Origin of the sequence: Curtobacterium sp. MCLR17_007 (assembly GCF_003234655.2) — a bacterium.
In the GTDB taxonomy this organism is placed as follows: domain Bacteria; phylum Actinomycetota; class Actinomycetes; order Actinomycetales; family Microbacteriaceae; genus Curtobacterium.
In genome coordinates, this window is the sequence record NZ_CP126271.1 from 3,366,610 (window position 1) to 3,424,280 (window position 57,671).

At 70.8% G+C, this 57,671-nt stretch carries 50 protein-coding genes (2 of these 50 only partly in view); 18 read left to right on the plus strand and 32 right to left on the minus strand.

The features are described from left to right. The 6 genes from DEJ13_RS15885 to DEJ13_RS15910 form a co-directional block, all read right to left on the minus strand. Positions 1-1,367, minus strand: the start of a protein-coding gene (locus DEJ13_RS15885; protein WP_111106366.1) for an alpha-mannosidase. 1,744 nt of this gene lie to the left of the window's left edge; the window shows 1,367 of its 3,111 coding nt (coding positions 1-1,367); the start codon lies at positions 1,365-1,367; the stop codon falls past the left edge of the window. Positions 1,368-1,401: 34 nt separating this feature from the next. Next, positions 1,402-2,232: a carbohydrate ABC transporter permease gene (locus DEJ13_RS15890; RefSeq protein ID WP_111106519.1), complete on the minus strand. Its 831-nt coding sequence runs from the start codon at positions 2,230-2,232 to the stop codon at positions 1,402-1,404. Between the two features lie 74 nt (positions 2,233-2,306). Beyond that, the gene (locus DEJ13_RS15895; protein WP_235515422.1) at positions 2,307-3,170 is read right to left on the minus strand and encodes a carbohydrate ABC transporter permease; all 864 of its coding nucleotides are present in this window, start codon (positions 3,168-3,170) and stop codon (positions 2,307-2,309) included. A 190-nt stretch (positions 3,171-3,360) separates the two neighbouring features. Then, positions 3,361-4,716, minus strand: coding sequence for an extracellular solute-binding protein (locus DEJ13_RS15900; protein WP_111106365.1), 1,356 nt, complete (start codon positions 4,714-4,716; stop codon positions 3,361-3,363). A 284-nt stretch (positions 4,717-5,000) separates the two neighbouring features. Beyond that, the gene (locus tag DEJ13_RS15905) at positions 5,001-7,472 is read right to left on the minus strand and encodes a lamin tail domain-containing protein (protein WP_111106364.1); all 2,472 of its coding nucleotides are present in this window, start codon (positions 7,470-7,472) and stop codon (positions 5,001-5,003) included. A gap of 102 nt (positions 7,473-7,574) precedes the next feature. Then, entirely contained in the window at positions 7,575-8,837 is a 1,263-nt protein-coding gene (locus tag DEJ13_RS15910) for an ROK family transcriptional regulator (protein ID WP_111106363.1), read from the minus strand. A 106-nt stretch (positions 8,838-8,943) separates the two neighbouring features. Between DEJ13_RS15910 and DEJ13_RS15915 the strand changes: the two genes are divergently transcribed. From DEJ13_RS15915 to DEJ13_RS15930, 4 genes are all read left to right on the plus strand, one after another. Then, positions 8,944-10,104 (plus strand): DedA family protein, encoded by a 1,161-nt coding sequence (locus tag DEJ13_RS15915; protein ID WP_181436965.1) that lies wholly within the window; start codon positions 8,944-8,946, stop codon positions 10,102-10,104. 46 nt (positions 10,105-10,150) lie between these two features. Beyond that, a complete protein-coding gene (locus DEJ13_RS15920) occupies positions 10,151-10,603 on the plus strand; it encodes a GNAT family N-acetyltransferase (RefSeq protein ID WP_056120410.1) in 453 nt (150 codons plus the stop codon). Next, entirely contained in the window at positions 10,603-10,956 is a 354-nt protein-coding gene (locus DEJ13_RS15925; RefSeq protein ID WP_111106361.1) for an MGMT family protein, read from the plus strand. Before DEJ13_RS15920 ends, DEJ13_RS15925 begins: the two co-directional genes overlap by 1 nt. A gap of 161 nt (positions 10,957-11,117) precedes the next feature. Then, positions 11,118-11,798, plus strand: a complete 681-nt coding sequence (locus DEJ13_RS15930) for an ABC transporter substrate-binding protein (RefSeq protein WP_111107600.1) — start codon at positions 11,118-11,120, stop codon at positions 11,796-11,798. Positions 11,799-12,159: 361 nt separating this feature from the next. On the opposite strand, the gene DEJ13_RS15935 is transcribed toward DEJ13_RS15930, so the two are convergent. From DEJ13_RS15935 to DEJ13_RS15960, 6 genes are all read right to left on the minus strand, one after another. After that, positions 12,160-12,585 carry a DUF805 domain-containing protein gene (locus DEJ13_RS15935; RefSeq protein WP_111105904.1) on the minus strand — a complete coding sequence of 142 codons (426 nt, stop codon included), beginning with the start codon at positions 12,583-12,585 and terminating at the stop codon, positions 12,160-12,162. 120 nt (positions 12,586-12,705) lie between these two features. After that, positions 12,706-14,514, minus strand: a complete 1,809-nt coding sequence (locus tag DEJ13_RS15940) for an ABC transporter ATP-binding protein (RefSeq protein WP_111106168.1) — start codon at positions 14,512-14,514, stop codon at positions 12,706-12,708. 134 nt (positions 14,515-14,648) lie between these two features. Continuing rightward, on the minus strand, positions 14,649-16,457 hold the full coding sequence (locus DEJ13_RS15945; RefSeq protein ID WP_111105905.1) for an ABC transporter ATP-binding protein: 1,809 nt from the start codon (positions 16,455-16,457) through the stop codon (positions 14,649-14,651). Between the two features lie 520 nt (positions 16,458-16,977). Beyond that, a complete protein-coding gene (gene purH, locus DEJ13_RS15950) occupies positions 16,978-18,618 on the minus strand; it encodes a bifunctional phosphoribosylaminoimidazolecarboxamide formyltransferase/IMP cyclohydrolase (RefSeq protein ID WP_111105906.1) in 1,641 nt (546 codons plus the stop codon). Next, entirely contained in the window at positions 18,615-19,208 is a 594-nt protein-coding gene (gene purN, locus DEJ13_RS15955; RefSeq protein WP_056121565.1) for a phosphoribosylglycinamide formyltransferase, read from the minus strand. Before purN ends, purH begins: the two co-directional genes overlap by 4 nt. Before the next feature lie 38 nt (positions 19,209-19,246). Continuing rightward, on the minus strand, positions 19,247-21,289 hold the full coding sequence (locus DEJ13_RS15960) for a cell division protein PerM (RefSeq protein WP_111105907.1): 2,043 nt from the start codon (positions 21,287-21,289) through the stop codon (positions 19,247-19,249). Positions 21,290-21,528: 239 nt separating this feature from the next. On the opposite strand from DEJ13_RS15960, the gene DEJ13_RS15965 reads away from it, so the two are divergent. Beyond that, positions 21,529-22,383 (plus strand): serine hydrolase domain-containing protein, encoded by an 855-nt coding sequence (locus DEJ13_RS15965; protein WP_111105908.1) that lies wholly within the window; start codon positions 21,529-21,531, stop codon positions 22,381-22,383. A 102-nt stretch (positions 22,384-22,485) separates the two neighbouring features. Here DEJ13_RS15965 and sucD read toward each other — a convergent pair whose 3' ends face one another. Together sucD and sucC are read right to left on the minus strand one after the other, a co-directional pair. Further along, positions 22,486-23,373, minus strand: coding sequence for a succinate--CoA ligase subunit alpha (gene sucD, locus DEJ13_RS15970; protein ID WP_056121560.1), 888 nt, complete (start codon positions 23,371-23,373; stop codon positions 22,486-22,488). Between the two features lie 11 nt (positions 23,374-23,384). Next, positions 23,385-24,554, minus strand: coding sequence for an ADP-forming succinate--CoA ligase subunit beta (sucC, locus tag DEJ13_RS15975; protein WP_056121558.1), 1,170 nt, complete (start codon positions 24,552-24,554; stop codon positions 23,385-23,387). A 244-nt stretch (positions 24,555-24,798) separates the two neighbouring features. On the opposite strand from sucC, the gene DEJ13_RS15980 reads away from it, so the two are divergent. The 8 genes from DEJ13_RS15980 (at position 24,799) to DEJ13_RS16015 (ending at position 31,993) form a co-directional block, all read left to right on the plus strand. Next, positions 24,799-26,424: a RecQ family ATP-dependent DNA helicase gene (locus DEJ13_RS15980; protein ID WP_111105909.1), complete on the plus strand. Its 1,626-nt coding sequence runs from the start codon at positions 24,799-24,801 to the stop codon at positions 26,422-26,424. 189 nt (positions 26,425-26,613) lie between these two features. Next, positions 26,614-27,024: an ester cyclase gene (locus DEJ13_RS15985; protein ID WP_111105910.1), complete on the plus strand. Its 411-nt coding sequence runs from the start codon at positions 26,614-26,616 to the stop codon at positions 27,022-27,024. 70 nt (positions 27,025-27,094) lie between these two features. Beyond that, a complete protein-coding gene (locus DEJ13_RS15990; protein WP_056121553.1) occupies positions 27,095-27,388 on the plus strand; it encodes a hypothetical protein in 294 nt (97 codons plus the stop codon). A 29-nt stretch (positions 27,389-27,417) separates the two neighbouring features. Beyond that, complete coding sequence (locus DEJ13_RS15995; protein WP_181436934.1) at positions 27,418-28,242, plus strand: oxygenase MpaB family protein; 825 nt, start codon at positions 27,418-27,420, stop codon at positions 28,240-28,242. A 36-nt stretch (positions 28,243-28,278) separates the two neighbouring features. After that, entirely contained in the window at positions 28,279-29,112 is an 834-nt protein-coding gene (locus tag DEJ13_RS16000) for a phosphoribosyltransferase family protein (RefSeq protein ID WP_056121549.1), read from the plus strand. After that, on the plus strand, positions 29,109-30,671 hold the full coding sequence (locus DEJ13_RS16005; protein WP_111105912.1) for a nicotinate phosphoribosyltransferase: 1,563 nt from the start codon (positions 29,109-29,111) through the stop codon (positions 30,669-30,671). The genes DEJ13_RS16000 and DEJ13_RS16005 overlap by 4 nt, the downstream gene beginning before the upstream one ends. Beyond that, positions 30,668-31,345: an NUDIX domain-containing protein gene (locus DEJ13_RS16010; protein WP_111105913.1), complete on the plus strand. Its 678-nt coding sequence runs from the start codon at positions 30,668-30,670 to the stop codon at positions 31,343-31,345. The genes DEJ13_RS16005 and DEJ13_RS16010 overlap by 4 nt, the downstream gene beginning before the upstream one ends. Before the next feature lie 18 nt (positions 31,346-31,363). After that, positions 31,364-31,993 (plus strand): pyridoxal 5'-phosphate synthase, encoded by a 630-nt coding sequence (locus tag DEJ13_RS16015; RefSeq protein WP_111105914.1) that lies wholly within the window; start codon positions 31,364-31,366, stop codon positions 31,991-31,993. Between the two features lie 46 nt (positions 31,994-32,039). Here the strand turns inward: DEJ13_RS16015 and DEJ13_RS16020 are convergent, their stop codons facing one another. Genes DEJ13_RS16020 through DEJ13_RS16035 form a run of 4 tightly spaced genes read right to left on the minus strand, consistent with a single transcriptional unit; the run spans position 32,040 to position 37,870 of the window. Then, a complete protein-coding gene (locus tag DEJ13_RS16020; protein WP_111105915.1) occupies positions 32,040-34,499 on the minus strand; it encodes an ATP-dependent helicase in 2,460 nt (819 codons plus the stop codon). 33 nt (positions 34,500-34,532) lie between these two features. Then, complete coding sequence (locus tag DEJ13_RS16025) at positions 34,533-35,567, minus strand: glycerophosphodiester phosphodiesterase family protein (RefSeq protein WP_111105916.1); 1,035 nt, start codon at positions 35,565-35,567, stop codon at positions 34,533-34,535. 10 nt (positions 35,568-35,577) lie between these two features. Continuing rightward, the gene (locus DEJ13_RS16030) at positions 35,578-36,618 is read right to left on the minus strand and encodes a LacI family DNA-binding transcriptional regulator (protein ID WP_111105917.1); all 1,041 of its coding nucleotides are present in this window, start codon (positions 36,616-36,618) and stop codon (positions 35,578-35,580) included. A 7-nt stretch (positions 36,619-36,625) separates the two neighbouring features. Continuing rightward, on the minus strand, positions 36,626-37,870 hold the full coding sequence (locus tag DEJ13_RS16035; protein ID WP_056121533.1) for a Gfo/Idh/MocA family protein: 1,245 nt from the start codon (positions 37,868-37,870) through the stop codon (positions 36,626-36,628). Positions 37,871-38,142: 272 nt separating this feature from the next. On the opposite strand from DEJ13_RS16035, the gene DEJ13_RS16040 reads away from it, so the two are divergent. Next, positions 38,143-39,024, plus strand: a complete 882-nt coding sequence (locus tag DEJ13_RS16040; protein WP_111105918.1) for a Bax inhibitor-1/YccA family protein — start codon at positions 38,143-38,145, stop codon at positions 39,022-39,024. 336 nt (positions 39,025-39,360) lie between these two features. On the opposite strand, the gene guaA is transcribed toward DEJ13_RS16040, so the two are convergent. Genes guaA through DEJ13_RS16065 form a run of 5 tightly spaced genes read right to left on the minus strand, consistent with a single transcriptional unit; the run spans position 39,361 to position 44,175 of the window. Next, complete coding sequence (guaA, locus tag DEJ13_RS16045) at positions 39,361-40,950, minus strand: glutamine-hydrolyzing GMP synthase (protein ID WP_111105919.1); 1,590 nt, start codon at positions 40,948-40,950, stop codon at positions 39,361-39,363. Further along, complete coding sequence (locus DEJ13_RS16050; protein ID WP_082517846.1) at positions 40,947-41,393, minus strand: DUF3817 domain-containing protein; 447 nt, start codon at positions 41,391-41,393, stop codon at positions 40,947-40,949. The genes guaA and DEJ13_RS16050 overlap by 4 nt, the downstream gene beginning before the upstream one ends. A 10-nt stretch (positions 41,394-41,403) precedes the next feature. Next, positions 41,404-42,216 (minus strand): SURF1 family cytochrome oxidase biogenesis protein, encoded by an 813-nt coding sequence (locus DEJ13_RS16055; protein ID WP_111105920.1) that lies wholly within the window; start codon positions 42,214-42,216, stop codon positions 41,404-41,406. 5 nt (positions 42,217-42,221) lie between these two features. Beyond that, positions 42,222-43,637, minus strand: a complete 1,416-nt coding sequence (locus tag DEJ13_RS16060; RefSeq protein ID WP_056121526.1) for a cation:proton antiporter — start codon at positions 43,635-43,637, stop codon at positions 42,222-42,224. A gap of 4 nt (positions 43,638-43,641) precedes the next feature. Then, positions 43,642-44,175, minus strand: a complete 534-nt coding sequence (locus DEJ13_RS16065) for a cation:proton antiporter regulatory subunit (RefSeq protein ID WP_056121524.1) — start codon at positions 44,173-44,175, stop codon at positions 43,642-43,644. Positions 44,176-44,294: 119 nt separating this feature from the next. Between DEJ13_RS16065 and DEJ13_RS16070 the strand changes: the two genes are divergently transcribed. Further along, a complete protein-coding gene (locus DEJ13_RS16070; RefSeq protein ID WP_056121522.1) occupies positions 44,295-44,831 on the plus strand; it encodes a hypothetical protein in 537 nt (178 codons plus the stop codon). On the opposite strand, the gene DEJ13_RS16075 is transcribed toward DEJ13_RS16070, so the two are convergent. Beyond that, positions 44,811-45,431, minus strand: a complete 621-nt coding sequence (locus DEJ13_RS16075) for a response regulator (protein ID WP_056121520.1) — start codon at positions 45,429-45,431, stop codon at positions 44,811-44,813. The two genes, DEJ13_RS16070 and DEJ13_RS16075, sit on opposite strands and share 21 nt — an antisense overlap. Continuing rightward, entirely contained in the window at positions 45,428-46,603 is a 1,176-nt protein-coding gene (locus DEJ13_RS16080; RefSeq protein ID WP_056121518.1) for a sensor histidine kinase, read from the minus strand. Before DEJ13_RS16080 ends, DEJ13_RS16075 begins: the two co-directional genes overlap by 4 nt. A 148-nt stretch (positions 46,604-46,751) precedes the next feature. Here DEJ13_RS16080 and DEJ13_RS16085 point away from each other — a divergent pair, with 148 nt between their 5' ends. Continuing rightward, positions 46,752-47,831, plus strand: a complete 1,080-nt coding sequence (locus tag DEJ13_RS16085; RefSeq protein WP_111105921.1) for an ABC transporter permease — start codon at positions 46,752-46,754, stop codon at positions 47,829-47,831. Further along, the gene (locus DEJ13_RS16090; protein WP_111105922.1) at positions 47,828-48,529 is read left to right on the plus strand and encodes an ABC transporter ATP-binding protein; all 702 of its coding nucleotides are present in this window, start codon (positions 47,828-47,830) and stop codon (positions 48,527-48,529) included. Before DEJ13_RS16085 ends, DEJ13_RS16090 begins: the two co-directional genes overlap by 4 nt. Before the next feature lie 64 nt (positions 48,530-48,593). Here the strand turns inward: DEJ13_RS16090 and DEJ13_RS16095 are convergent, their stop codons facing one another. The 7 genes from DEJ13_RS16095 to DEJ13_RS16125 all read right to left on the minus strand — a co-directional run bounded on the left by DEJ13_RS16095 (position 48,594) and on the right by DEJ13_RS16125 (position 56,352). After that, complete coding sequence (locus tag DEJ13_RS16095) at positions 48,594-50,465, minus strand: glycerol-3-phosphate dehydrogenase/oxidase (protein ID WP_056121648.1); 1,872 nt, start codon at positions 50,463-50,465, stop codon at positions 48,594-48,596. 83 nt (positions 50,466-50,548) lie between these two features. After that, positions 50,549-51,667, minus strand: a complete 1,119-nt coding sequence (locus tag DEJ13_RS16100) for a GuaB3 family IMP dehydrogenase-related protein (protein WP_056121510.1) — start codon at positions 51,665-51,667, stop codon at positions 50,549-50,551. Positions 51,668-51,874: 207 nt separating this feature from the next. Continuing rightward, positions 51,875-52,057, minus strand: coding sequence for a hypothetical protein (locus DEJ13_RS16105; RefSeq protein ID WP_146245158.1), 183 nt, complete (start codon positions 52,055-52,057; stop codon positions 51,875-51,877). A 171-nt stretch (positions 52,058-52,228) separates the two neighbouring features. Then, on the minus strand, positions 52,229-52,954 hold the full coding sequence (locus DEJ13_RS16110; RefSeq protein ID WP_414835821.1) for an ABC transporter ATP-binding protein: 726 nt from the start codon (positions 52,952-52,954) through the stop codon (positions 52,229-52,231). Positions 52,955-53,037: 83 nt separating this feature from the next. Continuing rightward, complete coding sequence (locus DEJ13_RS16115; protein ID WP_258374008.1) at positions 53,038-54,009, minus strand: ABC transporter ATP-binding protein; 972 nt, start codon at positions 54,007-54,009, stop codon at positions 53,038-53,040. Then, positions 54,002-54,988 (minus strand): branched-chain amino acid ABC transporter permease, encoded by a 987-nt coding sequence (locus tag DEJ13_RS16120; protein ID WP_056121507.1) that lies wholly within the window; start codon positions 54,986-54,988, stop codon positions 54,002-54,004. Before DEJ13_RS16120 ends, DEJ13_RS16115 begins: the two co-directional genes overlap by 8 nt. 11 nt (positions 54,989-54,999) lie before the next feature. After that, complete coding sequence (locus DEJ13_RS16125) at positions 55,000-56,352, minus strand: branched-chain amino acid ABC transporter permease (protein WP_082517851.1); 1,353 nt, start codon at positions 56,350-56,352, stop codon at positions 55,000-55,002. A gap of 355 nt (positions 56,353-56,707) precedes the next feature. On the opposite strand from DEJ13_RS16125, the gene guaB reads away from it, so the two are divergent. Next, positions 56,708-57,671: the 5' portion of an IMP dehydrogenase gene (gene guaB / locus DEJ13_RS16130; protein ID WP_056121504.1), read on the plus strand. The gene runs 539 nt beyond the window's last position; 964 of the gene's 1,503 nt are visible here — the first part of the coding sequence; its start codon is at positions 56,708-56,710; its stop codon lies beyond the right edge, outside the window.

A 57,671-nucleotide genomic window follows, 5' to 3' on the forward strand; every position in this document is an offset into this window, starting at 1 on the left:
GCGGTCCCGCGCTCCTTGTTCTGCCGTTCCCCACGGTGCAGGTCGGCGGGCGAGACGTCCGAGTTGTAGGTGTCCGCCGGCGGCAGGTGCGTGAGGATCCGGGAGCCGTCGATGCCCTCCCAGTTGAACGAGGTGTGCGGGATGACGTTCGTCTCGTTCCACGACGGCTTCTGCGTGACGAACCACTTCGACCCCGCGGCGCGGACGATCTGCGGCAGCGCCCCCGTGTACCCGAACGAGTCCGGGAGCCATGCCTCGGGGGTGTCGACGCCGAACTCCTCGAGGAAGAACCGCTTGCCCGCGACGAACTGGCGCGCGAGGGCCTCGCCACCGGGCAGGTTCGTGTCGGACTCGACCCACATCCCGCCGACCGGGATCCAGCGTCCCTCGGCGACGCGCTGCTTGATGCGCGCGAAGACCGACGGGTACTCGTCCCGCATCCACGCGTACTGCTGCGCGGACGAGCACGCGAACGTGAAGTCGGGGTCGCGGTCCATCAGGTCGAGCACGTTCGAGAACGTTCTGGCGCACTTGCGCTTCGTCTCGCGGACCGGCCAGAGCCAGGCGGAGTCGATGTGGGCGTGCCCGACGGCGATCGCGCGGTGCGCTGCGCCGGACGCGGGGACGGCGAGCACCGGAGCCAGGACGGCCCGGGCGTCAGCGGCGGTGCCGGCGACGTCGTCGGGGTCGAGCGCGTCGGCGGCACGCTCGAGTGCGCGCAGGATGTCGGCGCCGCGGGTGCCGTCGGTCGGGAGCTCCGCCATCAGGCCGCGCAGGACCCAGAGGTCCTGCTGCAGTTCCCAGACGGTGTCGTCGCGCTCGACGACGTGCAGCGCCGCGACGCGGTAGATCGGGTCGTCGCCCGCGGTCGAGCGGGACCCGAGCGGCGTCGCGCCCTGGAACGAGTCGCCGCCGATGTCCGGGTTCGCGCCGGCCTCGACGTAGAGCTCGAACGACTCCCCCGGGCCGACCGTCAGCGGCACGGCGTTGTTGCGCGGCTCGATGGCCTTGATGGTGGTGCCGTCCGGGCGGTACGCCAGGCCCTCGGCCTGGAAGCCGGGGTGCCGCTTGGTGAACCCGAGGTCGACGAGCAGTTCCGCCGTCGTGCCCTCGGCGGTGCCGAAGTCCGCCGGCACCGTGCCGGTGACGTGGAACCAGGTGGTGCCCCAGGGGCGGCCGCCCCAGGGCGAGCCGACCTGGAACGGGGTGTACGTCTGGCCGACGGCCTGGTCGAAGGGCACCGGCTCGTCCGGCACCTCCCACGCCTCGATGGTGACCGGTGCGGACCGGCGGTGCACCGCGGGGTCGACGCGGTCACGCACCAGGCGGGCGATCCGGGCTTCGACGAGTGGTTCGTCCTTGTGCATTGCGGGATGTTCCTTCCGAGGAGAGCGCTGGCGGCTAGCCCTTGATGCCGCCGGCGAGGGCGTTGCCCCCGCCGAGGCCGCGGGACACGAGCACGTAGAGCGCGATGACGGGCACCGAGTAGACGATCGAGAACGCTGCGAGCTGCCCGTAGGCGACCGCACCGTTCTGCCCGAAGAAGTTGAAGATGCTGACGGCGGCCGGCACCTTGTCCGGCGAGAGCAGCAGGACGAAGGGGACGAAGAAGTTCCCCCACGCCTGGATGAACACGAAGATCGACACGACGGCGATGCCCGGACGCATCAGCGGGATGACGATCCGGGTCAGCGTGGTGAACATCGACGCACCGTCGGTCCACGCGGCCTCTTCGAGCGAGATCGGGACCGAGTCCATGAAGTTCTTCGCCATCCAGATCGCCATCGGCAGGCTGGTCGCGGCGAGGAAGAAGATGCAGCCGTAGATGTTGTCGATCAGGTTGAGCGACACGAACAGTGCGTAGACGGGCACCATCATCGCGGTGATCGGCAGACCGGTCCCGAACAGGATGCTGTACAGGAACGGCTTGTTCACGCGCATCTTGTACCGGGACAGCGGGTACGCCGCCAGCAGCGCGACGACCACGGTCACGACGGCCGTGCCCCCGGACAGCAGCAGGCTGTTGGCGAGCGGGATGAAGGACAGCTCCGGTGTCAGCACCTTGGTGAAGTTGTCGAGCGTGAACTGCGACGGGATCTTCACGGACAGCGAGGCCTGTGCGTCGAGCGAGGCGAAGACCAGCCAGAGCAGCGGCACCGCGAAGCAGGCCGCGATGACGAGCAGCACGATGTTCGCCGTCCACCGCATCGTGCGGCCGCGGGGCGACGTCATGTGCAGCGCACCCGGTGCGGTCACCGACCGGGTGACGTTGGACACGGGACGGTCGGGAACGGTGATCGCCATGGTCAGTCCACCTCCGGCTTCAGGGCCTTGATGTAGATGATCGAGAAGACCGCACCCACGACGAGCAGGATGGTCGCGATCGCCGTCCCGAAGCCGAGCTGCGAGAACTTGAAGGCCTCTTGGTAGGCCAGGATCGGCAGGGTCGAGGAGTTCGTCCCCGGACCACCACCCGTCATCACGTAGATGAGCGTGAACACCGACAGCGTCTGCAGCGTCGTCAGCATCAGGTTGGTGGAGATGCTCCTACGGATCACCGGCAGCGTGATGTACACGAGCCGCTGCCAGCCCGTCGCACCGTCGACCTCGGCGGACTCGGTGATCTCCTCCGGGACCTCCTGCACGGCGGCCGAGTACACGAGCATCGAGAACGCGGTCCCGCGCCAGATGTTCGCCAGGATGATCGCCAGCATCGGGAACGTATACAGCCAGTTGGCGCCCTTGATGCCGAAGAAGGCGAGGAACGAGTTCAGCGTGCCCTGGTCGTTGAAGAACGCGTACGCGGCGAACGAGGCGACGATCTCGGGCAGGACCCAGGCCGCGACGACGAAGGTGCCGACGATCGACCGGACGACCTTGTTGGCCTCGCGCATGAGCAGCGCCAGGCCGAGCCCGAGCACGTTCTGCCCGACCACGGCCGAGGCGAACAGGAAGACGACCGTCAGGATGACCGACTTCGGGAAGTCGGGATCCTGGAACAGCTCGACGTAGTTCTTCATGCCGACGAACTGCTGGTCCGAAGCGCCGACGCCGGTCAGCGCGGAGTTCGTGAACGACCCGTAGAACGACGAGATGACGGGGCCGACCAGGAAGATGACGAGCAGGACGACAGCCGGCAGCAGGGGGACGGCACGCGCCGCGTTGCGCATCGGGCGCCGCTTGCGCGGCACGGGTGGGTCGGTGCGCTTGGGCGCACCGGGCGCCGACAGCGTCGGCGCGAGGGGTGTGGTGGACACGCTGGATGCCTTCCGGGTGCGGAGGGGGTTCCGAAGGTGGGGTACCGGGAAGGAGGCCCGGGGCACGACGTGCGCCGAGCCTCCTGTCCGATGGGGGGTGGCGTCAGCCGGAGACGGTGTTCTTCTTGCCGACCGTCTGGACGACGGAGTCGTCGTACGCGGCAGCCGCCTGCTTCGGCGTCTGCTGACCGGTCATCACGGACTCCATCGCGACCTGGACGGCGTTCGAGATCTGCGAGTAGTCACTCGTCGCCGGGCGGAAGTTGGTGTGTTCCACCAGCCCGGAGAAGAACTTGAACGTCGGGTTGGCGTCCGTGTACGCGGAGTCCTCGGCAACGTCCTTGCGGACGGCGATCTGGCTGTTCTCCGTGTCGTACTTCAGCGACCCGTCCTTGTTCAGAAACGTCGAGATGAAGTCGAACGCGGCCTGCGGGTTCTTCGAGTTCTTGCCGACCGCCAGGGTCCAGCCACCCGACATGCTGTTGTAGCCCGGTGCCTGCCCGTTCTGCGTCGGCATCGCTGCCTGACCCATCACGTCGTTCCACTCGGACCACGGCGCCGTGCCGGTCTTCAGCCAGGTACCCGACTGCCACGATCCGTCGAGGTCGATCGCCAGCTGGCCCTTGGGGAGCCAGGTCTGGGCGATCGTGGTGCCGACGTTGGTGTCGAGCGCCTGCTGCGGTGTCGGGCCGAGGCCGCCCTGGTAGACGTCCTTGACGAACTGCAGCGACTCCTGGAACTGCTTGGAGCCCGTGACCCACTTCTTGTCCTTGTAGAGCGTGTTGCCGGAGCCGTCCGCGCCGTACAGCAGCATCTCGAAGCCCTGCATGGTCGAGGCTTCACCCTGGGCCTTGCCGGAGTAGATGTTGAACGGGATGGTGTCCGGGGACTTCTCCTTGATCGTCTTCGCCGCGGCGAGGACGTCGTCCCAGGTCTTGGGCTGCCACGGGACCGGCAGGCCGACCTTCTTGAAGATGTCCTTGTTGTACCAGAGGGCACGGGTGTCGGTGCCCATGGGGACGCCGTAGGTCTTGCCGTCGACGCCCTCACCGGCCTGCTTGGCGTTGTCGTAGAACTGGTCCCAGTCCTTCCACTTCGCCGTGTACTTGTCGAGCGGCAACAGGTAGCCGGCCTGGGCGTCGGCCTTCACCAGGAACGTGTCCTCGTACATGACGTCCGGAGCCGTCGCTGCGGCCTTGTTCATCAGCGCGAGCTTCGTGTAGTAGTCGTTGCCCTGCGCCTGGATGGGGACGAGGGTGACCTTCTTGCCCGGGTTCGCCTTCTCGTACTCGGTCTTGACGGTCTTCATCTGGGCGTCGAGCTGCTGGAAGGCGCCGAACTTCTGGTAGGCGATCTTGATGGTGTCGCTCGAGGCGGACCCCGAGCTCGAGCAGCCTGCCAGACCCACTGCGGCGACTGCCACGGCTGCGAGTCCGGCGATGATGCGGGTGCGTTTCATCGGTGCTCCTTTGCACGGATCCGCGGGCTACCGTGCCCGCGCTGCGCAGTTAGTCCACCGTATTGACTTATTGCTTGTCAAGAGGGAATCGTCACGGTTCGGCGGCAGTCCGCTTCCCGCGCACCCGTCCCCGTCCCGTCCCCATCCCCGCCCCCGTCGAGGGAGCAGGAAACGTCGAGTCACCGGACCCGACCCGACAATTCCTGCTCCCTCGATGCAGTGCAGCGAGCACAGGACGGGAGGCTCGGTGCCAGCTGGCACCGGGCCTCCCGTCCCGGACGTCGCTACGCGGCGCTGGCGCGGCGGCGACGACGCGCGATGAGCACGCCGGTCCCTGCTGCGAGCAGCAGCAGCGTGGCGGCGATCCCGCCGCCCAGCTCTGCACCCGTGAACGCCAGGTCACCGCCCGACACGGCACCGGTGGCCGGGTCGATCGTGATGGACGCCCAGCCGATCAGGGTGCCGTCAGCAGCGGTCACTGCCAACCGGTGCGCACCCGGAGTCGTGCCGACGGGGATCGTCACCCGCACCGTCCCGTCCGCTGCCACCGTCTCCGTCCCCAGCAGCACCGGGTCCGACAGCAGCCACACGCGCACCCGCTCACCGACGTGCGACATCCCGACACCGACCGTGATCGTCGAACCCGCACGGGCCGACGCCGGAGCCGTGATCCCACCGCGGGCAGCCTCCGTCAACGACGACTCCGACGGCGCGGCCGGAGCGGTCGCACCCGGAGCCGGCGCGGGCGTGCCACCCTCACCCGGCGTCGGCGTCGGCGTCGGCGTCGGCTTCGGGGTGGGCGTCGGGGTGGTGCCGCCGTCGTCCGTGCACGGGTACGTGCCGGTGCGCAGCGAGAAGCCGTCGGTGTCGTTGTCGTCGGCGTAGAAGGTCGCGCGCTCGCCGTCCGTGCAGACGTCGGCGATCGCGAAGCCCTCGTTGGCGAGGGTGCGGTCGGCGTCCGCCGGCGCCTCGTACACGGTCTGCGGCGCGAAGACGCCGTCGGTGATCGTGTACAGCGCGGTGCGTCCGGCACAGGCGTCGTCGCAGACGACCCACAGCGCGTCCAGCGTCGGGTCGAACTGCAGGTCGGCGACGACCGCGAACGGGGAGGCGATGGTGGCGACCCGCTGGAACGAACCGTCGTCCATCAGGGCGTACGCGTACGTGCTCGCGGTGCCCTCGACGCCGACGAAGAACAGGCCGGAGCCGTGGCCCGGGTAGCTCGACGGCGCGTAGGCGGCCCCGGTGTGCTCGTCGGCGAAGCCCCGCGCGGTCAGCCAGGAGTCCGGGATCCAGGTGACGCCCTCGAGTCCGGCGTTCGCTCCGAGACCGGGGAAGTCTGCGGCCAGGTTCCACTCGTCGGTCGCGTTCAGCGTCCGCTCGGAGCCGTCGTCCGTGGCGAAGCGGAGCACCGCCGGGCGACTGGTCGAGGAGACGTCGTTGTCGCGCTCGGTGGAGACGTACACCGCACCGGGGTCGTCGGCGGTGACGGTCACGCCCTCGGCATCGGGCGTGCCCGACCCGTCGGCGTAGTGCAGCGTCGTGCCCGCGGCGTTCGACGGTGCCCAGCCGCCCGCCCCGTCGGAGACAATCCGGTAGAGCAGTCCGTCGCCGTTCTGGACGCCCCAGAGCACGCCGCCGCCGGTCGCGGTGGACGAGGGCTGCCAGTCCAGGCCGCTGAGGTCACCGGAGAAGGCGTCCTCGTCGTCGAGTGCGGTCTCGTCCGGTCCGCCGGGCCAGGCCTCGGCCGTGACGACGCCCGCGAAGCGGTTCGCCTGCCCCTTGGTCGCCTCGGCGGTCTCGGCGAAGTCGCCGGTGCCGTCCGGGTTGCGGCCCCAGGTGGTCGCGGCGTGCGCGGTCCAGGTGGAGCTGTCGACGAGCGTGCCCGACGGGGCGAACAGCCGCGCCGAGTCGGCCTTGCCGAGCCCGAAGCCGAAGTCGGCCTCGTCGAGCACGGTGAAGCCGCCCGCGGCCACGGTCGTGCCGGCCGGGATCGTGTACGTGTGGTCGTCCTCGCTGTCCCGGAGGACGTAGCCGCCCAGGTCGACGCTCGTGCTGCCGATGTTGGTCAGCTCGACCCAGTCACCGGGGACACCGTCCTGCGACTCGACCTCGTTGATGCGGACCGGCGAGGAGCAGTCGTTCGCCGCGCCCTTCGTCGACGCGGTGGTGTCGACGAGCGGCCCGGTGCCGTCCGGGCAGCGCCCGTCGGTGACCTGCGCGTGCACCTGGTACCCGTAGTCGAGCACCAGGGCGCCCGTGGTGTCGAAGACCCGCACCTCGTCGGGGTTGCCGAGCCCGAAGTCGAACCCGGCTGCGGTGGACGACTTCTGGTTGAGCACGAAGTGACCCCCCGCCGCGACGACCGAGCCCGCGGGCAGGACGTACGGGGTGTGCGAGTCGCTGTCGTCGAGCATCGAGAAGCCGCTGATGTCGATGGCGGCAGCGGAGGTGTTCGCGAGCTCGACCCAGTCGACGTCGTCGCCGTTGGACTCGACCTCGTTGATGACGAGCCCGGTCGGGGCCGCAGCGGTCGGGGCCGCACTGGCAGCGGGCGTCGCGGCGGCGGCCGGGGTCGCATCCGGGGTCGCGGTGGCGTCGGGCGTCGCGGTCGCATCGGGCGTCGCGGCGGCGGCCGGGGTCGCAGCTGCGGGGGCGGGGCCGGCTGCGACGGCCGGCGTGCTGGCGAGGACGCCCGCCACGAGCACGGCGCAGGTCGCGGCGGCGGCGCCGAGGCGCAGGACAGGGGAGGGCATGCAGGATCCTTCGAGCGAGGAGGCGTGGACCTGCACGACTGTTCAGCACCCGAGCGTCCGGCCGGTGACGGGCCGGTGAACGCCCGGTGGTGCGCCGCCCCGTCAGCGACGGATCAGCAGCGCGCTCGCCCGGGGCGACAGGGCGGCGTCGAGCACCAGACAGCCGGCCCCGACCGCGGCGACGTCGGCCCCACGGTCGGTCTCGACCACCGTGACCGGGTGCTTGGGGACGAGGATCGGCGAGCCGGTGATCGCCTGGCACGCGGCGGGCAGCGCCGCGGCCGCGATCCGCGACCAGAACGGTCCGCCGAACACGACGCGGTCGATGTCGAGCAGGTTGACGATGACGACCGCCGCGCGCCCCATGACGGTCCCGGCCTCGGCGGCCAGCGCGGTCGCCGTCGGGTCACCCGCGTCGATGGCTGCGGCCAGGGCGTCCCACGCGGCGTCCACCGCACCCGCGTCCATGGGCTCGGCCGTCTCCGACAGGCCCCCGGTCAGGTCCAGCCCCCGCGCCGCTGCCAGGCGGACGAGGCGCTCGGGTGCGACCGCCGCACCGACCTCGCCGCGATCGCCGTTGCCGTCCGGCGTCCCCGCCAGCGAGCCCTGGTCGACCATGAGGTGCCCGGCGTCTCCCGCGTTGGCCCCCGTCCCGCGCACGGGTTCGTGGTCGACGACGAGCCCGACGCCGAAGCCGGTCCCGAAGTAGACGAACGCGAAGTTCCGCGCCGATGACTCACCCGCCAGGAACATCTCGCCGACCGCCGCCGCGGTGACGTCCTTCTCGAGCAGCACGGGGTGGCCGGTCGCCTCGGCCAGCGCGTCCCGCAGCGGCACGCCCCGCCACCGGGGCAGGAAGGGCGGGTCCACGACGATGCCGGCGTCGACGTCGATCGGACCGGGGCTGGCGATGCCGACCCCGAGGACGCCGTCGGGGTCCACCTCGGCGGACGCCACGAGCCCGTCGACCGCGGCGGCCATCGTCCGGATCACCTGGTCCGGGTCGTCCGCCGTCGGCGTCGAGGTCGTGGTCGACGCGACGACCGTGCCGGCGAGGTCGAGCAGGACGTAGGTCACGACGGCCGGGTCGACGTGGACCCCGACGGCGAACCGGCTGTCCGGCTCGAGCCGGAGGATCGTCCGGGGCTTGCCGCGACCGGACACGACCGTGCCGGACTCGGCGATCATCCCCGCTTCGATCAGGAACCGCGTGACGTTGGAGACCGTCTGTGCGCTGAGGCCCGTCCGCCCGGCGAGCTCCACGCGGCTCAGCCCGTCGGGCGACCGGCGGACCGCGTCGAGCACGACAGTGCGGTTGAAGCCGCCGATCGACGGCAGGTTCGCGCCGCGCCGGTGTTCCGCCATGCCTGGACCATACCGCGGGCGCGAGCGCCGTCGTGGTCCCGGGGTACCACGACGAAGAGACGAGGGAACGACACGTCCTGGCCGCCGCGCGCCTACCGTTCCGGACATGGACATCCTCTCCTGGCTGACGAACAGCGCCGACCAGATCCCCGACGCCGTGCGGTGGTTGATCGCCGCGGGCTTCGCCGCACTCGAGGTCCTCGGCCTCGGCCCCTTCGTCCCCGGTGAGATCGCGGTCCTGCTCCTCGGGGCGACCTTCGACGACGTGGTCGGCGCGGTCGTGCTCGTGCTGGCGGTCACCGTCGGCGCCTCGGTGGGCGACCACGTGCTGTACTTCCTCGGCCGTCGGTTCGGCAGCGGGATCCGAGACCGCAAGCTCGTCCAGCGCCTGGGTGTCGAACGGTGGGACGCCGCCATCGCGGTCGTCGAACGCCGTGGTGCGGTGGCGATCATCGCGACCCGGCTGGTCCCGGTGATCCGGACGCTGACGCCGCTGGCGGCCGGGACCGCGAGGCTCCCACAGGCACGCTTCACGACGGCCTCGCTCGTCGGGAGCCTGACCTGGGCGCTGCTCTGGGGCGGCAGCGGCTTCCTGCTGAAGTCCTCGATCGCCGCGGCCCAGGAGGCACTCGGCAGCCTGACCTGGATCATCGCCGGTGCGATCGCCGTCCTCGTCGCGCTCGTCGTCGGCTTCCGGGCCGCCCGGAAGCGCGGACTGCTCCCCGAACACGTCGACCGGCGCACCGCGCTGTCCTGGGCATCGGTCGGCCTCAGCGTCGTCCTGGTGGTCGTCGGCATCGTGACCAGGGGCGGGATGGACTTCGCGCCGTGGGCGATCCGCCTCCTCGGCATCGTCACGGCGGTGGTCGCCGCCGCCGCAGTGGTCATGTCGGCACGGTCGGGACGCCCGGTCTGGAACGTCCTGGTGCCGTTCGTGGTGGTGGTCGGTGGGCTCGTCGGGTCCGCGACGCACCGCGGTGTCCCGGCGTCGTTCGTCGTGGTGCTCTCGATCGCCCTCGGCGTGTGGGCGCTCGCGGGACGGATGACCCGGACCGGGACGGCGGCGCTGCTCCTCACCGCCGTCGGCATGGGCCTCGACACGTGGCCGTGGGCGTGGAACTCCGGCTGGCAGCTGCTGGGCACGCTCAGCAGCCTCTGTCTGTTCGCGGCGATGGTCGTCGGCACGGTGGCGGCGATCCGCACCTGGCGTGACGTCCTGCTCGCTCGGTACGCCCCGGTGGCGCCGGCGGTCGATGCAGGAGTGTGACCGCCGCGGCTGGCCCCGGCGGGGGTCGCACCGTTAGCCTGACCGCATGACGGACCTCCGCCTCGAAGAACTCTCCGCCGCGACCGCCACCGCGGCCAACTCCCTGACGCTCAAGCCGGGGCAGGAGCAGTTCGTGCAACCGACGACCTACGGCGTCGCCGAGTCGGACGTCAAGCCGAGTGCGTCGTGGCCGCGCGTGGTCCTCGACGGCGACGAGGTCGTCGGGCTCATCATCGGCAGCTTCGACGCCGACAACGCGCAGGAAGAACTGCAGGCGTGCATCTGGCGCGTCAACGTCTCGGGCACCGCACAGGGCCGTGGCGTCGGTCGCTTCGCCGTGCACGGGCTGGCGGACGAGGCCCGCAAGCGCGGTTTCCACCGGCTGACGGTCGTCTACGAACCGGGCGAGGGATCCCCCGAGGAGTTCTTCCGCGCGGTCGGCTTCGAGGTCGTCCGCGAGACCCAGTACGGCGACCACTTCGCGGTGCTCTCCCTGTAGTGGAGCAGGACTTCGGCGAAGCGGTCGCCGATGTCGTCCGGTCGATCCCGCCCGGACGCGCGATGACCTACGGCGACGTGGCTGCTGTCCTCGGATCGCGGGCCTCGCGGGCGGTCGGCAAGGTGATGGCCCACGAGGGCTCCGACCTGGCGTGGTGGCGCGTGGTGCGGTCCGGTGGACTGCCACCCGTCCACCACGAAGCACGCGCGCTGGAGCACTACCGGGTCGAGGGCACGCCCCTGACGTGGGGCCGGACGGCCTGGAGGATCGACATGCGTCGCGCGCGCTGGTCACCCGAGCTGGACGGCACGCAGGGACCCGTTGGTCACGAAGCGGTAACAGGCGAGAACTGACCAAACCACTCCGCTGAGGGTGCCGAATCATTGTCACCAGCCGGGAAACACCCGGAGCGCTCACCAGCCGCAGGTCGCTGGTTCTCCACCCCTTGTCGGGGTGTGTTCGGCGTGCACACAGCAACAGCGCGTCGAGCGCGACAAGCAAAGGACTCACCACCATGCGCAAGATCACCAAGACCACCCTCTCGGTCGCCGCTGCCGGCGCGATCATCCTCGGCGGTGCCGGGTTCGGCATCACCGCCGCGAACGCCGCGACGCCCACGATCCACACGGTCGCGTCGTCCTCGTCGAAGATCCCCGCCCCCGTCGCATCGGTCCCCGAGGTCAAGGGCGGGAACACCTCCGTCGCCCTCGACTCCGGCTTCACCGACGCCCTGACGAGCCTGGGCCTGACCCCGGGTGTGTCGGGTTCGGCGAAGCTCGCCGACGGCGCCGTGTCGTTCCCGATCACCGCCGGGTCCGTCACCTACTGGTCCCCGGACGGGTCGTACCGTCCCTACGTGCAGGGCCTGCTGAACCACAACGGTTCGGGTCTGACCCTCGCCGCGGGCGGCACGACCGTCACGCTGGAGAACTTCGTCGTGAACCCGGGCTCGTCCAAGCTCTACGGTGACGTCCTGGTCAACGGTGAGGTCGCCGCGTCGAACGCGTACCTGTTCTCCCTGCACGGTGGCACGCTCAAGCCGCTGCAGCTCGAGGGCGACAACGCGATCCTGACCGGCACCACGGTCCACGTCTCCGACGACGCCGCGAAGCTGCTCAACAGCACCTTCAAGACCGACGCCGTCAAGGGCGGCCTCCTCGTCGGTACCGCCACCATCACCGCCCAGATCAAGTAACACCCCCCGCACCACCAGCGCACAGCACCACACGAGAACGCCGCCCTGATCACGGGGCGGCGTTCTCTGCGTTCCCCCCACCCAACAGCGTCGCGACATCACGGGTCCAGCGCATTGATGTCATAAGTCCAACCCACCGCGGGCGCCCGGATGCCGGTTCCCCTCCACGTCGATGACGAATCCGGTTCTCTCCGCTCGACGTTCCCGAACCAGATCCGTCACTCCGCTCCCGACTGACCACCGCTCTCGACCACCGGGGCGCCCGGGCACCGGACGAACGACCCCCTACGCGCGGGACGACGCGCCACGCGCGGAACTACCAACTCCCCGGGAGCCTTCGGCGACGAGCCGCGCCCGAGTGTCAGACGTCGAAGCGGGTGCCCTTCGGGTTCGACGGCAGCAGGAACACCACGAAGAGCACCAGCGACCCGATGCCCGGCAGCACGTGCAGGAACTGCCAGAAGCCGGACAGGTTCGCGTCGTGCAGCCGTCGGGCGCCGAGCGCGAGCGACCCGACCAGGGTGGCCAGCACCCAGAGCACGAACAGGTAGGACCCCACGGGGTTCTCGAGCATCGGGGTGTCCGGTGTGAACACCTGGGGCACGAGCTGCAGCACGAGCCCGATCGCCAGCGACGTGATCCACCACCACCAGAACTCGGACCGGGACGCCCGTCCGGTGAACACGGTGTACTTCCGCCAGAACCGGCGGAGCGCCTCGGTGAACGGCGCGCCGATGAACGGGTCCCGGAGGGCCACACCGCCGGGTTGCGGGCTGTCGTCTGTCATGCGGACCAGCCAACCACGCCCGAGTCGGGCGGAGCTGCACCCCCGCACGCACGTCGCGCCCCGCAGGAGCGGGGCGCGATGCGCGTGCAGGGGTGCGATCCGTGACCGGTCGCCCGGCGGCTACACCAGCGAGTCGCGCCAGGCCGCGTGCAGCTGGGCGAACCGCCCCGTGCCCGCGATCAGGTCGTCGGGGGTGCCGTCCTCGACGATCCGGCCGTACTCCATCACGAGCACCCGGTGGGCGATCGCGACGGTGGACAGCCGGTGCGCGATGATCACGGCCGTGCGGTCGGCGAGCAGGGTCTCGAGACCCTCCTGCACCAGCCGCTCGGACGGGATGTCGAGCGACGCCGTCGCCTCGTCGAGGATGAGCACCTTCGGGTCCGCGATGAACGCCCGGGCGAACGACAGCAGCTGTCGCTGCCCCGCCGACACACGACCACCGCGCTTGTTCACGTCGGTGTCGTACCCGTCGGGCAGCGCCATGATGAACTCGTGCGCGCCGACCGCCTTGGCCGAGGACTCGATCTCGGCGCGGGACGCCCCCGGCTTGCCGAGCGCGATGTTGTCCGCGACCGTGCCGGAGAACAGGTAGGCCTCTTGCGTGACCATGACGATCGCGCGGCGCATGTCCTTCGTGTCGAGGTCCCGCAGGTCCACGCCGTCGAGCTTCACCGAGCCGCGGGACGGGTCGTAGAACCGCGCCATGAGCTTGGCGAGCGTGGACTTGCCCGCACCGGTCGACCCCACCAGGGCGATCGTCTGCCCGGACGGGATGTGCAGGTCGAACGCCGGCAGCACGACCTTGCCCGCGTTGTAGGCGAACTCGACGTCGTCGAAGTCCATCTTGCCATTGGCGTCGGCGAGCTTCGTCGGCTTCACGGGGTCCGGCACGCTCGGACGTTCCTCGAGCACCCCGGAGATCTTCTCCATCGCGGCCGAGGCCGACTGGTACCCGTTGTAGAACATCGCGAGCTCCTGCGCCGGGTCGAAGAAGCGCTTGGCGTACAGCGCCACCGCGAGCAGCGCGCCGACCTCGAGCGATCCGCCGACGACGCGGAAGCCACCGATGACGACCACCGCGGCGAGGGTCACGTTGCCGATGAGCACCAGCACCGGGTCGAAGGTCCCGAACAGGTTGAACACCTTCGTGTTGGCCACCCGGTAGTCCTCGACGAAGCCGCCGTACTCGTCCTTGTTGCGGGACTCCTTGCGGAAGGCCTGCACGGCGCGGATCCCCGTCATGGTCTCGACGAACTGCACGATGACGCGGGCCGACGCCACACGGGTGGCACGGAACAGCGTCTGCGAGTTCGACTGGAACCAGCGGATCAGGAACCACAGCGGCACGAGCGACACGGCGAGCACCAGCCCGGACGTGGGGTCGAGCGACACGAGTGCCACCGCGGTGAACGCCATGTACAGCACGCCCTGGATGAGCTGGTTCAGCCCCGAGTCGAGCAGCTCGCGGATCGAGTCGAGGTCACTCGTCTGACGGGAGATGATCCGTCCGGACGTGTAGGTCTCGTGGAACTCGAGCGACAGGCGCTGCGTGTGCAGGAACACCCGCTTGCGCAGGTCGAACAGGATCGCCTGGCTGATCCGCGCCGCCAGCACCGTGTACCACGCGGTGAGGACCGCGCCGAGGACCGCGACGACGATGTACGTCGCCACGACCCCGAACGCCGGGACCCAGTCGTTCCGCTCCAGCACGTCGGGCAGGGCGTTGTCGATGCCCCACGCGATCAGCGCCGGTCCGGCGACGGTCCCGGCGGTCGAGACGACCACGACGATGCCGAGCAGGACCAGGCGGGCCTTCAGCGGCGCCGCGAGCGACCCGAGCAGCGACAGCGAGCGGCGCCGCAGGCGCTTGCTCTCCGCCTTGGTGAAGTCCTCGCGCTCCTCGCCGCGCACGCCGAGCGTGGTGATCGAGGCGGTGACGGGTGCGGCAGCCTGCGCGGCCGCGGTGTCCTGCAGTTCCGGATCCGAGCCTCCTGGCAGGTCCGTGGTGCCGATGGGCTGTGCCGGGGTGCCGAGGGCCTGGTTGGTGTCTCCCTGCTGGGTCATGCCATCGCCTCCTGTCGTGCGGTCGCGTCGTCCTCGTCCAGGGACGAGATGACGTAGCGGTAGTGGTCGTTCGTGGCCATCAGCTCCGAGTGGGTGCCGACGGCGGTGACGACGCCGTTCTCCATGAGCGCGACGCGGTCCGCGAGCGTCACCGTCGAGGGACGGTGCGCCACGATGAGCGACGTGGTCTCGGCGAGGACCCGGCGCAGGCCGGCCTCGACGCGGGCCTCCGTGTCGACGTCGAGCGCCGACAGGGGGTCGTCGAGCACCAGGACCGACGGCCGTGCCGCGATCGCCCGCGCCAGCGCGAGCCGCTGCCGCTGCCCACCGGACAGGGACAGCCCCTCTTCTCCGACGCGGGTGTCCACGCCGTCGGGCAGGTCGTCGACGAACGACGCCTGTGCGATGTCGAGGGCTTCGCGGAGCAGCGCGTCGGCAGCCTCACCCGTGACGTCCGGGCGACCGAGCAGCACGTTCTCCCGCACGGTCGTCGAGAACAGGGTGGCGTCCTCGAACGCGACGCCCACGTGCCGTCGCAGCTCTTCACGCGTCAGGTCACGGATGTCGACGCCGTCGATCGTCACCGATCCGCCGGTCACGTCGTACAGCCGTGGCACCAGCGAGAGCAGCGTCGTCTTGCCGCAGCCGGTGAGCCCGACGAGCGCCATGGTCTCACCGGGCTCGAGCCGCAGCTCGACGCCGTTGATGAGGTCCGGGTACTGCGCCGCGGAGTCCTGGTACCGGAAGTGCACGGCGTTGAAGGACAGCGCACCGTGCGGCTCGGCGATCGTCTTCGGGTGTTCCGGGTCCGTGATCGTGTTCTCGGAGTCCATCACCTCGAAGAAGCGGTCGACCGCGGTGCGCGCGTCGAACGTCATCGAGAGCAGGAAGCCGATCGACTCGATCGGGAACCGCAGCACCGTCGCCGTCGCGAAGAACGCGAACAGCTGCCCGACGCTGAGCTGTCCCTGGCTGGCCAGGTAGATCCCCGCCAGCAGGCACAGCGCGAAGGCGACGTCCGGTACGAGCAGCAGCCACAGCCAGATGCTCGCGATGGCCTTCGCCTTCTTGATCTCGGTGCCACGCAGTGCCTCGGCCTGCTCGCTGAACTCCTCGAGCTTGTACCCGCCGCGGCCGAACGCCTTGAGCACACGGATGCCGTGCACGGACTGTTCGACGCTCGTCGCCAGGTCGCCGACCTGGTCCTGGCTGCGGCGCGCGACGACGGAGTACCGACGCTCGAACAGCAGCCCGTTGATCCAGAGCGGGATCGACGCGATCAGGAAGATCAGGCCGAGCAGCCACCCGAAGGTGAACAGCACGACGAACCCGACCACGATCGTGACGACGTTGACGACGAGCAGCACGACGCCGAACGCCAGCCAGCGGCGGATGAGCGACAGGTCGGACACCGAGCGGGACAGCAGCTGCCCCGACTCCCACCGGTCGTGGAACGCGACGGGCAGGTCCTGCAGCTTGGCGTACAGCGCGTTGCGCATGCTCGTCTCGATGCGGGTCGACGGGCGCATCACCATGCGGCGACGCGAGGCGATGAAGAACGCCTCGAGCACGCCGAGGGCGAGCACACCGAGCCCGGCGGGCCAGATCTGGGCATCGTCCTTGGACGACAGCGGGCCGTCGACGAGCCACTGCAGGACGTAGGGGATGGCGAGCGCCACCAGGGAGGCTCCCATCGCCGCGGCCATGCCGGCGATGAGGCGGCCCTGGAAGGGCTTCACGTAGGGGTAGATCCGCGCGATCGCGCGGAAGGTGGACGGGCGCGCCGTGGTGGGCGACTTGGACATGCGTTGCGTCCTCATGCGTCTGCCGGGTCCCCGGCCGACCGGGCCGACGCCGCCCGCGGTGCGTGCGTCGTCTGCTCGGGACCGGCCTGGAGGCTCGGTGTGCGTTGCGTGGTCGTCATCAGCCGGGCGCGTGGTCGCGCGCCACCGCCGTCACCTGCGTGACGTCGGTCGGGCCGGTAGGCACCGAAGGACAGGTGTCCCCCGGGTTCAGGCGGGTGGTTCGCGGTCGCCGTGGTGGTGCGGCGCCGCGAGGCCGTGGGAGACGGCCTGGCTAGGCGGCGGCCGCGGCCCGTCGGGGTCGCGGAGCGGAAGCGGTCCCCACGAGGGACACGTGACCTGCGCGGGCGGCCGTCGCCACTGTTCCGGTCGAGATGTCCATCGTCACTCCAGTCGTCGTCTTCGTCACCGTTGTGTCTGCGGTGCCGCCGTTCCCGAGGGATCGTCGGCTGCCTGTCGCAGAGCCTTACAGGCTATTCAGAGGATCTCCGCAGCGCAATGGCCTTGCCACGATTTGTTCAGATCAGTGGAAGAAGTGCCGCTCGCCGGTGAAGTACATCGTCACGCCGGCCGCCGTCGCCGCCGCGATGACCTCGTCGTCACGGACGCTGCCCCCCGGCTGCGCGACTGCGCGCACCCCGGCGTCGAGCAGGACCTGCAGTCCGTCGGCGAACGGGAAGAAGGCGTCGGAGGCGGCGACCGACCCGGCGGCACGGTCACCGGCGCGGGTCACGGCGAGGTGGCACGAGTCGACCCGGTTGACCTGGCCCATGCCGACCCCGACGCTCGCACCGCGGTTCGCCAACAGGATCGCGTTCGACTTCACCGCACGCGCCGCCTTCCACGCGAAGGCGAGGTCAGCCAGGGTCGCGTCGTCGGCGGGCGCGCCGGCGACCAGGTCCCACGTGGACTGGTCGAACGCCGTGAAGCGGTCGGCGTCCTGCACGAGGAACCCGCCGGAGATCTGCTTGACCTCGCGCGGGGCGAGTGCGAAGTCGGCCGGCAGGGTGAGGAGCCGGATGTTCTTCTTGCGCGACAGGATCTCGAGGGCCTCGGGGTCGAAGCCCGGGGCGACGACGACCTCGGTGAAGACGTCCTTCACCGTCTCGGCCATCTGCACGGTCACGGGACGGTTCGCGGCGATCACCCCGCCGAACGCGGACAGCGGGTCGCAGGCGTGTGCGGCGGCGTGTGCCGAGGCGATCGGGTCGGCGGCGTCGGGGGCGGCGACCGCGATGCCGCAGGGGTTGGCGTGCTTGATGACCGCGACGGCCGGCTCGGTGAAGTCGAACGCGGCACGGACGGCTGCGTCGGCGTCGACGTAGTTGTTGTACGACATCTCCTTGCCGTGCAGCTGCGTCGCCTGCGCGATCCCGGTACCGCCGTCGCCGGAGTACAGCGCCGCTGCCTGGTGCGCGTTCTCGCCGTAGCGGAGGGTCGCGGTCAGGTCGGCGTCGAACGACAGGTGGTCGTCGAAGGTGCCGGGTGTCTCGAGGTCGGGGTCGGACGCGACCACGTCGCCTGCGGTTGCGTCGACAACGTCGCTGGCGAAGTACGAGGCCACCGCGGTGTCGTACGCGGCGGTGTGCGCGAAGGCCTGTGCTGCCAGGCGCTTCCGGAGCTCGAGCGAGGTCCCGCCGGCGCGGACGGCCTCGACGACCTCGGCGTAGGACGCGGGCGAGACGACGATCGCCACGTTCGGGTGGTTCTTCGCCGACGCGCGGACCATCGCCGGGCCGCCGATGTCGACGTTCTCGACCACGGTCGCGGTGTCGGCACCCGAGGCGACCGTCTCGACGAACGGGTACAGGTTCACGACGACGAGCTCGAACGCCTCGATCCCGAGGTCGGCGAGCTGCTGCTCGTGCGACTCGAGCCGCAGGTCGGCGAGCAGCCCCGCGTGCACGGACGGGTGCAGCGTCTTGACCCGGCCGTCCAGCGACTCGGGGAAGCCGGTGACGCTCGACACGTCGGTGACCGTGTAGCCGGCGTCGCGGATCGTCTGCGCGGTTGACCCGGTCGACACGAGCTCGACCCCCGCGTCGGCCAGTGCCCCGGCGAGCTCGAGCAGACCGGACTTGTCGCTGACGGAGATGAGGGCACGACGCACGGGGACGACGTCCCGGTCGCGGTACAGGCTGGGGTCGGCGGCGTGGACGCTCATGCGCTCGTGGTGCCCTTCAGGTCGATGTGTCCGTTGGCGATGTCGAGGACGGTCTGGATCAGCAGGCGCCGCTCGACCGGCTTGATGCGGTCGTGCAACGTCGACTCGGAGTCGTGCGGCAGCACGGGAACGCGCTCCTGGGCCAGGATCGGCCCGCTGTCGACGCCGTCGTCGACCTGGATCACGCTGGCACCCGTCTCGCTGACCCCTGCGGCCAGGGCGTCACGGACGCCGTGCGCGCCCGGGAACTCGGGCAGGTACGCGGGGTGGGTGTTGATGACCGCGGGACCGAACTCGGAGACGACGGCCGGCGGCAGCAGGCGCATGAGTCCGGAGAGCACGAGCAGGTCCGGCGACCAGGGGCGGATCTGCTCGGCGAGCGCCTGACCCCAGTCGGCGCGCGAGTCGTAGCGCGAGTACGGCACCGAGAACGTCGGGATCGAGTACTCCTCGCCGAGACCGAGTCCCTCGGCGTCGCGGTCGGCACCGATGGCGACGACGCGGGCGGGGTACTCGGCGTCGCGGGTCGCCTCGAGCAGGGCCCGCAGGTTCGAGCCGGCACCGGAGATCAGGACGACCAGTTCGAGCACGGGACAACCCTACCGGCGGTCGTGGCGTGCGACGCCCGTCACCGGTCGCCCTTCGGACGGCGCCACCACGGCAGCTCGTCCTCGGGGACCTGGTCGGTCGTGTCCCACCGCCCCGGCGCGGCCGGCGGCGGCGTGGGCTCGTCGGCGTCGTCGCGACCGGAGACGAACTCGGCGGTGCTCCACGGGAACGCGCGCTGCTCGTCGCGGGCTCCGGCGACCTCGGGACGCTCCGGACGGTGGAGGTCGGGGCGGTCGTCGGGCGCGGTGTCGGCGCGCTCGGCGTCGGCGCCCGTCACGCGGTCCCGCAGGCTGCCGGCCCGGCTGCGGAGCGCAGCGGCGCGGCCGCGCAGGCCGTCGGTGCGGCCGCGCAGGCCGTCGGCGTGCCCGCGCAGGTCCCCGGCCCGGCCCTTGACCCCGTCCGCTGCGCCGCGCAGGCGGTCGCGGACGGCGCCGACCCGACTCCCGGGTCCGGCGGACGGCTCCGGCGTCGACGGCTGTTCACGAGGAGCAGCAGGCGTCGACGTCGGCGCACCGGAGCGCGCCCAGTCGGGCAGCGACACGTCGTGGTCCGGGTCGCGATCAGGTCGGTGGTCGGGGTCCGACCGGGAGGACCGTGGCGCGTCCGACGTGCGCCGCGCGTCGTCCTCGACGGGCTCGGTCACGGCACTGTCGGTCCCGTGGTCGCCCGCGCGAGTGGCGGCGTGGTGGGCCTCGGAGACGGCGAAGCGGTGCACGTCGGTCGTGCGCCCGGCACCGGCCCGGTCGAGGGCGTCGAGGAGGGATCCCTCGGCGTGCACCTCGGCGTCGTCCCGGGCATCTTCGTCGGCCTCGTGCCAGTGCTCGCGGGCCCAGCGGCGCTCGGGCATGCGCACGAGGTCCTGCCCGATCGCCAGCGCGACGATCGCGGGGACGCCGACCTCGAGCGCGGCGAACAGCCCGACGACTAGGGCGTGTGGTCCGACGTCGGCGAGACGCCCTGGACCGAAGGACCCCGACGACAGCCAGGCGATGCCGCCCGTCAGGATCCCGGCCACGATGCCGGTCGCCAGACCCGCGGTAGCCCGGAGCAGCGCGCTGTCGTCCGCCCCCAGCGCCCGGACGAGCCGGGGACGCAGGAGCCCGCCGGCGGCGAACCCGGCGAGCACGGGCACCAGGATCCAGAGCAGCCCGAAGGTGTGACCAGACGCCGGCAGCGCGCCGAACACCGGCAGCGCGGGGATCGGCCCCAGGGTCGTGCCGATCGGGGAGACCGTCGACCCGGTGCCGATCGCGAAGCCCGGGCCCACGAGCCACGACGTCGCCCAGCCGATGAAATCGGGCAGGAAGGCGAGCTGGCCGACGGTGAGTGCCACCCCGCCGACGATCTCGGCGTGCGAGCGCTCGTACAGGGTGATGACCTCGGCGAACGACCCGAACAGCAGGAACCCGACGACGATGCCGGCGACGGCGACCACGGCCGCGGTCGCCGCGGTGCCCGCACGCAGCCCGAAACCGGCGACGGTGCGCCAGACCTCGGGGACGCGGTGGAGCTGGTCGAGCACGCGCCCGGTCACCGGGTCGGCCGGCATCGAGCGGCGACGACGGCAGACCTCGGCGGCGGCGAGTGCCGGGACACCGAACCAGAGCGCGGGGAAGACGACCGCCTGCCACAGGGCCGGGTGGGTCGCGGCCGACGTCGACGACAACCCGACACCGAGCCCGAGGACCGCTGCGACGGCGGTCCCGACCAGGATCCCGGTCACCCGGTGCTCGGTCTCGGCGAACCGGCGGCCGGCACGTGCGCCGAGCCACGCGGTGACCGCCGCGAACCCGAGTGCGGCCAGCGTGATCGTGATCGGGTCGCCCGCGCCGCTGACCCCGGAGGCCTTGGCCGCAGCGGCACCGAGCACGAACGTGACGTCCACCCCGTGGCCGACCAGCCAGACGCTGCCCGCGGCCTTCCAGAAGACGTCCCAGTCGACCTGCAGGCCGTACTCGAAGCCCCACAGCAGCGTCAGCGGGACCAGGGCGATCCCGAGGCCGACGCCGACCGTCACGACCGCTTCGATCGCGGCGAGCAGAGCGGTTCCCAGGCGGTTCATCGCAGCGAGGATACGTGCCCGGCCGCATGGAGTCGGGCTGACGCGCGGCTGATCGTCCGAGCTCCACGACCCGCGCTCTGAGGTTGCGAGCTCGACACGCCATCCGAGGAACCGTGTACGGTGAAATTCCGGTGCCGGATGCAAGGGAGTTCTCATGGAGATCAGTCGCGGCATCCTGTCGAACATCACCAGCCGATCTCGGCTGGCTCCTCCGGCGCTCGCGCGGGGCACGCGTGGCGATGGTGGCTGAGCGGAGCCGCCGGAAGGCGAGCTGGATCAGCGCCTTGGTACTGCCCGACGGAGGCGTCGAGCGGGACGCCTCCGGGAACTTCGATCATCGCCTCCTGCGGGAGTGGGGCAGCGTGACGAAGAGCCTCACCGCGGCGGCGGTGACGGAAGCGGCCCGGCGCGGTTCCTTCTCCCTGGACGACGAGGTCGCAGCCCTCGTGCCGAGGTTGCCGCGCGCGAAGTACGCGATCGGGGAGCTGATCGAGCACAGAAGCGGGCTGCTCCGCGTTCCATGGCAGATGATGCTGCGCCCGTCCCGCGACCCCTACCGGTCGGTTGCGAACAGAGCACTACCTGAACGGTGGTCGGTGCCCCTTGGGGACCGAGGGGCGTACCTGTACTCCAACACGGGGTACGCGGTTCTCGGCGAGGTACTCGATGCCACGACTGGCGGATGGTGGGACTGGACGCGACAGAACGTGTTCGGCGCAGATCTTGCGCGGTCTCCGACCCTTGCTCCCGACCAAGAGCTGATGGCGGTGCACTCGGGGACGAACGGTGCGCCTCGTCGACCCTGGACGCTCAGCAACGGTCCGTTCGCGGCTGCCGGCGGGGTGTGGTCCACGTTCGACGACCTGGTCGCGTTTGCCAGATGGAGTGCACGAGGCGCGGACACGCCTCCGGGATGGTCACGGCGCGACGGAGCGGACTTCATCAACGGAGCCACGCGAGACGCTCACGTCAGCATCGTCCGATCACTGGACGACGGCTGCGTCGCCGTCGTCCACTCCCTCGGACTCGGCTTCGCGACCGACTCCATGGCCGTCGACCTCCTCCGGACTGCACGGCGCCCCGGCTGCTCTTGACCCTTCAGCAGAAGCCTTCTGGCACACGATGCGAGACGGACGGGAGGCCCGGTGCCGACTGGCACCGGGCCTCCCGTCTGGTCTTCCGAGGGACCTCAGCCGCTAGTGGGCGGCGACCACCTCGCGCAGCAGCGCTGCCGTCTCGGACGGCGTCTTGCCGACCTTGACGCCAGCCGCCTCGAGCGCCTGCTTCTTCGCCTCGGCGGTGCCGGCCGAGCCGGACACGATCGCGCCGGCGTGGCCCATCGTCTTGCCCTCGGGGGCCGTGAAGCCCGCGACGTACCCGACGACCGGCTTCGTGACGTGCGCCTTGATGTAGTCGGCAGCGCGCTCCTCGGCGTCGCCGCCGATCTCGCCGATCATCACGATCGCGGTCGTCTCGGGGTCGGCCTCGAACGCGGCGAGCGCGTCGATGTGCGTCGTGCCGATGACCGGGTCGCCGCCGATGCCGATGGCGGTCGAGAAGCCCAGGTCACGCAGCTCGTACATCATCTGGTAGGTCAGGGTGCCCGACTTCGAGACGAGGCCGATCGGGCCCTTGCCGGTGATCGTCGCCGGAGTGATGCCGACGAGCGACTCACCCGGGGTGATGATGCCCGGGCAGTTCGGGCCGATGATGCGGGTCTTCCCGCCGAGCGCCTTGGCGTGCGCCCAGAACTCGGCCGAGTCCTGCACGGGGATGCCCTCGGTGATGACGACGACGAGCGGGATCTCGGCGTCGATGGCCTCCATCACGGCGTCCTTCGCGAACGCCGGCGGGACGAAGACGATCGAGACGTCGGCACCGGTGGTGTCGATGGCCTCGCGCACCGAGCCGAAGACGGGCAGCTCGACGTCGCCGTGGGTGACGGTCGTGCCGGCCTTGCGGGCGTTCACGCCACCGACCACCTGCGTGCCGGCCTTGAGCATGAGTGCGGTGTGCTTGGTGCCCTCGCCGCCGGTGATGCCCTGGACGATGACCTTGGAGTCCTTGTTGAGGAAGATCGACATGGTCAGTCCCTTCAGGCCGCTGCGGCGGCGAGTTCGGCGGCCTGCTCGGCCGCGTCGTCCATGGTCGCGGCGACGGTGACGAGCGGGTGCGCTGCCTCCGCCAGGATCCGGCGACCTTCTTCCACGTTGTTGCCGTCCAGGCGCACGACGAGCGGCTTGGTGGCCGCGTCGCCGAGGATGCCGAGCGCGGCGACGATGCCGTTCGCGACGGCGTCGCAGGCGGTGATGCCGCCGAACACGTTCACGAACACGCTCTTGACCTGCGGGTCGCCGAGGATGACGTCGAGGCCGTTGGCCATGACCTCGGCCGAGGCACCGCCGCCGATGTCGAGGAAGTTCGCGGGCTTGACGCCGCCGTGGCGCTCACCGGCGTAGGCGACGACGTCGAGCGTCGACATGACGAGCCCCGCGCCGTTGCCGATGACGCCGACCTGGCCGTCGAGCTTGACGTAGTTCAGGCCGTGCGCCTTCGCCTTGGCTTCGAGCGGGTCCTCGCTGGCGGTGTCCTCGAGCTGCTTGTGGGCGTCGTGGCGGAAGTCGGCGTTCTCGTCGAGGGAGACCTTGCCGTCGAGCGCCAGGATCTGACCGTCACCCGTGCGGACGAGGGGGTTCACCTCGACCAGCGTGGCGTCCTCGCCGGCGAACACGTCGTAGAGCTTCACGAAGACACCGGCGACCTGCTCGACGAGTTCGTCCGGGAACCCGGCCTGGCGAGCGATGTCCTCGCCGGCCTCCTGGTTGATCCCGGTCAGCGGGTTCACCTCGACGCGGGCGAGCGCCTCGGGCTTCTCGACCGCGAGCTGCTCGATCTCCATGCCGCCCTCGACGCTGACGAGCGACAGGTAGGAGCGGTTGGCGCGGTCGAGCAGCACGGAGAAGTAGAACTCCTCGGCGATGTCGGCACCCTGGGCGACCATGACGCGCTGCACGGTGTGGCCCTTGATGTCGAGGCCGAGGATCGCCTGCGCGTGCTCGAACGCCTCGTCCGGGGTCTTCGCGACCTTGACGCCGCCGGCCTTGCCGCGGCCGCCGACCTTCACCTGCGCCTTGACGACGACCACGCCACCGATCTTCTCGGCAGCCGCCCTCGCCTCCTCTGGGGTGTCGGCGATGATGCCCTGCAGCACAGGGACGCCGTAGGACTCGAAGAGGTCCCTGGCCTGGTACTCGAAAAGATCCACGCTGTTCTTCTTCCCGCACGGTTCGTGCGATCGGCATCGGTTCCACGCGGTCGCAGCACTCTCCGTCGAGGGTCGCTCGATGTCGAGACAACGGCCGCGGACCACACTAGCGGCGGCAGGTGGACAACGCGTGCGTCCGTCGGGAGGCACGGATCACGTCGGGTGGTTCGGCCGTCGCCGACCGGATGGCCACCGCGCGCAGTCCCGGTGCAGGCCGCCAGGACCGGCTCGGCACGGTGGATCGATGCACGACGCACTCCGCACCCGAGCCGCCGAGGTCTTCGGCTGGCAGCTCCGCCCCGACCAGCAGACCGTGATCGACGCCGTCCTCGCGGGCCGGGACGCCCTCGCCGTGATGCCGACGGGCTCGGGCAAGTCCGCGATCTACCAGGTGGCGGGACTCGCCCTCGACGGCCTGGTCGTCGTGGTCTCGCCGCTGGTCGCGCTGCAGGAAGACCAGGTCGTCGGCCTGGCACAGCACCCTGACGCACCGAAGGGCGTGACGGTGAACGCCACCAAGCGGTCCCGCGACCTGACCGAGGCGTGGGAGGCGGTCACCGCGGGCGACGTCCGCTACGTCTTCCTCGCGCCGGAGCAGCTCGCGAAGCCCGACGTGCAGGACCGCCTGCGCGACGCCGGGGTCGGCCTGGTCACGGTGGACGAGGCGCACTGCGTGTCGTCCTGGGGCCACGACTTCCGCCCGGACTACCTGGCGCTCGGCGAGGCGATCGAGCGCCTGGGGCGTCCGCCCGTGCTGGCCCTGACCGCGACGGGCTCCGCCCCCGTGCGGGACGACGTCGTCGCGCGGCTCGGGATGCGCGACCCGCTCGTGCTCGCGGCCGGGTTCGACCGTCCGGAGCTCCGGCTCGAGGTCCGACGCCACGAGGACGACGAGGGCAAGCGCGAGGCCGTCGTCGCGCAGGTCGCCGGGCTGCCCGGCGCCGGGGTCGTCTACGTCGCCACGCGGGCCGAGACCCTCGTGTATGCCGACGAGCTCGTCGAGCACGGTCGCCGCGCACAGCCGTACCACGCCGGACTCCGCGTGCGGGACCGGGAGCGGGTGCTGACCGGCTTCCACGACGGCTCCGTCGAGGTCGTGGTCGCCACGAGCGCGTTCGGGATGGGCATCGACAAGCCCGACGTCCGCTTCGTGGTGCACGCCGACGTGCCCGAGTCCGTCGACGCCTACTACCAGGAGGTCGGACGCGCCGGTCGTGACGGCGACGATGCCCTGGCCACGCTGCACTACCGCGCCGAGGACCTGGGCCTGCGACGCTTCTTCGCGTCCGGCAGCCCGCGGCCCGCTTCGCTCCGCGCTGTCTTCGACGCCGTCCCCGCATCCGGGGCGATCGCCCGGACCGACCTGCCGGACGCATCGGGCCTCGCCGCACGCACCGCTGGCCGGGCGGTCAACGCCCTCGTCGAGGCCGGTGTGCTCGTCGACGGCCACGACGGCGTCGCCCGCGCGGCGGACGGCCCGGCGACCGCCGATGCCGCTGCCCGGGCGGCGAAGGAGCGGGCGCACGAGCGCGAGCGGGTCGAGGAGTCCCGGATCGCCATGATGCGCGAGTTCGCCGAGACACAGGGCTGCCGGCGACAGTTCCTGCTCGGGTACTTCGGGGACGAACTCGCCGAGCCGTGCGGCAACTGCGACACGTGCACCGCCGGCACCGCCGCCGTCACGCATGCAGCCGACGGGTCGCACGACGCCGAGTGGCCGCCGGACGCCGACGTGGAGCACGCGGAGTGGGGTCACGGCACGGTGATGAGCACCGAGGACGACCGGCTGACGGTGTTCTTCGAGTCGGCGGGCTACCGCACGCTGGCGCTCGCGGACGTGGAGGACCGGCACCTGCTCGAGCGCGTCTGACGACCGGCGGGGGGATGCGCGGTCGCCCGGCTCCAGGCCGGCGACCGCGCTCCACTCCCCCGAGCACGAGCACGAGCAGTGTGCACGTCCTCCGTGTCCTGCCGGTGACGCCCGGGTGAACGGGCGACATCCTGGGCGGCGCTCGGAGCCGTGCGGCGTACACAGGAACACCCGACGGAAGGAGCGCGGATGACCGCGGAACAGAACCAGCAGGCCCAGGAACGACTCGGCGAGATCCTCGAGGCACGCGCGTTCGACCGGTTCGACGAGGTGTGGGCCGACGACGTCGTGGACCACGACCCCGCTCCGGACCAGGCCCCGGGGCTGGCCGGCATCGTGGACTTCTGGCAGCAGTTCACGACGGCGTTCCCGGACCTGGCGCTCGAGCCGGACCCGCTCGTCGTGACCGACGACTACATCACCGCGGTCTTCACCATCCGCGGCACGCACACCGGCGTGTTCCAGGGCCACCAGCCGACCGGCAAGGCCTTCACCGTCCGAGGCATCCAGGTGTCGAGGTTCCGTGACGGCAAGATCGCCGAACGCTGGGGCGCCACCGACGAGAAGGGCCTCGCGGCTCAGCTCGGACTCGACGCCTGACCCCTGACCCCTGACCCCTGACCCCTGACCCCTGACCCCTGACGACCATAACCACACGAGGAGCACCACCATGAGCGATCCCGGCATCAGCCCCGTCGACGACTTCGACTCGCAGCAGCGTCGCGACGACGACGTCGACCGTGAGCACGTCGGCCCCTACGAGGTCGACGAGACCGAGGAGTCCCTGGAGACCGTCACGAACGACGCGGTCGCCGGCGAGACCGTCGAGCCGCAGCCCGGTGACGGCACCGACGACGGCCCCACCGGCGGCGCACCCCGCGAGGCGAGCGCCGACCTGTGGGAGCACGACGACGACACCGAGCGCCCCGACCTCGGCAACGACCTGGGCACGAAGCCGCTCTGACCGGCGGACCGGTCCGGCACACTGGTGCCGTGACCAACGACCGGACTGGAGGCTCGGCGCCGGACGTGCGCCGAGCCTCCCGTCCGTCGTCGGGTCGCGACCGCGACCTGGTGCGGTTCCTGGCGGACAGCACGCCCGTCCTGGCCGGCGGGTGCGCGATCCTGCTGCAGATCGCCGACCCGGTGGTCGCTGCGGGCGTGCGCCGCCACTCCGACTTCGCGCGCCGGCCGCAGCAGCGCCTCGCGCACACGCTCATGTACGTGTACGCCGTCGTGATCGGGTCGCCTGCCGACGCGGCGACCGCGACCGGCTTCGTGAACCGGGCACACGCGCCCGTCGCCGGCGCGGACGAGGTCGACCGGCAGCTCTGGGTCGCCGCGACCCTGTACGACTCGGCGATCCGGGCGCACGAGGCGTTCGGCACCCCGGTGTCGCCCGAGCTCGCACGCCGGGCGCTCGACGCGTACGCCCCGCTCGGTGTGGCGCTGCGCGTGCCGCCGGAGCGCTGGCCGGCGACCCCTGCCGCCTTCGTGGCGTACTGGGACCAGGCGCTGTCGAGTCTGCGGGTCACCGACGACGCCCGCGGTGTCGCGCGCGACCTGCTCCACCCGATATTCGCACCCCTGTGGGTCCGTGCGGCGATGCCGCTCGTGCGGATCGTCACCGTCGGCATGCTGCCGGACGTGGTGCGCACGCAGTACGGCTTCGCGTGGGGGCCGCGCGAACGGCGGCGCTGGCGACGGACCGCGGCGTGGATCCGTCGCGTCCGCGCGCTCGTGCCGGGTGCGGTGCTCCGCCTGCCGGGGCCGCTGCTGCTGCGGGCGATGCGGGCGACGGCAGCACGATACCGGTAGTTGTCACACCGACAAATACCGTGCTAGGTTCGGGTCATGGCAGTCGAACTCAGCACCTGGGACCGGGGCGGCACCCCCGTGGCCCCCACGTTCTCCACCATGCGCTTCCCCGCGGGCGAAGCGCACGTCAAGGTCGCCGTCGAGCACGGCAGCCCTGCCGACCTGACCGAGATCGCGACGCTGCGGGGCACGAGCGGCGACGACCTGCTCATGCTCGGCATGTGGGCTGACGCCGTCCGCCAGCGCGGCGCGAAGTCGGTCGCGCTCGTCCCGTACCTGCCCGGTGCACGCCAGGACCGCGGGCTGCCGTTCGGTGCCCGGGTCTACGCGGACGTCCTGAACGGCTTCCACCTCGACCAGGTGATCGCGTTCGACCCGCACTCCCCCGTGATCGTCGGACTGGTGGAGCGCCTCACCGTCGTCACGAGCGAACGGGTCGTCCGCGACACCGTCGTCGCCGGGTCCGACTACAGCGGCGTCATCGCCCCGGACAAGGGTGCCGTCGCCCGGGCGACCGCCGTCGCCGACGCCTGCGGACTGCCGGTGTTCCGCGCCGAGAAGCACCGCAACCCCGACACGGGCAAGCTCGACGGCTTCTCCTGCGAGCCGCTGCCGGACACCGGCCGACTGCTCGTCGTCGACGACATCTGCGACGGGGGTGGCACCTTCATGGGACTGGCCGGCAGCACCGGCCTCCCGAAGGAGCGCCTCGGCCTCTGGGTGTCGCACGGCGTGTTCTCCGGCCGGGCACCCCAGCTCGCCGACCACTTCGGCGAGATCGTCACGACCGACTCGTACCCCGCGCAGAACGCCGTGCCCGGCCTGCGCACGATCGAACTCACCCCCTACCTGACGGAGCAGATCCGATGACCGACACCACGACCGCACTGGCCCCGCGCATCACCACCGCGAGCCCGATCGCTCCGCTGCTGGCGGTCGACGGGTACAAGCACTCACACCGGCAGGTCTACCCCCGGGGCACGACCCGCATCCTGATCAACTGGACGAACCGCTCGAACGCGCACATGCCCGAGTCGACCCACGCCGTGGTGTTCGGACTGCAGGCGTTCATCCAGCGACACCTGGTCGAGGCATGGGCACCGTTCTTCGCCGCTGACGAGGACGAGGTCGCCCGGCTGTTCTCCGAGGCGCTCGAGGGGTACTTCGGCTTGAACCACATCGGCGTCGACCACGTCCGCGCCCTGCACCGCCTGGGGTACCTCCCCCTGACGATCCGCGCGCTCCCCGAGGGCACCCTCGCCCCGATCGGCGTCGCCACCCTGACCGTCGAGAACACCGTCGACGAGTTCTTCTGGCTGCCGAACTACATCGAGACCGCCCTGTCGGCGTCGATCTGGCACCCCTCCACCGTCGCGACGAAGGCGCTGGAGTACCGCGACCTGATGGAGGACTGGGCGGCGCGCACGGGCGCCGTGCCGGAGAGCATCGACTTCGCCGCGCACGACTTCTCGTTCCGCGGGCAATCGAGCATCGAGTCCGCGGCAGCCGGTGGCGCCGGGCACCTGCTCTCGTTCCTGGGCACCGACTCGATGCCGACGCTCGACTTCATCGACCGCTACTACCCGGGTGACAACCGCTGGGTCGCTGCCAGCGTCCCCGCCACCGAGCACAGCGTGATGTGCGTGCGCGGTGCCGACGGCGAGCTCGCGACCTTCGAGCAGATCCTCGACGTCTACCCGACGGGCATCGTCTCGGCGGTCAGCGACGGCTTCGACCTGTTCAAGGTGATCACCGAGACGCTCCCGCAGCTCAAGGACCGGATCACGGCCCGCGACGGCAAGCTCGTCATCCGCCCTGACTCCGGCGACCCGGTCGACATCGTCACCGGCACCGTGCACGACGTTCCCGAGGACCAGCTGCTGGCCGACGGGCGGTCGCACGAGCAGAAGGGCGTCGTCGAGCTGCTCGACGAGCTGTTCGGCCACACCGTCAACGACGCCGGGTACAAGGTCCTCGACCAGCACATCGGCGTGATCTACGGCGACAGCATCACCCTCGACCGCGCCCGTCGGATCTACGAGCGCCTGGCCGCCAAGGGCTACGCGAGCGACAACATCGTGCTCGGCATCGGGTCGTACACGTACCAGTACATGACCCGCGACAACCTCGGCAGCGCGGTGAAGGCCACGTGGGCACTGGTCGACGGCGAACCGGTCGACATCCAGAAGGACCCGAAGACCGGCAGCGGCAAGAAGAGCGCCAAGGGCCGGATCGCCCTGCACCGCGACGCCACCGGCGAGATCCACCAGACCGACCAGGCCACCGCATCGGACGAGGAGACGAGCCTGCTCCAGCCCGTCTGGACCGACGGCCGCTTCCTGGTGCACCAGTCCTTCGCCGACGTCCGGGCGACCCTCCGCCGCGAGCGCACCGAACGCGCCGCCCGACGAGCAGCAGCGGCCTCGTGACCGACGCGGTGACGACCCGCGACCAGCCGCTCATCGCGATCGACGTCGTCCCGATGTCCTTCTCGGCGGCCGGCCTGCTGGTCGCCACCGCGCGTCGGCAGTACGACCCGTACGCCGGCCAGGAGGCACTCCCCGGCGTGCTCCTGCACCCTGCGGAACGCCTGACCGACGCTGCACGGCGCGCCCTGCGCACCAAGGCGGGCATCGGCCCCGAGACAGTCCGGCACCTCGCGCAGATCGGCGCGTTCGACGGGCCGGAACGCGACCCGCGCGACGCGGCGATCAGCATCGCGTTCGTCGCGGTGGTGGCTGCCGACGGACCACCGGACGCGGCACGGGGGGCTGACCAGCCGCACACCGTCTGGCGCCACCCCACCGGGGCCGAGCCGAGCCTCCCGTTCGACCACGACCGGATCATCCAGGCTGCCCTCGACCACGCGCGCACCCGGCTCTGGCGCGACACGGCGCTGACGCGAGCGCTGCTCGGACCGCGGTTCACGACGGCCGACGCGGCGCGGTTGCAGACCGGGCTGACCGGCAGCGCGCCCGATCCTGGCAACCTCAACCGATCGCTCCGGACGAACGCGGCACTCGTGCGGTCGGACGAGCCCGTCGCGTCCGCGTCCGGACGTCGCGGCGGACGTCCCCCGGTCACCTGGACGTGGCAGGGCTGACGGGCGTTGGCTGGGGGCATGGCCTCCGCTCCCCTGTCCGGTGACACGTCCTTCGCCTTCCCCGAGCTCGACGACCCACCCGCCTCCCCGCTCGACGTCGCCCGCACCTGGGTCGCCGACGCGCAGGACGGCGACGTGTCCGAGCCGATGTCGATGACCCTGGCGACCGCCGACGACGGTGTCGTGAGCGCCCGCACCGTCGACGTGAAGACGATCGACGACCGCGGGCTGGTGTTCGGGTCCTCGAGCCACAGCCCGAAGGGGCGGCAGCTCACCGCGAACCCGGCCGCCGCACTGCAGGTCTACTGGCGCGAGACGATGCAGCAGCTGCGGTTCGAGGGCACCGTCGTGCAGCTGTCGGACCAGGAGTCCGACGAGCTGTTCGCCGCACGGTCGCCGAAGTCGCGCGCTGCCACCGCGGTCGCCGACCAGTCCGCGCCGCTCGACGGCTCGTTCCAGGACCTCATCGACGACGCGAACGCGCTGCTCGAGGAGTCCGAGGACGTGCCGCGACCGGCGTCGTGGCGCGCATGGCGGCTCGAGCCGACCTCGGTCGAGTTCTGGCACGGCAGTCGCGACCGGATGCACCGCCGCCTGCAGTACCGCCTGGGGCCGGACGGCTGGACGTCGGCGGTCCTGCAGCCGTAGCGGGCCGAGGCCGAGGCCGCAGCGGCCGCCGCCGCCGCCGCCGCCGCTAGAGCTTCTCGATCGGGGCGATCTTGATGAGGAGCTTCTTGCGGCCGGCCGCGTCGAAGGCGATCTCGGCGATGCGCTTGGCGCCCTGTCCCGTCACGGCCGACACCGTGCCCTCGCCGAAGTCGACGTGGGTGATGCGGTCGCCCGCGGCCAGCTCCATGTCGCCGTTGTCGCGGACCTGTCCGGACACGCGGTTCGCCCACTCGGTCTTCGGGCGGGTCTTCGCCGCGGCCGCCGCCCGGTCGTACGAGCCGCCACCCCAACCGCCACCACCGCGGTAGCCACCGCCGCCGCCTGCGCCGCCGAACCCACCGGGTCCCGCGCCGTCCCGCTTCGCGTTGAGCGCCCGGGGCTGCGTGCCACCACGGCTGTTCGCCATGCCGGGCGACTGCTTCCACTCGATGAGCCCCTCGGGGATCTCCTGCAGGAAGCGGGACGGCATCGCCACGTTGACGTCGCCGAACTGTGCGCGGGTCATCGCCAGCGACAGGAACAGGGACTTCTTGGCGCGCGTGATGCCCACGTAGAAGAGCCGGCGTTCCTCGGAGGGACCACCGGGCTCGTTCGCGGACATCCGGTGCGGCAGCAGGTCCTCTTCGACGCCGGTCAGGAACACGGCGTCGTACTCGAGCCCCTTGGCCGTGTGCAGCGTCATGAGCGACACCGTGCCGGAGGAGTCGTCGAGCTCGTCCGCCGCGGCGACCAGGGAGACCTCGGTCAGGAAGTCGACGAGCGTGCCGTCCGGGTTGTTCTTCTGGAACTCCCGCGTGACGGCGACGAGCTCGTCGATGTTGTCGGCGCGTGCGGAGTCCTGGGCGTCAGGGGACTTCCGGAGCTGCTCGAGCAGGCCGGAACCATCGAGCAGCTGCGTCAGCGTGTCGACGACGGGCTGGTCGGTCGCCTTGGCCGAGACGTCGTCGAGCAGGGCCGCGAACGCCGTGATCGCGTTCCGCACCTTCGGCCCGAAGCCGAGTTCGTCCGCGTGCCGCAGGGCTTCACGCATCGTGACGTCGTGGTCGTCGGCGTACCGCTGCAGGGTGGTCTCGGTGACGGCGCCGATCCCGCGCTTGGGCACGTTGAGCACGCGGCGGAGCGCCATCGGGTCGGCGGGGTTGGCGACGGTGATCAGGTACGCCATGGCGTCCTTGATCTCGGCGCGCTCGTAGAACTTGGTGCCACCGAGCACCCGGTACGGGATCGCCGCCCGGATGAAGATCTCCTCGAGCGTACGGGTCTGCGAGTTGGTCCGGTAGAACACCGCCATGTCGCGGTAGTCCATGCCGTCCTCGTGCAGGCGCTGGATCTCGTCCGCGACGAACTGGGCTTCGTCGTGGCCGGTGTAGCCCGTGAAGCCGATGATCTTGTCGCCGGCGCCGACCTCGGTGAACAGGTTCTTGACCTGGCGGTCGAAGTTGTTCGCGATGACCGCGTTGGCCGCGTCGAGGATGTTCTGCGTGGACCGGTAGTTCTGCTCGAGCAGGATGACCTTCGAGTTCGGGAAGTCCCGCTCGAACTCGACGATGTTGCGGATGTCGGCCCCGCGGAAGGCGTAGATCGACTGGTCCGAGTCGCCGACCACCGTCAGCGACGCACCGGCGATCGACCCGTCGGCCTCGCGCATGCGGGCGACGTGCTGGCCCTCGTCCTCGAGGCGGTCGACCTGCTCGACGGGGACGGGGCGCGTGAGCTCGCGGATGAGCGAGTACTGGGCGTGGTTGGTGTCCTGGTACTCGTCCACCAGGACGAAGCGGAACCGTCGCTGGTACAGCGCCGCGACCTCGGGGAACGCCCGGAACAGGAAGACCGTCTGTCCGATCAGGTCGTCGAAGTCGAAGGCGTTCGCCCGGCGCAGGTCGTTCGTGTACCGCCGGAACACCTCGGTGAACATGACTTCTTGCGGGTCGTTCGCGTTGATGTTCCGCGCGTAGGTGTCGACGTCCTGCAGCTCGTTCTTGAGCTTGGAGATCTTCGACGCGGCGGCACCGACGGTCAGCCCGAGGGTGTCCGCTTCGAGGTCCTTGATGATCCGCTTGAGGAGCGCACGCGAGTCGGCGGAGTCGTAGATGGTGAAGGACTGCGGGAACCCGAACCGCTCGGCTTCACGCCGCAGGATCCGCACACACGCGGAGTGGAACGTCGAGATCCACATGCCCTCGGACGCCTGGCCGACGAGGGCCCGCACCCGCTCGCGCATCTCGGCCGCGGCCTTGTTCGTGAACGTGATCGCCAGGATCTGCGACGGCCAGGCTTCGCGGTTCGCCAGCAGCAGCGCGATGCGCCGGGTGAGCACGCTGGTCTTGCCGGAACCGGCGCCGGCGACGATCAGCAGGGACTCGCCGCGGTACTCGACCGCTTGCTTCTGCTGGGGGTTCAGACCGGCGGTGAACGGGTCCTCGTAGGGGCGGTCCCCGGCACCCGGCTCGGGCGTCGAGTCGAATGGGTCGAGCACGATCGTCATGTCAGACCAGTCTAGGCACGCCCCCCGACACCGTCAGCCCCCGCTGCGGTGGACGGCGGCGGGGTCGGCGACCAGTTCCCGGGCACGCACGGCCAGGTCGGCGTGGTCCGCGAACACGCCGTCGACGCCCGTCCGGACCACCGAGGTGTACCAGCGCTCCCAGTCCCCGTGCGCGGCCACGTCCCCGCCACGACGGAGTGGCGCCGGCAGGAACCGGTTCTCCGGCCGCAGCGTCCAGGTGTACACGTCGAGCCCGACGGCGTGCGCTCGCTCGACCACGTCGGAACGAACGGGGCCCGGGTCGTCGACCGCCACCGGGTCGACGCCCGCCATCAGGGTGCCCAGGGGGACGCTGATGCCGTCGAACTCGTCGGCGAGCGCCGCGAGCGCCGCGTCGGTCCGCTCGGTCGCGTACGTGGGAGCCGACGACCCGTGGGTCGCGACCTCGTCCGCGGCACTGCCACGGGCCTCCTGGAGGTAGACCAGACGACCGCCCGCCCCACGTGCGCCGAGGTCGCGGAGGACGCCCTTCTCGAAGCACTCGACGGTGAGCCGGTCGTCGCCCCGCCAGCCGGCGGCGCCGATCGCCGCGTCGACGAGCTGCCCCATCGGCAGGCCGACACCGTCGAAGTACGTCGCGTGCTTGACCTCCGCGACGAGTCCGACCGGGCGCGGCGCCGCGTCGAGGATCCCGAGCAGGTCCTCGAACCGCAGGATCGGCTCGTCGCCGTCGTGGGCGGCCGACTGCGGACGCAGCTGCGGCAGCCGTTCGCGGGTGCGGAGCGTCGTGAGCTCGTCCCACGTGAAGTCCTCGGTGAACCACCCGGTCAGGCGTTGCCCGTCCACCGTCTTGGTCGTCCGGCGGTCCTCGAACTCCGGGCGGTCGGCCACGTCGGTCGTGCCCGAGATCTCGTTCTCGTGGCGGAGCACCAGCGCGCCGTCCCTGGTCGGGACCAGGTCGGGCTCGATCGCGTCGGCGCCCAGCGCGATCGCGAGCTCGTACGCGCTTCGCGAGTGTTCGGGGCGGTACCCGGAGGCACCTCGGTGCGCGATCACCAGGGGGGTCATGCGGCCGACCCTAACGCGCCTCGGTGACCGGCTCGTGGGTCCCGCATGACGCCCGGATGACGAGTTCCACAGGGAACTGCCGGTGCGTGGGCGCGGACCCGTCGAGCAGTCCGCGGACCGCCGCCTCGGCCATCGACTCGACCGGCTGCCGGACGGTGCTGAGCGGTGGCCAGGTGTACTCGGCTTCCCACGAGCCGTCGAAGGCGACGACGGCGACGTCCTCCGGCACGCGGACGTCCCGCTCGTGGAACGCCCGCAGGACCCCGACCGCGGTGCGGTCAGACGCCGCGAACACCGCGTCCGGGCCGTCGCCGGTCGCCAGGTCGTCCGCGATCCGGAGGCCGGCCGCGTACCCGCCCTCGCGGGTGTAGCCGCCGGCGACGACCCGGCCTGGAGGCACGCCCCGGCTCCGGCACGCTGCCAGCCACCCGGCATGCCGGGGTTCACCGACGTCGGCCTGGCCGACGAATGCGACGCGCGTCCGTCCGTGGTCGAGCAGGTGCTCGGTCGCGAGTTCGGCTCCGGAGCGCAGGTCGGTCCCGACGCTCGCGACGCCCTCGCGCGCGGCCGAGACGTTGAGGTCGACCCACGGCAGGCCGACGGGATCGATCGCGTCGCGGTCGGCGGCGCCGCTCGACAGGACGAGCACGCCGTCCACCATCCGTGCCGCGAACTCCTCGAAGCGCGATCGCAGGCCCTCCGGGGAGAAGGTCGTGGCCGTGGTCGAGAGGGCGTACCCGCGCTCGCGGGCGACGGACTCGATGGCGGCCGCGAACTCGGCGAAGAACGGGTTCGAGAACACGGGGTCGGCGACGTCGGGCACGGCGAGCACGAGCGTGCGGGCCGAGCCGGACCGCAGCGCCCGGGCTGCCTGGTTCGGGCGGTACCCGAGTTCGGCCACCGCCGCCAGGACCCGGAGCCGGGTGTCCGGGGCGACCGGAGCGCCGCCGTTCAGCGTGTAGCTGACGACGGCGTCCGACACCCCGGCGAGGCGCGCGACGTCACGACGGGTCGGCTTGCGGGTCCGCGTCCTGGCACTCGGGTCGGTCACCGGTCGATCATGACACCCGGTCGGCGACGGGCAGGCGCTCGCCGACCGCGACGGGGGCGTCACCCTGGTCCGGGATGCTCAGGCGCTCGCCACCGCGCTTGGCGGACTCGAACGCCACCAGGCCGGGCAGCGTGTAGCGAGCGGCCTGCCAGGCGTTGACCGGCGGGAGGACCCGGTCGTTGACCGCGGTGACGAAGTCGTCGACCAGCAGCTGGTGGGAGCCCTCGTGGCCGTTGGGCGCGAAGTCGAACTCGGCGGGCAGCCGGCCGGTCAGGTCGTCGTGCACGGGCGCGTGGCCGGACACGAACGAGCTGCGGAGTGCGGGCGACACGTCGGCCAGGCGCGGGTCGTCCTCGTCCATGGTCGGACGGTTGGCGATCTGGTCGGAGACGTCGGTCACGCCGTCGCGGTCCTGCCAGACGGAGTTCGTGACGAGCTGCTCGAAGGTGCCGTCGGTGCCGAACCAGCGGAAGCGGCTCTCGCGGATGTACGACGGGAAGCCGACGCGACGGAACTCGTTGATGCGCATGGAACCGCCGCCGTCGAGTTCGAACAGCGCGGTCATGTTCGAGTAGTCGTTGTCGAACATGCTGACCTCGGTGTCGAAGACCCCGTCGCCGCGGTCGTCGTGGACACCGATGCAGCTGACGCTCGTCGCGTGCCGCGGCACGGCCCCGAGGACTCCACCGATGGCGTGCGTGGGGTACCACATGGGCGGGTAGCTCGCCGTGGCCTTCCAGTCGTCACCGCCGCTGTACCGGTACGCGTCGTAGAACCCGAGGTCCATGTCGTGCACGTAGTCGCCCTCGGCGTAGAACACCCGACCGAAGGCGCCGTCCTCGTACTTCTTGCGGGCGAACACCGTCGCCGGGTTGTACTGGCTGGTCTCGCCCATCATGTAGGTGAGGCCGGTCTCCTGGACCGCCTGGATGATCGACTCGATCTCGGTCTGGGCCGTCGCCATCGGCACGGCGGAGTAGACGTGCTTGCCGGCCCGGAGCGCCTGCAGCACCAGCGGTCCGTGGGTCCACCGCTGGGTGAAGATCGCTACGGCGTCGACGTCGGAGCTGGCGAGCATGTCCTCGAACGACGGGAAGGTCCCCGCCAGGCGCAGCTCGTCGACCAGCTGCTGCGCGCGCTCCGGCAGCACGTCTGTGGCGTACACGGCGGAGATGCCGGGGTGCTTGTCGAACAGGGTGGCGAAGTGGCTGGCGAACTGGCCGGCTCCGACCATGCCGAGGGTGAACGTCATGCTGGGCTCCTTCTGGCGGGGTGCATCGTTGCGCGTCCATGCTCGCGCCCCGGGTTTACTCGTGTCAACCCCTGATCTCACGGGCAACTCCCGCCGACCGCCGATCAGTTGCGCAGCACCCCGCCGTAGAGTTCACGCAGCGGTGCCACCACCGGCGTCCGCTCGCCGCGAATCCCCAGCCTTTCCGGGTCGACCCCACCTAGGCTGAGAGGACGCGAAGGAACGGACCACCGTTCCTGCACGACCTGAGACCAGAGGAATCCGAGGACACCATGGCTTTCAAGCCCGGTTTCGACCAGTCCCCCGCCTTCAACGACGCGGGCCGGAACGCTTGGAGCGCCGGCTCGCAGCAGCAGCAGCAGCAGCAGCAGCGCGGCGGGTGGGGCCAGACCCCGCAGCCGTCCGCGGGCATGACGCCCGAGCAGCTGCAGTACATGTACGACCGTCCCGCGGCCAACACCGTCGACACGGACCGCATGTCGTACGAGGACACGATCGTCAAGACGCTCATGGCGTTCGGCGTGCTCGTCGTCGGTGCGGTGGCCGGGTGGAACCTCCCGCCGATCGTCTGGATCGCCGGTGCGGTCATCGGGTTCGTGCTCGCACTCGTCAACACCTTCAAGAAGAAGCCGTCCGCGGGCCTGGTCCTGGCGTACGCGTTCTTCGAGGGACTGTTCGTCGGCGGCATCTCGCACTTCTATCAGACGGCCTACCCCGAGACCGACGGGATCGTCGCCCAGGCGGTCTTCGGCACCCTCGGCGTGTTCTTCGTGACGCTGCTGCTGTTCCGCTCGGGCAAGGTCCGCGCGACGCCCAAGGCGACGCGGTTCTTCCTGGTGGCGATCGTGGGCTACATGGCCTTCTCGCTCGTGAACCTCGTGCTCATGTGGACCGGCGTGACCAACAGCGCGTTCGGCCTGCTCGGGGTGACCGTCTTCGGCATCCCGCTCGGCGTGCTCATCGGCGTCTTCGTCGTCATCATGGCGGCGTACTCGCTCATCCTCGACTTCGACCAGATCAAGACCGGTGTCGAGCGTGGTGCTCCGCGCATCTACGGGTGGACCGCGGCGTTCGGCCTCGTCGTGACCCTCGTCTGGCTCTACCTCGAGATCCTGCGCATCCTCGCCATCATCGCGAGCAGCCAGCGCAACTAGCACCACTCGCACGCGACGAAGGGCCCCGGCACTCGCCGGGGCCCTTCGTCGTTCCGGGCGTGCGCACGGTCACGCAAACCCACCCCGCGCGCAACCCACGCCCTGCCGCCGGACCGACGCCCACGTCGCACGACGCGCCGTGTCCGACGCGCCTGGGTCGCAAAAGCTGCCGCTCCCGCCGCCTTCGGCCGGCACGTCGAGCGATCTCGGCGAGACTGAGCGGCGTGTTGTGCGACGTCGGCGTCCCGCGCCGCCGGCAACCTTGCCGCCCTCCCCGCGCCCCGGACGACGAAGGGGTCCGACGCCTGCGCGCCGGACCCCCTCAGGACGGGAGACTCACTCCCACTCGATCGTCCCCGGCGGCTTCGACGTGACGTCGAGCACGACCCGGTTGACGTCGCGCACCTCGTTCGTGATGCGGTTCGAGATCTTCGCGAGCACGTCGTACGGCAGGCGGGTCCAGTCCGCGGTCATGGCGTCCTCGGAGGACACCGGGCGCAGCACGATCGGGTGACCGTAGGTGCGGCCGTCGCCCTGCACGCCCACCGAGCGCACGTCGGCCAGCAGCACGACCGGGCACTGCCAGATCTCGTCGTCCAGGCCCGCGGCGGACAACTCGTTGCGGGCGATGGCGTCAGCGGCACGCAGGATCTCGAGGCGCTCTTTGTCGACCGACCCGACGATGCGGATGCCGAGGCCGGGTCCGGGGAACGGCTGGCGGCCGACGATGACCTCGGGCAGCCCGAGTTCGCGACCGACCGCGCGGACCTCGTCCTTGAACAGGGTGCGCAGCGGCTCGACCAGCTTGAAGGTCATGTCCTCGGGCAGCCCGCCCACGTTGTGGTGCGACTTGATGTTCGCCGTGCCCGATCCCCCGCCGGACTCGACGACGTCCGGGTAGAGCGTGCCCTGCACCAGGAACTCGACCTGGCCAGCGCCGTCCTCGGATGAGTCGGCGCGGGCTTCGAGGACGAGTGCCTCGGCAGCGGCCTCGAACGTGCGGATGAACTCGCGCCCGATGATCTTGCGCTTCTGCTCGGGGTCGCTGACGCCCGCGAGCGCGTCGAGGAACTGCTGCTCGGCGTCGACCGTGACGAGCCGGACACCGGTCGAGGCGACGTAGTCCTCTTCCACCTGCTTGCGCTCGTCGGCGCGGAGCAGTCCGTGGTCGACGAACACGCAGGTCAGCTGGTCGCCGACGGCCTTGTGCACCAGGGCCGCCGCGACGGCGGAGTCGACGCCACCCGACAGGCCGGCGATGACACGCGCGGAGCCGACCTGCTCGCGGATGCGGGCGACCTGCTCCTCGATCACGTTGTTCGAGTTCCAGTCGCCGGGCAGACCGGCGGCACGGTGCAGGAAGTTCTCGAGCACGGCCTGGCCGAACGCCGAGTGCTTGACCTCGGGGTGCCACTGCACGCCGTAGAGCTTGCGCTCGTCGGACGCGAAGGCGGCGACCGGCGTCGACGAGCTCGACGCGAGGACCTCGAACCCCTCGGGCGCGGCGGACACGGAGTCGCCGTGCGACATCCACGTGGTCTGCGACTCCGGCTGGCCACCGAGCAGCGTGCTGGAGGTGCCGGTCACGGTGACGTCCGTGGCGCCGTACTCCCGCAGGCCGGTGTTCGCGACCGTCCCGCCGAGGGCCGAGGCCATCGCCTGGAAGCCGTAGCAGATGCCGAGCACCGGGACGCCGAGCTCGAGGATCGCACCGTCGAGCGCGGGCGCGCCCTGCTCGTACACCGACGACGGACCACCGGACAGCACGATGGCGGCAGGGTCCTTCGCGCGGATCTCCTCAGCACTCATGGAGTGGGGAACGATCTCGCTGTAGACGTTGGCCTCGCGCACGCGGCGAGCGATGAGCTGCGCGTACTGGGCTCCGAAGTCGACGACGAGGACGGGACGCTGGTCGGTCTCGCTCACCGAGCGCTCTCTTTCTCCCGCGCCTGCTGCGCGGTCAGCTCGTGGTAGGTGGTCATGGCGGCCTTCTGCATGCGGTGCTCGACCACGAAGGACATGAACGGGATGATCCCGCCCAGGGCGATCAGCAGGAAGCGCGACGGCCGCCAGCGCATGATGCTCCACAGGCGGAAGTCCATGAAGAGGTAGACGACGTACAGCCAACCGTGCGCGATGAGGATCGCGATCGACAGGTTGAACGTGCCGGGGGCCTGGCCCGCCGTGCCGTTCGGGACGAAGAACGCACCGCCACCGAGCTGCATCTCGAGCTGGAGCGGCGTGTACTTGATGATCACCTCGATCACCAGGGCGAGCAGCAGCACACCGGTGATGTACGCGGAGATGCGGTACAGCCGCACCGCCCCCGGGATCTTCGGGATGTCGCGGGTGCGGACGGTCAGAGCCATGGCAACGATCCTACCGTCGGTCGGAACTCGCCCCGGCGGCGCTGTCAGCACCGTCAGGACCCGCTGCGGGGAAGCCGAGATCGGCCTGGTGACGCTCGTCTTCCTCGCGTTCCCAGGTGTCCTTCACGAAGCGCCACCACAGGAAGACGGCGAAGCCCGCGAAGACGACCCACTCGATCGCGTAGAACAGGTTGAGCCAGTCGAACTGGACCTCGCGCGTGGGGGCGCGGTCGGCGATGGTGCCGAGGTCGGCCTTCGCCGCGGTGGTGGCGTCGGCGACGACGTAGCCGCCGTACATCCGGTCGTCGAACGCCTTCCACGTGTTCACGAACCGTGCGGGCGCGACCGCCGAGTACTCCGACTGCTGGAAGGCGTCCTGGTCCGGGGACTCGGACGGGTAGTAGCGGCCCTGGACGGTGAGGTCCGCACCGTCCGTCAGGCGCTCGCCACCGGCGACGGCGGCTCCACGCTGGTCGGACCACCCGATGACGACCGGGAGGCTCGCTCCGGTGGTCGTGTCGACCATGTGTCCGACGGTCTGGTAGCGGCCACCGCCGCTGCGACCGGTCAGCACCGTCGTGTCGCCGGCCACGAACCGGCCCGTGACCGTCACCTTCTGCCCGGCGAGGCTGTCACCCACGCCGCGCTCCGGCTTCGAGACGTCGGAGAGGACCTGTCGCGTCTCGGTGGTGGCCGGAGCCGGCTTGCCGTTCTCGATGCTGCGCTCGAGCTGCCACTTGCCGAGGGCGGCGAACACCGCAGCGAGGACCAGCGCCAGCAGCAGCAGCGCGATCCACTTCGGTCGACGGGCAACGGCCCACATGCGTGTCAGTACTCCGGATCGCGTGCTCGGGCCGGGCGTTCGGGACGCTCGGCGGGGATCTCGACGGACGACGTCCCGCTGCTCACCGTCTCCGGCTCTGCCTCGGGGGTCGTCCCCGGTGCACCATTCTCGCGCTCGTCCCTGCCAGCCGCCTCCACGAGGGCGATCTCCTCGGCGAACCGACGGTCGCGTTCGGCTCGGCGAGCGGCTGCCGCTTCGGCCGCGGCTCGTTCACGGCCGCGGAGCTTGCGCACCCGCCCCGGACGGAGCACGAGGCGACCGATGCGGTCCGAGTTCGTCGCCAGGATCGGTCCCAGGACGGCCATGACCAGCACGTAGAGCCCGGCGAACGCGGTGATCCGTTCCTCGAGTCCGGCAGCCGCCGACAGCGTCGCGAGGATCAGCGCGAACTCACCGCGGTTCACCAGGATGACCGCGGTGTTGATGCCCTGCTGGGCCGAGAAGCCGTTCATCCGGGCGACGAGCTGGCCGGCGACGGCGTTCAGCACGACGGTCATGCCGATCGCACCGAGGACGGGCCACAGCACTTCGCCGAAGGTCGAGATGTCGAGGCCGAGCCCGAAGTTGACGAAGAAGAACGCGGCGAAGACGTCGCGCATCGGCAGTGCGAGCTGCTCGATGCGGTCGCGGTAGCGGGTCGCGCCGCAGAGCAGACCGATCACGAAGGCACCGATGGCGTCGGTCACGCCGAGCAGGTCCCCGATGCCACCGAACATGACTGCGAGCCCGAAGAAGAGCACCGTGAACAGCTCGTCGTCGCGGGTCGCGAAGATCTTCGAGACCTGCTTGCCACCCCAGCGCGCCAGGCTGAACATGACGATGAGGAAGCCGAACGCCAGCGCGAGCTTGCCGACCACGCCCCAGATGTTCGTGTCACCGGACAGCACGACCGACACGATCGCCAGGTAGATGGCGATGAAGACGTCCTCGATGACGGTCACACCGAGGATCATCGGGGTCTCGTCGTTCGCCAGACGCCGCAGCTCGATCAGCAGCTTCGTGACGATCGCGCTGGACGACGTCGCGGTCATGCCCGCGATGACCAGGGCTTCGCGGGTCCCCCAACCGAGCGAGAACCCGAAGGCGAACCCCACGGCCATGTTGATCGCGACGTAGGTGCCGCCCGACACCAGGAGCTTGCCGGCGTTGCCGTAGAACTCTTCCTGGTCGAACTCCAGCCCGAGGTTGAAGAGCAGCAGGATCAGGCCGAACGTCGCGATGAGCTCGATCGTGTGCGACTCGACGCTCAGCCCGATCCAGGGCGTGTGCGGGCTCGCGATGAGCCCCACGACCATGTAGATCGGGATCGCCGGCAGGCCGATGAGCTTGCCGAGCCGTCCGAGGACGTAGGCGATGAGGAACAGGCCGCCGATGGTGAGCAGCTCACCACCCAGGTGCATGCCGCTAGCTCCGGGGCGGCGCCTCGGCCGCAGCTGCTGCCGCGAGCGCACCGCTGCGGTAGAACGAGAAGGCCTTCGAGACCTTCTCGGGGGCCCCGGCCACCACGATGGTGTCGCCGGGGAAGACGACGAAGTCCGCCGAGGGGGCGGGGTTCGCGCTGTCGCCGCGCACCACGGCGACGACGGTCAGGCCGATGAAGCCCGAGTCGTGCAGGTCGCCGAGCGGCTTGCCGGCGATCGCGTCGTCGTAGTCGACGGAGAACCAGTCGATGGACAGCCCTGGGATCTCGTCGAGCTTGTCGAGGCCCTCGGTGATGCGGGTGCCACCGAGGAGTTCGGCCAGGGTGTGGGCCTCGTCGTCGCTCAGCCGCAGCGAGACCTTCTCCGACTTGTCGGCGCCGTCGGAGACGTCGGCGAAGGAGATGAGGTCGGAGTGACCCGACCGGTGCGTGATGACCCCGCACTTGCCACCGTCGTCGGTGTAGAAGCTGTGCAGTACGCCGACGCCGGGGAGTTTGACGCGATGAACGTCGACCATGATGGCTCCCTTTCCCAGGACACCCATGCTAACCACCGTGGGGGCCCAGGCATTCCGTTCTCCACAGGTCATCCCGCCGGTGGATGCGTCGGGGACACCGACGTCGCGAGGATTGCCGGATGCGTGCGCAGGTGTTCGGCCCCGTGCTGGGCGCCGTCGTCGTGACCGCGTACGCGACGCTGCTCGCGCTCGACGGACTCGTGTTCGATCCGCTCGCCGCGGTGCCCGGCGCGACCCTCGGGCAGATCCACCACCGCGTCGAGGCGATCGGGATGGACGTCGGACAGGACGTCGTCGGCGTCCTGGTCACCGCCGGCGTCGGAGTCACGCTGGCCGCCTTCTTCGCGGTCGTTGCGATCCGGGGTCGGATGCCCGTCCCGGTGGCAGCCGTCTGCCACCTCGCGCTGCTCACGTTCGGTGCCGTGGCCGTCTTCCAGTCCGGCTTCTTCCTGGGGATGGACGTCGCAGACGCCTACGGGGTGTCCGGTGGGTCCCACAGCGCGTTCTCCGGTGTGCTGTACGGCACGAGCCTGGCCGCCCTCGTCGCGATCCCCGTCGTCCTGCTCGCGACCCTGTTCCGCAGCCTCGGACGCGCCCGAGCAGCGCACCCCCGGGCCCCGTCGTCCGGAGATGGTTCAGCGCAGCAGGCCGAGTGACCGCGCTGCCGACACGGCCGCCGTGCGCGACGAGACCCCGAGCTTCGAGAACACGTGGACCAGGTGCGTCTTCACCGTCGCGTCGGTGATGTGCAGGGACGCGGCGACGTCGCCGTTGGACGCCCCCGACGCGACGAGTCGCAGCACCTCGAGTTCGCGCGCGGACAGGCTGACCCGTGGTGAGCGCACCCGTTCCATGAGCCGGCTGGCGATGACCGGGGCCAGGGCGCTCTCACCGGCGGCGGCGGCACGGACGGCGGCCAGCAGCTCGTCCGGCGGGGCGTCCTTGAGCAGGTAGCCGCTCGCCCCGGCCTCGACCGCGCCCAGGATGTCGCCGTCGGTGTCGTAGTTGGTCAGCACGAGCACATACGGCGGGGCGTCGAGGGCCCGGATCGCGCGGGTGGCGTCGGCGCCGGTCTGGGACTGCCCGAACTGCAGGTCCATCAGCACGAGTTCGGGTGCCAGCGCGGCTGCGAGGGCGACGGCGCGCTCCGGTGCGGCGGCCTCGCCGACCACGGTGATGTCGGCCGCGGTGTCGAGCAGCGCGCGCAGTCCGGCCCGCACCACCGGGTGGTCGTCGGCGATCACGACGCGGATCACGGGGCACCGCCCAGGACCACCCGCACGGTGGTGCCGCTGCCGGGTGCCGAGTCGACGTCGAGCCGGCCGTCGAGCTGCCGCACCCGCTCGCTCATCGCGACCAGGCCGAACGAGTCGCTGGACCCGGCACGAGCCCGGACGGCCACCGGGTCGAACCCGCGCCCGTCGTCGGACACGGTCAGGGTTGCGCTGGGTCCGTCGACGACCAGGGCGATCCGCACGGCCGTGGCGTCCGCGTGCTGCACGACGTTCGCCAGGGCGCCCTGGGTGATCCGCAGGAGCGCGGTCTGCGTGGCCATGGGCAGCGCCACCTGATCGGGGACGTCGACGTCGACCGTCAGCCCCGCGCCCGCACGGTGCGACCCCGCCAGCCGGTCGAGCGCCGACCCGATCCCCTGTTCCAGCGTCGGCGGGCTGAGTTCGCGGATGAAGCGGCGGGTGTCGGCGAGGCCCTCGGCAGCGGTCTGGCGGGCCAGCCGGACGTGCGCGATGCCCGGTCGGTCACCGTCGGCCGACTCGGCAGCGTGCAGCAGCATCTGGATGCTCGACAGGCCCTGGGCGACGGTGTCGTGGATCTCGCGAGCGAGTCGAGCGCGTTCAGCCAGGACCCCCTGTTCGTGCTGCGTCGCGGCGAGTTCGTCCTGTGTCCGGATGAGCCGGGCGACGAGTTCCTCGCGCTCCTGTGCCTCCCGCGCCAGTGCCCGGTACCCGAGCCCGATGAGCAGGGCGACCCCGGCCCCGACGAGCGGTCCGACCACCCCGCCGACGGTGAACCCACCGTGCAGGCCGAGGGCGACGATCGCGATCCCGGTGGCGACGAGCACGGCGACGGGGCCGGCGACCCGCGGTAGGACGTGCAGGTAGAGGAAGAACAGCGGGAAGACCAGGTACGCCGCCTCGGGGACGAGCACGAGCAGCGCGATCCAGACCACCGTCAGCGCGACGAGCCACGTGGCTCCGGCGAGCACGCGCCGGGTCGGACGGGGCGCCGCTGCCAGGCCGCCGAGCACGTAGACGATCGCGAAGAGGACGACGAGCGTCATGGCGAGCCAGGGGGTGTGCCCGGGTGCGACGAGCACGCGCACGACGACGAGTGCCGTGAGGGCGGCGACGAGCACGTGGAGCCCCGTCCGCAGCCCCACGAACACCGGCGTGAGCGTGCTGTGCGACATGGACCTCCAGCGTAGGGAGCGGACGGCTCGCGGGCATCAACCGAACGGTCGATGCCGAGACCGAACCCACCGGCGATGACCCGCGGCCAGCCGGTCACCAGGCTGGTCCTGCGTGCCGTGGACCGTCCCGGCCCGGAGAGGAGTCATCGTGTTCGTCGCCTGGCGTGACCTGCGGCATGCGCGGGGTCGGTTCGTCCTGATCGGGAGCGTCGTCGCCCTGATCACCCTGCTGGTGGGGTTCCTCGCCGGCCTGACCGGCGGGCTGGCGGCGCAGAACGTCTCGGCGGTGCTGGGGCTGCCCGGCGACCGCCTGGTCCTGCAGCAGCCGTCGACGGGACAGCCCTCGTTCGCGCAGTCCACGATCGACCACGGGGCCCGCGTCGGATGGCAGGACGCGGCCGGGGTCGACGAAGTGGTGTCGGTGGGCATCGTGCAGGGCCGTGCCTCCGGCGCGGGATCCCCGGCAGTGGTCGGGGTCGCGCTCGTCGGGCTGCCCCACGACGAGCGATCGACCGTCGGTGCCCTCGCCCCTCGGTCCGACGACGAGCTCGGTCTCTCGTCGGGTGCCGCGCACGACCTGGGCGTCGGCGTCGGCGACCGCGTGACGATCACCGGGACCGACTACCGCGTCGCGAGCGTCGGGGGCGACGCCTGGTACAGCCACACGCCGGTCGTCGCGATGACGCCGGCCGCCTGGGCCGCGGCGGACGAACGGGTCGGTGGCGACGGCCGGGCGACGCTGCTCGCGGTCTCCGGTGACCCCGACTGGTCCGCCGTCGCCGACCGGACCCACACGTCGGCCTCGACACCGCTGCGCAGCCTGACCGCGCTCGAGACCTTCAAGTCCGAGATCGGCTCGCTCGGCATTATGATCGTGATGCTCTTCGGGGTCTCCGCCCTGGTCGTCGGCGCGTTCTTCACGGTGTGGACAATGCAGCGGGCTGGTGACGTCGCCGTCCTCAAGGCCCTCGGGGCGAGCACGGGATCACTCGTCCGCGACGCACTCGGGCAGGCGCTGGTCGTACTCGTCGCCGGCATCGGTGTCGGCATGGCAGCGGTCGTGGGTCTCGGCGCCCTGGCCGGTGGCGCACTGCCGTTCCTGCTGGACCCCCTGACCACCCTGGTGCCGGCCGCCGCGATGGTCCTGCTCGGCCTGGCCGGAGCCGCCGTGGCCCTGCGCACCGTCACCGCAGCCGACCCCCTCACCGCACTCGGGAGCAACCGATGATCACCCTCGACGACGTCACCCTCACCTTCCCGGACGGCAGCTCGCGCGTCACGGCGGTCGACCACGTCACACTCCGCGCCGATGCCGGGGTCGTGACCGGGATCACCGGGCCGTCCGGCTCCGGAAAGTCCTCGTTGCTGGCGGTCGCCGCGACCCTGATCCGTCCCGACTCGGGCCGGGTGCTCATCGGCAACGTCGACGCCGCGGCGCTGTCACGAGACGAGGCCACCGTCCTGCGACGCGAACGGATCGGGATCGTGTTCCAGCAGTCCAACCTGCTGCCCTCGCTGACCGCCCGCGAGCAGCTGCTCGTCATGGGCGAGCTCGGTGGGACCGACCGCGCGCGACGACGCCGGCTCCCCGGCCGCGCGGACGAGCTCCTCGACGCGGTCGGGCTCTCCGGCCAGGCGCACCTGCGACCCGCGCAGCTGTCCGGCGGTCAGCGGCAGCGCGTCGCCATCGCCCGTGCCCTGGTGCACGAACCGGACGTGCTGCTGGTGGATGAACCGACGAGCGCCCTCGACCAGGAGCGCGGGGCGGCCGTCATGGACCTCATCGCACGGCTCACCCGCGAGCGCGGGGCAGCCACGCTGTTGGTCACCCACGACCTGGTGCACCGCGACACCCTCGACTCGCTCGTCACCGTCGTCGACGGTGCCGTCACGCGGACCGACCACGCTGTGCCAGCGCTGGTCTGACCCGGTGACGGACTGGAGGCCCGTGACCAGCCGGTCACGGGCCTCCAGTCCGGCGGTTCCCGCGTCAGCGGGGTTCGCTCGTCTTCTCGCCGATCACCTGCTCGTCGGAGGCCTTGGCGCCCTCCGCGCCGCTGGAGCGGCCGCCGCCGACGACGACGTCGTCCTCGTCGAAGCCGAACGCGATGTCCGGTGCCTCGAGCCGCACCCGGTCCGCGGACTCGTCGTCGGGCTGCAGCTGCGACTCCCGCTCGGCGGCGACGCGCTTCAGGTAGTTCGCCACCTCGGCCTCGGTCTGCTCCTGGTCCCAGCCGAGCACGCCGGCCATCAGCTTCGCGGCGACGGGGGCAGCGGACTCGCCGCGGTCCCAGGCCTCGATCGAGATGCGCGTGCGGCGGGCCAGGACGTCCTCCAGGTGCAGGGCTCCCTCGTGCGACGCGGCGTAGACGACCTCGGCGCCGATGTAGTCGTCGGCTCCCGGCAGGGCCTCGGCGAGCGCCGGGTCCTCCTTCACCAGGTCCAGGACCTCGGTCGCGAGGGTGCCGTACCGGTTCAGCAGGTGCTCGATGCGGACCTTGTGCACGCCGAACGTCTTCGCGGTGCGGCCGCGCTTGTTCCATGCGGCGGGGTAGCCCTCGGCGCCGAGCAGCGGGATGTCCTGCGTGGTCGACTCCGGGATGCGGCCGTCCATGGCGGCAACGGCCTCGTCGATCGCGTCCTTGCCCATCACCCGGTAGGTCGTCCACTTGCCGCCGGCGACGACGACGAGCCCGGGCGCGGTGTGCGCGACGACGTGCTCGCGGCTGAGCTTCGACGTGCTGTCGGACTCCCCCGCCAGCAGCGGTCGCAGGCCGGCGTAGACGCCCTCGACGTCCTCGCGGGTGAGCGGCACCCGCAGCACCTTGTTGACGTGCTCGAGGATGTAGTCGATGTCGGCGGCGGTCGCGGCCGGGTGCGCCTTGTCGAGGTACCAGTCGGTGTCGGTGGTGCCGACCAGCCAGTGGCGGCCCCACGGGATCACGAACAGCACGCTCTTCTCGGTGCGCAGGATCATGCCCATGTTCGACTGGAAGCGGTCGCGCGGGACGACCAGGTGCACGCCCTTCGACGCCCGCACCTTGAACTGTCCGCGGGTGCCGACCATCGCCTGGGTGTCGTCGGTCCACACCCCGGTGGCGTTGACGACCTGCTTGGCTCGGATGTCGAACCGCTCACCCGTCTGGATGTCGTGCGCATGCGCTCCGACGACGCGTTCCCCGACCTTGATGAAGCCCTCGATGCGGACACGGGCGGCGGCGTGGGCGCCGTACGACGCCGCGGTGCGCACGAGCGACGCGACGTAGCGGGCGTCGTCGACCTGGGCGTCGTAGTACGTCATGCCCCCGACGAACGCGTCCTTCTTGAGCGACGGCATCGAACGGAGCACCTGCGTCCGGGTGAGGTGCCGGTGGTGCGGAACCCCTGGCGGTCGCCCGCCGGACCAGCTGAAGGCGTCGTACATCGCCATGCCGATCCCGATGTAGAAGCGCTCCCACACGCGGTGGTTCAGCGGGTACAGGAAGCGCACGGGCTTGACCAGGTGCGGAGCGATGCGCTGGAGCAGCAGGCCACGTTCGATGAGGGCCTCACGCACCAGGGTGAAGTTGAGCTGCTCGAGGTAGCGGATGCCGCCGTGCACGAGCTTCGAGGAGCGGCTCGAGGTCCCCGATCCCCAGTCACGGGCCTCGACGATGCCCACGCTCAGGCCGCGGGTGACGGCGTCGAGCGCACTGCCGCCGCCCACGATCCCGCCGCCCACGACCAGGACGTCGAGCTCCTGGGTCTTCAGCGTCTCGATCGCGGCGGCCCGTTCGTCCGGCCCCAGCTTCGCCCCTGGATCGAACCCCGCCGTGCCGAACGCACCGCTGGGTGCCTTCTTGCCCGAGACCGTCGTTGCCATGATCGCCTCCGTGCTGCCCGGTGACAGCGTCGCCGTGGTGGCCAGCACGTCGATGTGCTGCCGTCCGGCGCCGGTGCACTGCGTCAGCGGTGGTAGGGCGCCACGACCACTTCTACTCGCTGGAACTCCTTGGCGTCGGAGTATCCGGTCGTGGCCATCGAGCGACGCAGTGCGCCGACGATGTTGGCGCGGCCGTCCCACGTCGGGGTCGGCCCGTTCAGCACGTTCTCGAGCGGCGCGATCGTGCCCACCTCGACACGGCGACCACGCGGCAGCTCCGGGTGGTGCGCCTCGGCACCCCAGTGGAAGCCACCGCCGGGTGCCTCGGTGGCGCGGGCCAGGACGGTGCCGAGCATGACGGCGTCGGCACCCATCGCGATCGCCTTGACGACGTCGCCCGCGGTGTCGAGCCCGCCGTCCGCGATCACGTGCACGTAGCGGCCGCCGGACTCGTCCATGTAGTCGCGACGGGCACCGGCGATGTCAGCCACCGCGGTCGCCATCGGGGCGTGGATGCCGAGCGCGGCGCGGGTGGTCGACGCAGCGCCGCCGCCGAAGCCGACCAGCACGCCGGCAGCACCGGTGCGCATGAGGTGCAGCGCCGCCGTGTAGGTCGACGCGCCGCCGACGATGACGGGGACGTCGAGCTCGTAGATGAACTTCTTGAGGTTGAGGGGCTCGGTGCTCTGCGACACGTGCTCGGCGGAGACGGTCGTGCCGCGGATCACGAACAGGTCGACCCCGGCGTCGACCACGGTCTGCGAGAACTCCTGCGTGCGCTGCGGGCTGAGCGACCCGGCGACGGGGACGCCGGCCGCGCGGATCTCGGCCAGGCGCGCGGTGATCAGCTCGGCCTTGACGGGCTCGGCGTAGATCTCCTGCATCCGCTTGGTGACGTTGCCGTCCGTGAGCGTCTTGATCTCGTCGTAGAACGGGGTGGGGTCCTCGTACCGGGTCCACAGGCCCTCGAGGTCGAGCACGCCCAGGATCCCGAGACGCCCCATCTGGATGACCGTGGCGGGCGAGGCCACCGAGTCCATCGGTGCCGCGAGGATCGGGGCCTCGAAGGTGAAGGCATCAATCGACCACTGGACGTTGACGTCGCGCGGGTCGCGGGTGCGCCGCGACGGAACCACCGCGATGTCGTCGAACGCGTACGCCCGACGTCCGCGCTTGCCTGCACCGATCTCGACTTCACTCACCCGACAACCCTACCGGGCGCCCTCCACGCGGTGCACGGGTGCGCCTCGGTGCGCGGTTGGCTGCCCGGTGCGCTGAAGCACCGTGCGAGGTTTCGCCTCGGTGCGCGGTTGACTGCCTGGTGCGCGGAAACAGGCTCGCACCAGGCGTGCAACTCCGCACGGGGCGGCGGCTCCGCAGCACGGGCGCTGGAGCGTGCGCGTGCGGCGTCAGCGCGTGCGGCGTCGGCGCTGCCGGAGCAGACGGAGCGTCAGGCCCAGGCCGAGCGCCAGCACGACCAGCACGACCAGCAGCAGCGCGGCGACCTTCACGAGCAGCGCCGCACCGACGAAGAGCACCACGAACACGACCCAGACCAGGGCGTCCATGGCGCGTGCCGCGATCCTGTCCACGTCGGGAACGCTACCCGCGTGTCGGCGGTGGGACGTGCCTCCTGGCCGGCACTGCGTCAGCGAGACGCCGTCGTGCGTCCGAGAGCGGGGCCGTGCGGCGCGACAGCGTCTTCGCACGACCCCGCTCGGTGCCGGTGCCGCCCCCACAGCGACACCGGCGGGTCGACCCCCCTACTTGGCGGCGTCGACGTCCTTGGCGAGCGTGCCGAGGTAGAGCTCGATGACCTTGGGGTCGTCGGCGAGCTCCTTCCCGGTGCCCGAGTACGCGTTCCGGCCCTGGTCGAGCACGTACCCGCGATCGCAGATCTGCAGACAGCGTCGCGCGTTCTGCTCGACCATGATGATCGACACTCCGGCCTTGTTGATCCGCCGGGTGCGGATGAAGGTCTCGTCTTGTCGCACGGGCGACAGCCCGGCGCTCGGCTCGTCGAGCAGCAGCACCTTCGGGTCCATCATCAGCGCGCGGGCCATCGCGACCGACTGCCGCTCACCGCCCGACAGCGACCCCGCACGCTGGCCCTTCCGCTGGCCGAGGACCGGGAACAGGTCGTAGATCACCTCGAGCCGTTCCGAGAACTTCTTCGGTCGGAGGTAGAGCCCCATCTGCAGGTTCTCCTCGATCGACAGCGAGGGGAACACGTTGTTCGACTGCGGCACGAACCCGACGCCGGCCTGCACGAGCTTGTTGGCCTTCATGTTCGTGATGTCCTCGCCGTCGAGGGTGACGGCACCCTCACGCACGGAGACCAGTCCGAACAGGGCCTTGAGCAGCGTCGACTTGCCGGCGCCGTTCGGGCCGATGATGCCGATGAGCTCACCCGGGAAGCACTCCAGGTCACAGCCGTTGAGGATGTTCACGCCCGGCAGGTACCCGGCGACGAGGCCGCTGGCCCGCATCACCGGTTCGAGCGTGGCCGTCCCGGTCCCGCCGTTGGTCGGGCTGGAGGCCCGGTTCGCGTCCATCGCGTCGCTCGCGTCGGTCATCGGGTCGCCTTCCCGTCGTCGGCGGACTCCGCCGTGCCTGCCACCGGACGCTCGCCGGCTGCCGTCTGGTCTTCACCGGCGACCTCGTCGGCGAGTTCCTCGTACGTCTCCTCGGTGAGGAGCGAGTCGTCGCCGAGGTCGGTGTCGTGGTGCGCTCCGAGGTAGGCGTCGATCACCGCCTGGTCGTCCATCACGGTGCCCGCAGGCCCCTCGGCGACGACCCGGCCCTCCGCCATCACGACGACCCAGTCCGAGATGTGCCGGACCATGTGCATGTCGTGCTCGACGAACAGCACGGTCATGCCGTCGTCGCGCAGGGACTGGATGTGTCCGAGGAGTGACTGGGTCAGCGCGGGGTTCACGCCGGCCATCGGCTCGTCGAGCATGATCATCGTCGGGTCGGACATCAGCGCCCGCGCCATCTCGAGCAGCTTCCGCTGACCGCCGGACAGCGACCCGGCGTAGTCGTCCTTCTTCTCGAGGAGCTTGAACCGGGCGAGCAGGTCCTCGGCCTTGGCGGTGATCTCCCGCTCACGCTTGGACCACAGCGGCTTGACGAGCGCGGCGAAGAAGTTCTCACCGGGCTGGTCCTTCGCGCCGAGCAGCATGTTCTGCATCACCGTCAGCCGGGACAGCGCCTTCGTGAGCTGGAACGTGCGGACCATGCCGGCACGCGCGACCTTGGCGGCGCCGGTGTTGCCGAGGGTCGCGCCGTTGAAGACCCAGCTGGCGTCCTTGCCGCTCGAGGGCTTGTCGAAGCCGGTGAGCAGGTTGAAGAACGTGGTCTTGCCGGCACCGTTCGGCCCGATGAGCGCGGTGATCGAGCCGCGCTGGACCTCGAGGTGGTCGACGTCGACCGCGGTCATGCCGCCGAAGCGCCTGGTGATGTTGTCGACGGTCAGGATGGCGTCGGGCTTGGCCGCACCCGGGGTGTGCGACACCGCGGTGGGCACTGGTGACTCAGACACTGAAGGTCAGCTCCTTCTTGTTCCCGAGGAGTCCCTGCGGGCGGAAGACGATGAGCAGCATGAGCGCGACGCCGACGAGCACGTAGGAGAACTGCTCCGCCTGCTGCGAGTTCATGATCGAGTTGGGGATGAAGTCGCTCGCGAGGGTCCTGATGCCGAGCCGGACGACGAAGAACAGCACGGCTCCGAGCACCGGTCCGAACACCGTCGCGGCACCGCCGAGGATGAGCGCGGTCCAGATGAAGAACGTCATCGAGCGACCCATCGCGTCCGGCTGCACCGAACTCGGCAGGACGTAGATGATGCCGGCCAGGGCTCCGAGCGCACCACCGAACACGAGCGACTGCATCTTGTACGAGTAGACGCTCTTGCCGAGCGACCGCACGGCGTCCTCGTCCTCGCGGATGGCCTTGACGACACGGCCCCAGGGGCTGCGCATGAGCAGGAACAGCACGACGGTGAACAGGGCGACGAGACCCCAGCCGACGATGCGGATCCACCAGCCGTTGACGCCGTTGTTCGAGTACGTGAACCACAGGATCGTGGTGGTGCCGTCCGGCAGGAAGCTCAGGGCGTTGAACGGGTCGCGGTAGCTCGACCCGGTGATGCCGTTCGAGCCGCCCGTGGTCGTGGTCAGCAGACTCGACCTGCCGACCATGCGGATGATCTCCGCGCCGGAGATCGTCACGATCGCCAGGTAGTCGCCGCGGAGCCGCAGGGTCGGGATGCCGAGGATGATCGCGAACACGATCGCGACGAGCAGGGCCACGAGGACGGCCATCCCGAAGGGCAGCCCGTTCGTGATCGAGATCGCGAAGCCGTAGGCCCCGAGCAGCAGGAACGCCGCCTGGCCCATGTTCACGAGGCCGGTCAGACCGAAGTGCACGTTGAGGCCGATCGCCGCGAGCGCGAACGCGGCGGTCGTCGGCGCGAGTGCCTCTTGGGTCAGCGCTTGGATGAGGTTGACGAGGTAGTCCATGGCGGCGCTCCTTAGCCGATCCGCTCGGCACGGCCGAAGATGCCCTGCGGCCGGAACAGCAGGATGAGGATGAGGATGACGAGCGCCGTGGCGTACTTGAAGTCGCCCGGCAGCACGAGGTTGGTGAGCTCCACGACGACGCCGATGATCATCGACCCGACGAGGGCGCCGTACGCGGTGCCGAGACCGCCCAGGGTGACGGCGGCGAACATGAGCAGCAGCAGCTGGAGACCGGTCTGCCAGTTCACGCCGTTGAGCACCAGGCCGAGCATGACGCCGGACAGCCCCGCGAGGCCGGCGGCGAGCGTCCACACGAACCGGATGACCCGGTCGACGTCGATGCCCGACGCGGACGCCAGTGCCGGGTTGTCCGACACGGCACGGGTCGCCCGACCGAAGCGGGTCTTCGCGAGGAACAGACCGGTCGCGATCAGCACGACGAGCGCGATCCCCATCGCGACGTAGGACTGCACCGTCAGGGTGATCCCGGCGAACGTCACCGTGGTCGGGTTGCTCTGCTGGATCCGGACGGTGCTGGCGCCGAAGAAGTACTGGAACGCGTACTGCGCGGCGATCGACAGGCCGATCGTGACGATCATGAGCTGAGTCAGGCTGATGCGCCGCCGCCGCAGGGGCCGCCAGATGACCATGTCCTGCAGGTACCCGCTCGCCGCGCAGAGGACCACGACGATGACGCCCGTGAGCCAGATGTTCACGCCGAGCTGGTTCGCGAAGAGGTAGGCCAGCAGTCCGCCGAGGGTGACCTGCTCGCCGTGGGAGAAGCTCGACAGCCCGGTCGTGCCGTAGATCAGCGACAGACCGATCGACGCGAGTGCGATGAGCAGCCCGAGCCGGATGCCGGACGCGAACTGTTGCCAGGCGCGCGCGGCGGTGACGCTCGAGGTCGCCTCGGAGGTCGTCGCGCCCTCTTGGTCCGACAGCTGGAAGATCTGCCCGGCGTTCGCGTTGAGGTTCGCCTGCACCGTGCGCTTGGCGTCGGCGGCGTTCGTCAGGAACTGGCCCTTCGGCAGCGTGTCCTGGTCGACGGTGACGCTGTACTGCCCCGCTGCCGGCACGCTCACCGACCAGCGCCCGGCGTCGGTGGTGGTCGACGTAGCGGTGAAGCCACCCGGCCCCGCGACGTCCACGTCGACACCGGACGCGGGCTCACGCTTCGAGTCGAGGATCGTGCCCTGGATGCACCCGTTCGTGGTGCTGACGGTGCAGGGCTGGGTGCTGGACGGGGCGGAGCCGGTCGACGCCGACGCCGACGCCGATGCCGTCGGCGTCGCGCCCGCACCGATCGCCGGGGCGCTGGCCGCCCAGTCGAGGAGGAAGGTCGCCAGGAAGGCCGCGACGAGCACGACGACGAGCACCAGTCGGCGACGGCCTGGCGCACCGGGGCGGAACCGGCGCAGCAGCGCCGGCCCCGCAGGAGTGATGGATCCCACGGAAGAGCCTCTCGTTCGGATGTCGAGGAACCTATGGCGCATTTGTGTCGCGGGTGTTTCCGAAACGTTCCCTGTGTGATTCGTACCGAAACTGTGACCATGTGGAGGAAGGGATCCGCCGGGCGTGGGACGAGCCTCCCGACCGGACCGGTCCGCTGCGGGACGAGCCGGAATGCGCAGCGCGACGCGCGCGTTAGCATGGTCCATCCGGAACCCGACGCTGCGTCCGGTGTTGCAGACCACTTCACCTCGCCCACGAAGGGGACCCATGGACCAGCCGGATCCGTTCGGATTCATCGGACTCACGTACGACGACGTCATGCTCCTGCCGGGGCACACCGACGTCATCCCGAGCGAGGCGTCCACCGCGTCCCGGCTCACCAAGCGGATCTCGGTGAACGTGCCGCTGCTCTCGGCAGCGATGGACACCGTCACCGAGTCCCGCATGGCCATCGCCATGGCACGCCAGGGCGGGATCGGGATCCTGCACCGCAACCTCTCCATCGAGGACCAGGCCGCCTACGTCGACAAGGTCAAGCGGTCCGAGTCGGGCATGATCACCAACCCGGTCACCACCACGCCGGACGCCACCGTGGCCGAGGTCGACGCGCTCTGCGGCCAGTTCCGGGTCTCCGGGCTGCCCGTCATCGAGGCGGACGGCACCCTGGTCGGCATCATCACGAACCGCGACATGCGCTTCGTCGCGCCGTTCGAGCAGCAGACCACGTTCGTGCGCGACGTCATGACGAAGGCTCCGCTGATCACCGCGCTCGAGGGCATCGACCCCGAGTCCGCGATCGCGATCTTCGCGCAGCACAAGATCGAGAAGCTGCCGCTCGTCGACGCGGACGGCAAGCTCCGCGGGCTCATCACCGTCAAGGACTTCGACAAGAGCGAGCAGTACCCGGACGCGACCAAGGACGACGAGGGCCGGCTGCGCGTCGGTGCCGCGATCGGCTTCTTCGGTGACGCCTGGCAGCGCGCGTGCGCGCTCCGTGACGCCGGGGTCGACGTTCTCGTGGTCGACACGGCGAACGGCGAGAGCGAGGGCGTGCTCGACATGGTCCGCCGCCTCAAGGCCGACCGGTCCTTCGACGCCGTCGACGTCATCGGCGGCAACGTCGCGACCCGTGCCGGCGCGCAGGCGCTCATCGACGCCGGTGTCGACGCCGTCAAGGTCGGCGTCGGACCCGGCTCCATCTGCACCACCCGCGTCGTCGCCGGGGTCGGCG

Excerpts from the sequence above, each read along its gene's own strand:
- DEJ13_RS16000 (WP_056121549.1), top strand. The coding sequence starts at position 28,279 with ATGGCAGTCGAACTCAGCACCTGGGACCGGGGCGGCACCCCCGTGGCC.
- DEJ13_RS15960 (WP_111105907.1), bottom strand. The coding sequence starts at position 21,289 with ATGAACCGCCTGGGAACCGCTCTGCTCGCCGCGATCGAAGCGGTCGTG.
- DEJ13_RS16015 (WP_111105914.1), top strand. The coding sequence starts at position 31,364 with ATGGCCTCCGCTCCCCTGTCCGGTGACACGTCCTTCGCCTTCCCCGAG.
- DEJ13_RS15910 (WP_111106363.1), bottom strand. The coding sequence starts at position 8,837 with ATGGCGGAACACCGGCGCGGCGCGAACCTGCCGTCGATCGGCGGCTTC.
- DEJ13_RS15890 (WP_111106519.1), bottom strand. The coding sequence starts at position 2,232 with ATGACGTCGCCCCGCGGCCGCACGATGCGGTGGACGGCGAACATCGTG.
- DEJ13_RS16035 (WP_056121533.1), bottom strand. The coding sequence starts at position 37,870 with ATGACGTTCACCCTCGGCATGGTCGGAGCCGGCCAGTTCGCCAGCCAC.
- DEJ13_RS16040 (WP_111105918.1), top strand. The coding sequence starts at position 38,143 with ATGGCTTTCAAGCCCGGTTTCGACCAGTCCCCCGCCTTCAACGACGCG.
- DEJ13_RS15930 (WP_111107600.1), top strand. The coding sequence starts at position 11,118 with ATGCGCAAGATCACCAAGACCACCCTCTCGGTCGCCGCTGCCGGCGCG.
- DEJ13_RS15895 (WP_235515422.1), bottom strand. The coding sequence starts at position 3,170 with ATGCGCAACGCGGCGCGTGCCGTCCCCCTGCTGCCGGCTGTCGTCCTG.
- DEJ13_RS16020 (WP_111105915.1), bottom strand. The coding sequence starts at position 34,499 with ATGACGATCGTGCTCGACCCATTCGACTCGACGCCCGAGCCGGGTGCC.
- DEJ13_RS15915 (WP_181436965.1), top strand. The coding sequence starts at position 8,944 with ATGGACATCCTCTCCTGGCTGACGAACAGCGCCGACCAGATCCCCGAC.
- purH (WP_111105906.1), bottom strand. The coding sequence starts at position 18,618 with ATGAGCGTCCACGCCGCCGACCCCAGCCTGTACCGCGACCGGGACGTC.
- DEJ13_RS15990 (WP_056121553.1), top strand. The coding sequence starts at position 27,095 with ATGAGCGATCCCGGCATCAGCCCCGTCGACGACTTCGACTCGCAGCAG.
- DEJ13_RS16070 (WP_056121522.1), top strand. The coding sequence starts at position 44,295 with ATGCGTGCGCAGGTGTTCGGCCCCGTGCTGGGCGCCGTCGTCGTGACC.
- DEJ13_RS16005 (WP_111105912.1), top strand. The coding sequence starts at position 29,109 with ATGACCGACACCACGACCGCACTGGCCCCGCGCATCACCACCGCGAGC.
- DEJ13_RS16120 (WP_056121507.1), bottom strand. The coding sequence starts at position 54,988 with ATGGACTACCTCGTCAACCTCATCCAAGCGCTGACCCAAGAGGCACTC.
- DEJ13_RS16110 (WP_414835821.1), bottom strand. The coding sequence starts at position 52,954 with ATGCGGGCCAGCGGCCTCGTCGCCGGGTACCTGCCGGGCGTGAACATC.
- DEJ13_RS16090 (WP_111105922.1), top strand. The coding sequence starts at position 47,828 with ATGATCACCCTCGACGACGTCACCCTCACCTTCCCGGACGGCAGCTCG.
- DEJ13_RS16055 (WP_111105920.1), bottom strand. The coding sequence starts at position 42,216 with ATGTGGGCCGTTGCCCGTCGACCGAAGTGGATCGCGCTGCTGCTGCTG.
- DEJ13_RS16080 (WP_056121518.1), bottom strand. The coding sequence starts at position 46,603 with ATGTCGCACAGCACGCTCACGCCGGTGTTCGTGGGGCTGCGGACGGGG.
- DEJ13_RS15965 (WP_111105908.1), top strand. The coding sequence starts at position 21,529 with ATGGTGGCTGAGCGGAGCCGCCGGAAGGCGAGCTGGATCAGCGCCTTG.
- DEJ13_RS16025 (WP_111105916.1), bottom strand. The coding sequence starts at position 35,567 with ATGACCCCCCTGGTGATCGCGCACCGAGGTGCCTCCGGGTACCGCCCC.
- DEJ13_RS15985 (WP_111105910.1), top strand. The coding sequence starts at position 26,614 with ATGACCGCGGAACAGAACCAGCAGGCCCAGGAACGACTCGGCGAGATC.
- DEJ13_RS16095 (WP_056121648.1), bottom strand. The coding sequence starts at position 50,465 with ATGGCAACGACGGTCTCGGGCAAGAAGGCACCCAGCGGTGCGTTCGGC.
- DEJ13_RS15945 (WP_111105905.1), bottom strand. The coding sequence starts at position 16,457 with ATGTCCAAGTCGCCCACCACGGCGCGCCCGTCCACCTTCCGCGCGATC.
- DEJ13_RS16065 (WP_056121524.1), bottom strand. The coding sequence starts at position 44,175 with ATGGTCGACGTTCATCGCGTCAAACTCCCCGGCGTCGGCGTACTGCAC.
- DEJ13_RS15935 (WP_111105904.1), bottom strand. The coding sequence starts at position 12,585 with ATGACAGACGACAGCCCGCAACCCGGCGGTGTGGCCCTCCGGGACCCG.
- DEJ13_RS15900 (WP_111106365.1), bottom strand. The coding sequence starts at position 4,716 with ATGAAACGCACCCGCATCATCGCCGGACTCGCAGCCGTGGCAGTCGCC.
- DEJ13_RS16050 (WP_082517846.1), bottom strand. The coding sequence starts at position 41,393 with ATGGCTCTGACCGTCCGCACCCGCGACATCCCGAAGATCCCGGGGGCG.
- DEJ13_RS16060 (WP_056121526.1), bottom strand. The coding sequence starts at position 43,637 with ATGCACCTGGGTGGTGAGCTGCTCACCATCGGCGGCCTGTTCCTCATC.
- DEJ13_RS15920 (WP_056120410.1), top strand. The coding sequence starts at position 10,151 with ATGACGGACCTCCGCCTCGAAGAACTCTCCGCCGCGACCGCCACCGCG.
- DEJ13_RS15905 (WP_111106364.1), bottom strand. The coding sequence starts at position 7,472 with ATGCCCTCCCCTGTCCTGCGCCTCGGCGCCGCCGCCGCGACCTGCGCC.
- DEJ13_RS15980 (WP_111105909.1), top strand. The coding sequence starts at position 24,799 with ATGCACGACGCACTCCGCACCCGAGCCGCCGAGGTCTTCGGCTGGCAG.
- sucD (WP_056121560.1), bottom strand. The coding sequence starts at position 23,373 with ATGTCGATCTTCCTCAACAAGGACTCCAAGGTCATCGTCCAGGGCATC.